The sequence below is a fragment of the Paenibacillus sp. FSL M7-0656 genome (assembly GCF_038003225.1).
In the GTDB taxonomy this organism is placed as follows: Bacteria; Bacillota; Bacilli; order Paenibacillales; family Paenibacillaceae; genus Paenibacillus; species Paenibacillus amylolyticus.
Map to the genome: position 1 here is coordinate 4671384 of NZ_JBBOOT010000001.1, position 57671 is coordinate 4729054.

Annotated in this window: 52 protein-coding genes (2 of these 52 cut by a window edge); 29 read left to right on the top strand and 23 right to left on the bottom strand. The window is 47.1% G+C overall.

What is annotated here, in order from left to right; genetic code table 11:
* From MHI01_RS20700 to MHI01_RS20710, 3 genes are all read left to right on the top strand, one after another.
* Positions 1-1831, top strand: the 3' portion of a protein-coding gene (locus MHI01_RS20700; protein WP_076319305.1) for an ATP-dependent DNA helicase. It extends 482 nt beyond the left edge of the window; 1831 of the gene's 2313 nt are visible here — the last part of the coding sequence; its start codon lies beyond the left edge, outside the window; its stop codon occupies positions 1829-1831.
* A gap of 402 nt (positions 1832-2233) precedes the next feature.
* Positions 2234-3715, top strand: a complete 1482-nt coding sequence (locus MHI01_RS20705; RefSeq protein ID WP_340984011.1) for an alpha-amylase — start codon at positions 2234-2236, stop codon at positions 3713-3715.
* A 545-nt stretch (positions 3716-4260) separates the two neighbouring features.
* Positions 4261-4890 carry a hypothetical protein gene (locus MHI01_RS20710; protein WP_282319995.1) on the top strand — a complete coding sequence of 210 codons (630 nt, stop codon included), beginning with the start codon at positions 4261-4263 and terminating at the stop codon, positions 4888-4890.
* Between the two features lie 85 nt (positions 4891-4975).
* Here MHI01_RS20710 and MHI01_RS20715 read toward each other — a convergent pair whose 3' ends face one another.
* Together MHI01_RS20715 and MHI01_RS20720 are read right to left on the bottom strand one after the other, a co-directional pair.
* Positions 4976-5254 carry a hypothetical protein gene (locus MHI01_RS20715; protein WP_036612914.1) on the bottom strand — a complete coding sequence of 93 codons (279 nt, stop codon included), beginning with the start codon at positions 5252-5254 and terminating at the stop codon, positions 4976-4978.
* 63 nt (positions 5255-5317) lie between these two features.
* Complete coding sequence (locus MHI01_RS20720) at positions 5318-6061, bottom strand: MBL fold metallo-hydrolase (RefSeq protein ID WP_036612911.1); 744 nt, start codon at positions 6059-6061, stop codon at positions 5318-5320.
* A gap of 203 nt (positions 6062-6264) precedes the next feature.
* Here MHI01_RS20720 and uxaC point away from each other — a divergent pair, with 203 nt between their 5' ends.
* From uxaC to MHI01_RS20740, 4 genes are all read left to right on the top strand, one after another.
* Entirely contained in the window at positions 6265-7707 is a 1443-nt protein-coding gene (gene uxaC, locus MHI01_RS20725; RefSeq protein ID WP_036612908.1) for a glucuronate isomerase, read from the top strand.
* Positions 7708-8107: 400 nt separating this feature from the next.
* The gene (locus MHI01_RS20730) at positions 8108-8650 is read left to right on the top strand and encodes a MarR family winged helix-turn-helix transcriptional regulator (protein WP_339298431.1); all 543 of its coding nucleotides are present in this window, start codon (positions 8108-8110) and stop codon (positions 8648-8650) included.
* A complete protein-coding gene (locus tag MHI01_RS20735; RefSeq protein WP_340984012.1) occupies positions 8647-10374 on the top strand; it encodes an ABC transporter ATP-binding protein in 1728 nt (575 codons plus the stop codon). The genes MHI01_RS20730 and MHI01_RS20735 overlap by 4 nt, the downstream gene beginning before the upstream one ends.
* Positions 10371-12248 (top strand): ABC transporter ATP-binding protein, encoded by a 1878-nt coding sequence (locus MHI01_RS20740; protein ID WP_076253716.1) that lies wholly within the window; start codon positions 10371-10373, stop codon positions 12246-12248. The genes MHI01_RS20735 and MHI01_RS20740 overlap by 4 nt, the downstream gene beginning before the upstream one ends.
* A gap of 644 nt (positions 12249-12892) precedes the next feature.
* Here MHI01_RS20740 and MHI01_RS20745 read toward each other — a convergent pair.
* Positions 12893-13486: a hypothetical protein gene (locus tag MHI01_RS20745; protein ID WP_036612896.1), complete on the bottom strand. Its 594-nt coding sequence runs from the start codon at positions 13484-13486 to the stop codon at positions 12893-12895.
* Positions 13487-14033: 547 nt separating this feature from the next.
* Here MHI01_RS20745 and MHI01_RS20750 point away from each other — a divergent pair.
* Complete coding sequence (locus MHI01_RS20750) at positions 14034-14930, top strand: diacylglycerol/lipid kinase family protein (RefSeq protein WP_340984013.1); 897 nt, start codon at positions 14034-14036, stop codon at positions 14928-14930.
* 40 nt (positions 14931-14970) lie between these two features.
* Here the strand turns inward: MHI01_RS20750 and MHI01_RS20755 are convergent, their stop codons facing one another.
* The gene (locus tag MHI01_RS20755; protein ID WP_036612892.1) at positions 14971-15561 is read right to left on the bottom strand and encodes a GNAT family N-acetyltransferase; all 591 of its coding nucleotides are present in this window, start codon (positions 15559-15561) and stop codon (positions 14971-14973) included.
* A gap of 157 nt (positions 15562-15718) precedes the next feature.
* On the opposite strand from MHI01_RS20755, the gene pdxR reads away from it, so the two are divergent.
* Positions 15719-17185, top strand: a complete 1467-nt coding sequence (gene pdxR / locus MHI01_RS20760) for a MocR-like pyridoxine biosynthesis transcription factor PdxR (protein ID WP_340984014.1) — start codon at positions 15719-15721, stop codon at positions 17183-17185.
* Positions 17186-17187: 2 nt separating this feature from the next.
* Here pdxR and MHI01_RS20765 read toward each other — a convergent pair whose 3' ends face one another.
* Complete coding sequence (locus MHI01_RS20765) at positions 17188-17814, bottom strand: TetR/AcrR family transcriptional regulator (RefSeq protein ID WP_340984015.1); 627 nt, start codon at positions 17812-17814, stop codon at positions 17188-17190.
* Positions 17815-17992: 178 nt separating this feature from the next.
* Here MHI01_RS20765 and MHI01_RS20770 point away from each other — a divergent pair, with 178 nt between their 5' ends.
* Positions 17993-20224 carry an MMPL family transporter gene (locus MHI01_RS20770; protein WP_340984016.1) on the top strand — a complete coding sequence of 744 codons (2232 nt, stop codon included), beginning with the start codon at positions 17993-17995 and terminating at the stop codon, positions 20222-20224.
* Between the two features lie 269 nt (positions 20225-20493).
* Positions 20494-21447: a nucleoside hydrolase gene (locus MHI01_RS20775; protein WP_017691781.1), complete on the top strand. Its 954-nt coding sequence runs from the start codon at positions 20494-20496 to the stop codon at positions 21445-21447.
* Between the two features lie 150 nt (positions 21448-21597).
* Here MHI01_RS20775 and MHI01_RS20780 read toward each other — a convergent pair whose 3' ends face one another.
* The 3 genes from MHI01_RS20780 to MHI01_RS20790 all read right to left on the bottom strand — a co-directional run bounded on the left by MHI01_RS20780 (position 21598) and on the right by MHI01_RS20790 (position 25706).
* Positions 21598-23316: a methyl-accepting chemotaxis protein gene (locus MHI01_RS20780; RefSeq protein WP_340984017.1), complete on the bottom strand. Its 1719-nt coding sequence runs from the start codon at positions 23314-23316 to the stop codon at positions 21598-21600.
* Between the two features lie 273 nt (positions 23317-23589).
* A complete protein-coding gene (locus MHI01_RS20785; RefSeq protein ID WP_340984018.1) occupies positions 23590-24321 on the bottom strand; it encodes a DUF3105 domain-containing protein in 732 nt (243 codons plus the stop codon).
* A gap of 470 nt (positions 24322-24791) precedes the next feature.
* On the bottom strand, positions 24792-25706 hold the full coding sequence (locus MHI01_RS20790; protein ID WP_339190853.1) for a hypothetical protein: 915 nt from the start codon (positions 25704-25706) through the stop codon (positions 24792-24794).
* A gap of 375 nt (positions 25707-26081) precedes the next feature.
* Between MHI01_RS20790 and MHI01_RS20795 the strand changes: the two genes are divergently transcribed.
* From MHI01_RS20795 to MHI01_RS20825, 7 genes are all read left to right on the top strand, one after another.
* A complete protein-coding gene (locus tag MHI01_RS20795; protein ID WP_017691786.1) occupies positions 26082-26426 on the top strand; it encodes a Na-translocating system protein MpsC family protein in 345 nt (114 codons plus the stop codon).
* Positions 26427-26875: 449 nt separating this feature from the next.
* The gene (locus tag MHI01_RS20800) at positions 26876-27946 is read left to right on the top strand and encodes an ABC transporter substrate-binding protein (protein WP_340984885.1); all 1071 of its coding nucleotides are present in this window, start codon (positions 26876-26878) and stop codon (positions 27944-27946) included.
* Between the two features lie 99 nt (positions 27947-28045).
* Positions 28046-28984, top strand: a complete 939-nt coding sequence (locus MHI01_RS20805; protein ID WP_340984019.1) for a nucleoside hydrolase — start codon at positions 28046-28048, stop codon at positions 28982-28984.
* Between the two features lie 202 nt (positions 28985-29186).
* Positions 29187-30008 (top strand): ABC transporter permease, encoded by an 822-nt coding sequence (locus MHI01_RS20810; protein WP_036612869.1) that lies wholly within the window; start codon positions 29187-29189, stop codon positions 30006-30008.
* A 4-nt stretch (positions 30009-30012) separates the two neighbouring features.
* Positions 30013-30804: an ABC transporter permease gene (locus MHI01_RS20815; RefSeq protein WP_017691790.1), complete on the top strand. Its 792-nt coding sequence runs from the start codon at positions 30013-30015 to the stop codon at positions 30802-30804.
* Between the two features lie 18 nt (positions 30805-30822).
* Positions 30823-31881 carry an ABC transporter ATP-binding protein gene (locus MHI01_RS20820; RefSeq protein WP_339284612.1) on the top strand — a complete coding sequence of 353 codons (1059 nt, stop codon included), beginning with the start codon at positions 30823-30825 and terminating at the stop codon, positions 31879-31881.
* Positions 31882-32057: 176 nt separating this feature from the next.
* On the top strand, positions 32058-33797 hold the full coding sequence (locus MHI01_RS20825) for an adenine deaminase (RefSeq protein ID WP_340984020.1): 1740 nt from the start codon (positions 32058-32060) through the stop codon (positions 33795-33797).
* Between the two features lie 82 nt (positions 33798-33879).
* Here MHI01_RS20825 and MHI01_RS20830 read toward each other — a convergent pair whose 3' ends face one another.
* The 3 genes from MHI01_RS20830 to MHI01_RS20840 form a co-directional block, all read right to left on the bottom strand.
* The gene (locus MHI01_RS20830; protein WP_036612861.1) at positions 33880-34068 is read right to left on the bottom strand and encodes a hypothetical protein; all 189 of its coding nucleotides are present in this window, start codon (positions 34066-34068) and stop codon (positions 33880-33882) included.
* A gap of 117 nt (positions 34069-34185) precedes the next feature.
* On the bottom strand, positions 34186-34617 hold the full coding sequence (locus tag MHI01_RS20835; protein ID WP_036612858.1) for an SMI1/KNR4 family protein: 432 nt from the start codon (positions 34615-34617) through the stop codon (positions 34186-34188).
* A gap of 151 nt (positions 34618-34768) precedes the next feature.
* Entirely contained in the window at positions 34769-35032 is a 264-nt protein-coding gene (locus MHI01_RS20840; protein ID WP_051447285.1) for a hypothetical protein, read from the bottom strand.
* Between the two features lie 288 nt (positions 35033-35320).
* On the opposite strand from MHI01_RS20840, the gene MHI01_RS20845 reads away from it, so the two are divergent.
* A complete protein-coding gene (locus MHI01_RS20845) occupies positions 35321-36058 on the top strand; it encodes an HAD family hydrolase (protein ID WP_340984021.1) in 738 nt (245 codons plus the stop codon).
* Positions 36059-36129: 71 nt separating this feature from the next.
* Here the strand turns inward: MHI01_RS20845 and MHI01_RS20850 are convergent, their stop codons facing one another.
* Positions 36130-36480 carry a cupin gene (locus MHI01_RS20850; RefSeq protein ID WP_127548865.1) on the bottom strand — a complete coding sequence of 117 codons (351 nt, stop codon included), beginning with the start codon at positions 36478-36480 and terminating at the stop codon, positions 36130-36132.
* Between the two features lie 360 nt (positions 36481-36840).
* Here MHI01_RS20850 and MHI01_RS20855 point away from each other — a divergent pair, with 360 nt between their 5' ends.
* The 3 genes from MHI01_RS20855 (at position 36841) to MHI01_RS20865 (ending at position 39282) form a co-directional block, all read left to right on the top strand.
* The gene (locus MHI01_RS20855; protein WP_179088680.1) at positions 36841-37320 is read left to right on the top strand and encodes a Dps family protein; all 480 of its coding nucleotides are present in this window, start codon (positions 36841-36843) and stop codon (positions 37318-37320) included.
* Positions 37321-37447: 127 nt separating this feature from the next.
* Positions 37448-38659 (top strand): nitric oxide synthase oxygenase, encoded by a 1212-nt coding sequence (locus MHI01_RS20860; protein ID WP_340984022.1) that lies wholly within the window; start codon positions 37448-37450, stop codon positions 38657-38659.
* A gap of 155 nt (positions 38660-38814) precedes the next feature.
* Positions 38815-39282 (top strand): NUDIX hydrolase, encoded by a 468-nt coding sequence (locus MHI01_RS20865; protein WP_340984023.1) that lies wholly within the window; start codon positions 38815-38817, stop codon positions 39280-39282.
* 308 nt (positions 39283-39590) lie between these two features.
* Here the strand turns inward: MHI01_RS20865 and MHI01_RS20870 are convergent, their stop codons facing one another.
* Positions 39591-40946, bottom strand: coding sequence for an MFS transporter (locus tag MHI01_RS20870; protein WP_340984024.1), 1356 nt, complete (start codon positions 40944-40946; stop codon positions 39591-39593).
* A gap of 255 nt (positions 40947-41201) precedes the next feature.
* Between MHI01_RS20870 and MHI01_RS20875 the strand changes: the two genes are divergently transcribed.
* The 4 genes from MHI01_RS20875 to MHI01_RS20890 are packed head-to-tail and all read left to right on the top strand — an operon-like array spanning position 41202 to position 44988.
* Positions 41202-42311 (top strand): ABC transporter ATP-binding protein, encoded by a 1110-nt coding sequence (locus MHI01_RS20875; RefSeq protein ID WP_036612848.1) that lies wholly within the window; start codon positions 41202-41204, stop codon positions 42309-42311.
* Positions 42301-43134 carry an ABC transporter permease gene (locus MHI01_RS20880; protein WP_017691799.1) on the top strand — a complete coding sequence of 278 codons (834 nt, stop codon included), beginning with the start codon at positions 42301-42303 and terminating at the stop codon, positions 43132-43134. Before MHI01_RS20875 ends, MHI01_RS20880 begins: the two co-directional genes overlap by 11 nt.
* The gene (locus tag MHI01_RS20885) at positions 43109-43918 is read left to right on the top strand and encodes an ABC transporter permease (RefSeq protein WP_036612847.1); all 810 of its coding nucleotides are present in this window, start codon (positions 43109-43111) and stop codon (positions 43916-43918) included. The genes MHI01_RS20880 and MHI01_RS20885 overlap by 26 nt, the downstream gene beginning before the upstream one ends.
* Complete coding sequence (locus tag MHI01_RS20890) at positions 43915-44988, top strand: ABC transporter substrate-binding protein (RefSeq protein WP_127548873.1); 1074 nt, start codon at positions 43915-43917, stop codon at positions 44986-44988. The genes MHI01_RS20885 and MHI01_RS20890 overlap by 4 nt, the downstream gene beginning before the upstream one ends.
* 312 nt (positions 44989-45300) lie before the next feature.
* On the opposite strand, the gene MHI01_RS20895 is transcribed toward MHI01_RS20890, so the two are convergent.
* From MHI01_RS20895 to MHI01_RS20915, 5 genes are all read right to left on the bottom strand, one after another.
* Entirely contained in the window at positions 45301-45801 is a 501-nt protein-coding gene (locus MHI01_RS20895) for a hypothetical protein (RefSeq protein WP_036667859.1), read from the bottom strand.
* A 254-nt stretch (positions 45802-46055) separates the two neighbouring features.
* Positions 46056-47057 (bottom strand): cation diffusion facilitator family transporter, encoded by a 1002-nt coding sequence (locus tag MHI01_RS20900; RefSeq protein WP_127548877.1) that lies wholly within the window; start codon positions 47055-47057, stop codon positions 46056-46058.
* 144 nt (positions 47058-47201) lie between these two features.
* On the bottom strand, positions 47202-47798 hold the full coding sequence (locus MHI01_RS20905) for an SMI1/KNR4 family protein (protein ID WP_340984025.1): 597 nt from the start codon (positions 47796-47798) through the stop codon (positions 47202-47204).
* 323 nt (positions 47799-48121) lie between these two features.
* Positions 48122-48892: a DODA-type extradiol aromatic ring-opening family dioxygenase gene (locus MHI01_RS20910; RefSeq protein WP_340984026.1), complete on the bottom strand. Its 771-nt coding sequence runs from the start codon at positions 48890-48892 to the stop codon at positions 48122-48124.
* On the bottom strand, positions 48892-49566 hold the full coding sequence (locus MHI01_RS20915; protein ID WP_340984027.1) for an alpha/beta hydrolase: 675 nt from the start codon (positions 49564-49566) through the stop codon (positions 48892-48894). Before MHI01_RS20915 ends, MHI01_RS20910 begins: the two co-directional genes overlap by 1 nt.
* 228 nt (positions 49567-49794) lie before the next feature.
* Here MHI01_RS20915 and MHI01_RS20920 point away from each other — a divergent pair, with 228 nt between their 5' ends.
* Both MHI01_RS20920 and MHI01_RS20925 read left to right on the top strand, forming a co-directional pair.
* Complete coding sequence (locus MHI01_RS20920; RefSeq protein WP_340984028.1) at positions 49795-50160, top strand: glyoxalase superfamily protein; 366 nt, start codon at positions 49795-49797, stop codon at positions 50158-50160.
* A gap of 67 nt (positions 50161-50227) precedes the next feature.
* Entirely contained in the window at positions 50228-50767 is a 540-nt protein-coding gene (locus tag MHI01_RS20925; protein WP_036667855.1) for a helix-turn-helix domain-containing protein, read from the top strand.
* Between the two features lie 292 nt (positions 50768-51059).
* On the opposite strand, the gene MHI01_RS20930 is transcribed toward MHI01_RS20925, so the two are convergent.
* The 5 genes from MHI01_RS20930 to MHI01_RS20950 all read right to left on the bottom strand — a co-directional run bounded on the left by MHI01_RS20930 (position 51060) and on the right by MHI01_RS20950 (position 55509).
* Positions 51060-51779: a 3-ketoacyl-ACP reductase gene (locus MHI01_RS20930; RefSeq protein WP_036612827.1), complete on the bottom strand. Its 720-nt coding sequence runs from the start codon at positions 51777-51779 to the stop codon at positions 51060-51062.
* A gap of 78 nt (positions 51780-51857) precedes the next feature.
* Positions 51858-52757 (bottom strand): DUF4097 family beta strand repeat-containing protein, encoded by a 900-nt coding sequence (locus tag MHI01_RS20935; protein ID WP_076319294.1) that lies wholly within the window; start codon positions 52755-52757, stop codon positions 51858-51860.
* Entirely contained in the window at positions 52754-53347 is a 594-nt protein-coding gene (locus tag MHI01_RS20940) for a DUF1700 domain-containing protein (RefSeq protein WP_253503882.1), read from the bottom strand. The genes MHI01_RS20935 and MHI01_RS20940 overlap by 4 nt, the downstream gene beginning before the upstream one ends.
* Entirely contained in the window at positions 53340-53669 is a 330-nt protein-coding gene (locus MHI01_RS20945; protein ID WP_036612821.1) for a PadR family transcriptional regulator, read from the bottom strand. Before MHI01_RS20945 ends, MHI01_RS20940 begins: the two co-directional genes overlap by 8 nt.
* A gap of 295 nt (positions 53670-53964) precedes the next feature.
* Positions 53965-55509 (bottom strand): FAD-dependent oxidoreductase, encoded by a 1545-nt coding sequence (locus MHI01_RS20950; protein WP_340984030.1) that lies wholly within the window; start codon positions 55507-55509, stop codon positions 53965-53967.
* 369 nt (positions 55510-55878) lie between these two features.
* Here MHI01_RS20950 and MHI01_RS20955 point away from each other — a divergent pair, with 369 nt between their 5' ends.
* On the top strand, positions 55879-57671 hold the 5' portion of the coding sequence (locus tag MHI01_RS20955; protein ID WP_340984032.1) for a glycoside hydrolase family 3 C-terminal domain-containing protein. 1030 nt of this gene lie beyond the right edge of the window; the window shows 1793 of its 2823 coding nt (coding positions 1-1793); it begins with the start codon at positions 55879-55881; the stop codon falls past the right edge of the window.

The following is a 57671-nucleotide window of genomic DNA, read 5'->3' on the forward strand; positions in this document are numbered from 1 at the left end:
TTATGCGCCATATGCAGAGATGATCGCTGCATATGAAGAAAAGCGTGATATCAGTGTGAAAGAGCTGCCGTTTCCTTTTCGCAAATACAGGGAGGGACAGCGAAAGCTGGCAGGAGCCGTTTACAAAACAATCCGTGAGGGTCAGGGATTGATGGCCAAAGCACCAACAGGCATTGGTAAAACGATGTCCGTACTGTTCCCCACGGTCAAAGCGATTGGCGAAGGCGAAGCGAGCCGATTGTTCTATCTGACCGCGAGGACGACGACACGGGTGGCGGCAGAAGAAGCTTTTGCCCGGATGCAATCGGAAGGATTGAAGATGCATGTGATCAGTCTGACCGCGAAGGACAAGATTTGTTTTAAGGAAGAAGAAGCTTGTGATACGGGGCAATGCGGCATGTGTGAAGGGTATTATGACCGTATTAACGGTGCTGTGCTGGACATGCTGGAACATGAGACGTTGATGACACGTCCGGTCATCGAGCAGTATGCGCGCAAACATCGGGTGTGTCCGTTTGAGTTTTCACTGGATGCGGCATATGCAGCCGATGCGGTGATCTGCGATTATAACTATATTTTCGATCCGAGGATCTCTCTGAAAAGAATGTTGGAGGAGCAGAAACGCAAGACGGTGTTATTGGTGGACGAGGCTCATAATCTGGTCGATCGTGGCCGAATGATGTTTTCCGCTGAGCTGGAGAAGGCAGTATTTCTGGATGTGAAAAGAGAGTTCCAGTCGCTGGACAGCAGTGTGCCTGCTGCCAAAGCCATTGTTGACTACACCGGGGCCATTGATAAGTATCTGATTACCCTTCGGAAAAACGGTGGAGAAGAAGGAAAGATCATCCAGCAGGAAGCACCGGAGGAACTGATTGAACGACTGGAACCTTTTGTCATGGTTGCGGAGCAATGTCTTGTTGAAGGTGGTTCAGGGAATGCCGAGACGGATCAGCTGCTGTTGGATGCCTACTTCACGGCACAGAATTTCCTGCGTATTGCCAAGCTGTATGATGAACGTTTTATTACGTATGCAGAGTGTGTTCGAAGTGAAGTGAGAGTGAAGTTATTTTGTCTCGATCCTTCGGTACTGCTTCGTCAGACGGCCAAAGGATTCCGCTCCCTCATTCATTTCTCAGCTACATTGTCACCCCTTCGCTATTTTCGGGATATGCTGGGTGCAGAGGAAGAGGATTATACATTGCAGATTCCATCGCCATTTCAGCGTGAACAACTGGATGTAAGGCTTCTGCCCTTATCTGTGCGATATAAGGACCGGGAGCAATCCCGGCGCCCCATTGCAGAGATGCTGCAACAGCTGGTAAGTGAATGGCCGCGCAGCAATCTGATGGTCTTCTTCCCTTCCTACCCTTATATGCGCGAGATATATGAGACCTATGCACAGCTTCCAAGTGAAGCGGATACGGTTATACAAAAGCAAGGCATGAACGAACTGGAACGGGAGCAGTTTTTGGATGGTTTCCAACCCAATCCTGAACGAACACGATTGGTATTTGCCGTCATGGGTGGCGTATTCTCTGAGGGTGTCGATCTGCCGGGAGACCGCTTGAATGGCGTCGTTGTGGTAGGTGCGGGGCTGCCGCAGATTGGTCTGGAGAACAACGTATTACGTGATTACTATGATCGGACAGGACGCAACGGATTCAATTATGCCTATATTTTCCCTGGTATGAATAAGGTGCTACAGGCGGGTGGACGGCTGATTCGGACAGAAGAAGACAGGGGTGTGCTGGTGCTGGTCGACGATCGGTTCACGCAGGAACCCTATCGTTCCCTGCTGCCCGAGGAGTGGCGGGACTATAAACGAATTTGATGAACGAACTACGAATGAAATGATGCATGTATATAAGTTGAACTAATCATTTACACGATAACGGAGAGGACAGAAAAAACCTGAAAAAGCGAAGCGTTCGCCTAAAAGCTTTCTGAAAGAAAGCTACATCGGAAGCATACGCTATCCTCGGATTTTCCCCTTCGAAAAAGGGAATCAAAAAATTTGGGGATAACAGCGATTGGAAGGTTATTCTGTCATTGTAGTGTCAGTGTAAATAATCTTTGTTCAGCTTATACAGCATATATTTTTCGATTTTCTTTCCTTTATATGATTGAAGGGTAGGGTGAAAGGGTTATAACTTGGTTAGCAACGAACGAACAACGGCGATTACCCTATCCGTTCCGCGGTCCGCTTCGAAAGCAATCAAGGAGGTCGGTTATAATGAAGAGAAATCATACCATGATGCAGTTTTTTGAATGGCACCTGGCTGCAGACGGAGATCATTGGAAGCGACTGGCTGAAATGGCCCCGGAACTTAAAGCCAAAGGCATTGACTCGGTATGGGTACCACCCGTAACCAAGGCAGTGTCCGCAGAAGATACAGGTTATGGTGTATATGATCTGTACGATCTGGGCGAATTTGATCAAAAGGGTACCGTACGGACCAAATATGGCACCAAGCAGGAACTGGTGGAGGCCATTGCCGAGTGTCAGAAGAACGGAATCGCCGTCTATGTGGATCTGGTCATGAATCACAAGGCCGGAGCAGATGAGACGGAAGTGTTCAAAGTGATCGAGGTTGATCCCAATGATCGAACGAAGGAAATTTCTGAGCCGTTTGAGATTGAGGGCTGGACCAAATTCACATTCCCGGGTCGCGGGGATCAATACTCCTCTTTTAAATGGAACTCTGACCACTTCAATGGCACGGACTTTGATGCCAAGGGAGAACGAACAGGTGTATTCCGCATCGCAGGAGAGAATAAAAAATGGAATGAGAATGTCGATGATGAGTTTGGTAACTATGACTATCTGATGTTCGCCAATATAGATTATAACCACCCGGATGTTCGGCGCGAGATGATCGATTGGGGGAAATGGCTGATCGATACCCTCCAGTGCGGTGGGTTCCGGCTGGATGCGATTAAGCATATCAACCATGAATTCATTAAGGAATTCGCAGCAGAGATGATCCGCAAACGCGGTCAGGATTTCTACATCGTAGGCGAGTTCTGGAATTCAAACCTGGATGCATGTCGTGAATTCCTCGATACGGTAGACTATCAGATCGACTTGTTTGACGTGTCTCTTCACTACAAGTTGCATGAGGCTTCGCTTGCAGGTAGAGACTTTGATCTCTCCAAAATTTTTGATGATACCTTGGTTCAGACACATCCTACCCATGCGGTAACTTTTGTAGATAACCATGACTCCCAACCTCATGAAGCGTTGGAATCATGGATTGGAGACTGGTTTAAGCCAAGCGCCTATGCGTTGACGCTATTACGTCGCGATGGTTATCCGGTTGTATTTTACGGGGATTATTATGGCATTGGTGGTCCTGAACCTGTGGATGGCAAAAAAGAGATTTTGGACATTCTGCTGTCTGCCCGTTGCAACAAAGCGTATGGAGAGCAGGAAGATTACTTCGATCACGCCAATACGATTGGCTGGGTACGTCGTGGCGTAGAGGAAATCGAAGGTTCCGGTTGTGCAGTGGTCATCTCCAACGGGGATGACGGTGAGAAGAGGATGTTCATCGGAGAGCATCGTGCTGGTGAAGTCTGGGTGGATCTGACGAAGAGCTGTGATGATCAGATTACCATTGAGGAAGACGGCTGGGCCACCTTCCATGTGTGCGGTGGAGGCGTCTCGGTATGGGCTATTCCTGAACAGAATGAGGACTGCGCTGACGCTGAGTAACGGCATGTGCCAGGCAGGATAAGAAAAGGTACACCGACCGCATAAAAACAGTATATAGATAGACCGTTATTGTTAAACCATCTGAACAGGAGAGCGAGTATACCTGTGTCCAGGTGGTTTTTTGCATTTATCTAGGTACAACTAAAACTCCATCCTAACGAACCGAGGGCACCTTATTTGCACTGAATTAGCGTTATTGGAATTCTAACGAATCTCAGTAACCTTATTACTCTCAAAAACGATTGAAGTAGCGCCAATTGGAGCAACATCACCTGATTAACGCGTTTGAGATTCGTTAGAATACTGGTAACTCGGATTTCAGCCGAATAAGGTCTCTCAGATTCGTTAGCTTAACGTGGGTTAAGTGTCGCCGCCATACGCAAACGAATCACTGCTACAATTAAAAACATGAAATGAGAAAGAAACAGTTCGGTTCCACATCTTAATACATGGTACAATAATCCAAATATGGAGTGTTAGAAAATAAAATGAGAGAACGTAATAAGCGATATTTTTTGCAGAAGATGGAGAAGAGGAGGGGCGGCATGAGTCCCAAAAGAGAGATGAACCGTTTCTTCCCGTTGGTCATGTACCTATGTGTAATAGCCGTGTGTCTGGGGGCTTGCAGTTTGGGACCAAACCAGGGGCCAGCGGGTGAACCGAAGCGAACCGATGAGTATACGTTGAATTCGGAGCGAAGAGATTTGAATGAGCGGGTTACGAAGAACCTTGAGTCTTTTCAGACGAACTCGCCAGATGATTATAATTTGACAGCAACGGTGGATGTGAGTCATGAATCCGGAGTTGATCGGATTACTTATGAGATTTTGGTGAATGAGGCTCGGGTGCCCATGGTTAATGTCATTCAGTCCTTCACCCTCGATCCCAACATGATAAATCGAATAGATGCTGGAGAATTATTTCATTCCAATGTGAGCAATACACACGAGATTAGTTTAGAGTCTGACAAGGAACCGCTTGGATTGAGTTTGAGCAGAAGTTACGTCTTGAAGCCCAAGGAGGAGATCGACAGCAATATCCTCCAGCGTTATGCAGATATGTATATCAAAATTTCCTATGGCCCAAATGATCAGCGAACGGAAGATTATTTTCATGTTCAGGCCGAGCCGTCTCCAAGGACGATTGAGTATATGAAGTCATTGGAGAGAGATTAGATTAATAGAAAGGCAGCATCCGCCAGTTCCGTATGAGGAATCTGAGTAGACGCTGCCGGTTCATCTATTTGAGATAGTAAGGTTATTACTTTTCAAAATACTGATTCATCGTATCCCACATTCGATTGAACTCACTTCGTTCCATTGAAAATGCTCCAGGCTTCTCAGGTTTATGATGAGAAGTTGGCTCAAAGTTTAAGTATTCATGGTGTGTAGTACACTCATAGTTTTTGCTGTTAATGAGGAATTCAATTCTGTCCTTAAAGGGTCTTTCCAGTAATTTAACCACCATGATGTCTCCACTACTGGTGCTTCTTGCAGGAGAATATATCAGAAAGTAACCTTGTTCAATTCGATATTCCATAGCAATGACCTCCATTAGAATATAGGTCCAAATACGATAATATCCGATGCCCTCTCTCCGTACCTACTCCAGTTCAAATGATTCCAACGTGCCAACCATCCGCAGATTATGCTCGCGGTTGAACTGATCCCGTCTGTCCGCATCCGCGTACTCATCATGATAATGCATCAGTACGGTTTTCTGTCTCACTTCCGCGGGTAACTGCTCCAGATCTTTCAATGAAGTATGGGATTTGATGACCAGATCGTGCATATGGCATTCATGGAAAATCAGCTGCACATCAGCGGCAACTTGCTCCACACGTTCCTGGTCGAGTGTACTGTCAGCACTGTAATAGAAGTAAGGCTTGGCGAGTAGCCCATTGCTGACCATACCGGGAACATGCTGTGTCCGAAACGTCTCAAACGTCACGCCGCCCAGTTCGAATGTGCCTCCATCTGGCAGGGGAACGACATCGTAGTAATCGCTCATGGTACGTTCACCATCCGTTGTGTAGCGCATGCCGGGGGATAGAATGTTCCAGAGCGGATCTACCAATTGTTCGTGTATGAACAGACGGGGTTTGCGGTCGCCTACGATCTGTGCGTAATAACCCAGCATCTGTACACCATTAATATGATCTTCATGTAGATGCGTAATGAACACGTTGTGGATATCGGTCATGGCGAATCCATATTCCTTGAGTGCTTTAGCATTTGATTCTGGAAAATCAATGACCAGATGCGTGTCTCCGAATTCAGCCAACATACTATTGTGGTGCTGCTCCACGCTGAACATATCTCCAGTGCCGAGAAAAGTGATTTTCAATTCATTTCATCTCCTTGTGTGATCTTCAGATCAGCATCCTTGCGTTAAATCCAGTATACCTTGTTCCCGAATATATGCCTAAATCAACCTTTTTTGATAACGCTATCATTTTATATTGAACTTTGATGATAAACAGTGTAGCGTAAAGATGGGAAGTGAACCCATATGAACGTAAACTCACCTAAAGGGAGCGTGCGAGGCGAATGAAATCTTTTCTGGATGAACAATTTTTGCTGCACAATGAAACGGCGATCAAGTTATATGAGGATTATGCCAAAGACATGCCGATTATTGATTATCATTGCCACCTCAGTCCTCAGGAGATCTACGAGAACAAAACCTTTGGCAATCTTACAGAGGCTTGGTTATACGGTGATCACTATAAGTGGCGGCTCATGCGCGCAAACGGAATTGAAGAGCAATATGTGACCGGCGGCGAGGGAGTAACCGATTACGATCGTTTCATGGCTTATGCCAAAACGGTACCGATGATGATTGGTAATCCGCTGTACGCCTGGTCTCATCTGGAATTACAGCGATATTTCGGCGTCTACGAAGTATTGAATGAGACAAGCGCACCGGCCATCTGGGAAAAAGTAAATGCCAAACTGAACAGTGACGGATTCGGTGCACGCGATCTGATTACCAAATCCAATGTCACTGTTGTGTGCACAACCGATGATCCAACGGATTCTCTGGAGTATCATCTGAAAATTCAGGAAATCGAAGGCTTTGATACGGCGGTATTACCTTCTTTCCGCCCGGATAAAGGCTTGGAATTGAACCGGGATACCTTCGTGGAATGGGTGGGCAAGCTGTCGCAGGCATCTGGCACTGCCATTTCAGATTATGAATCCTTCCTTGCTGCGCTGGAGTCACGTGTGGAATTTTTCCATTCCGTCGGCGGCAGAGTCTCTGACCATGCACTTGATTATGTTCCTTACGGCGTGGCTACACGCGAAGAAGCAGCTGCCATCTTTGCAAAGGTACTTGCGGGTCAGAAGGTAACTCGTGAGGAAGAGGACAAGTACAAGACGGTAACGCTGACGTTCCTTGGCAAACTGTATGCAGATCGGGGCTGGGTGATGCAGTTCCACATTAATGCAGCCCGTAACAACAACACACGGATGTTTGCCAAACTTGGGCCGGATACTGGTTACGATGCCGTGAATGATACGCCGCTTTCCGCAGCGATGATTGGATTGCTCGACGCTTTGGAGCAACAACAAGCACTGCCCAAAACGATTCTGTATTCTCTGAATCCAAGGGACAACGAAGTGCTCGCGGCGATCATCGGCAGCTTCCAGGGCGGGGGTATTCCGGGCAAAATCCAGCTTGGTGCAGCCTGGTGGTTTAACGATACGAAGGATGGCATGTTAGCCCAGATGAAAGCCCTGGCGAATGTAGGTCTGCTCAGCCGATTTGTCGGCATGCTAACCGATTCACGCAGCTTCCTGTCCTACACCCGGCATGAGTATTTCCGTCGTCTCGTCTGCAACCTCATCGGTGAATGGGCCGAACAAGGGGAGGCACCGCAGGATATGGAGTTGCTCGGTCAGATCGTACAGGGTATTGCCTACAACAATGCAAAAGAGTATTTCCCGTTTGCCTCAGTGCCTAAAACAGTCTCTGCTTCACAGTCCTGATGAGTAACAAACGCACCTAATCATGCAATTTATGCAATAAGAAGATTCTTTTGTGTCTACTTTTCAATCGTAATAAAATGCTCCCCTTCCTTACCTCCGGGCCATCATCCACCGGAGTAATGAAAGGGAGTTTCTTTATAAGTTGAATTCATGGAATTGTACATAATAACTATAGTGGGCTCCAATGGAGGCCATATGACAAAACCCATAATCAAGCGCGTGTATGCTCTTGGTTATGGGTTTATGTTGGTTATTTTTAGATGTTTGACAATGGCTTCTTGCGATAATATACTTAGTACACCTAATTAATTGTGCATCTATTTAATTGTATTGCTATTTAATAGATGTCCTATGATGTTGGATGTCTATGGAATGATAAAGAAAGAAGGAGGGACCCATTATGACTGGTATAGATCCGGTCGCTCAGAAGCTTTTGTACTCCATTATGCAGTTTAATAAAGGCAAATGGAGGCAACATAAACCTCATGGGCGCAATCACAATGAAATTATGGTGCTGGGTTGTTTACTCCACGGGATGCATCCGGGAGAACAATTGAACTGGCAGGACAATCCGCCTGATTTCAATGACACGATCGAATCCAACCATCCCGGGATGAAAGTCTCGGAAATCAGCGCATTGCTACGAGTGAAGTCACCGACCATTACACCTGTTATTCGTGGCCTTGAAGATGAGGGGCTGGTCAAACGGACGATGGACCCGGAGGATCGCCGTGCTGTCCGCATCACGATTACTGAAGCAGGTCGTGGAATTATTCGGGCTGCTCACCAAGAACGCATGGAAATATTCAATAAGTTAGTTGAGCATTTGGGTGAGCAAGACAGTACTCAGCTGGCTGAGTTGTTGACAAAGGTATACACCTTTTTTGATACATTAACTTCCTTGCAAAAGGATGATTCGACAAGAGGAGATGATAAGCCATGATGAAACTGTTTCGCATGCTGAAGCCATACCGAATTCCGATTATTTTTATTCTGGTTTTGGTACTGTTTCAGTCGCTTGCTGAATTGTACTTGCCTACGTTAATGGCAGATATTGTGAATTACGGCATCATTAAAGGGGATATCCCGTATATCTGGCAGATTGGTGGATGGATGTTGGTCATCGCGATTGGCGGAACAGCGTGTTCGGTGATCGCCAGTTACCTCTCATCTCGAACAGCGGGTGGATTTGCCAAACAACTGCGTAGCAGAGTATTCCGCCATGTGGAGAACTTCTCGCTCCAGGAGTTCGATAAGATGGGTACTGCTTCATTGATTACGCGTACGACGAATGACATCACGCAGGTACAGAATGTACTTACAATGATGCTGCGCATGATGATTATGGCTCCGCTCATGTGTATCGGGGGTATCTTCATGGCGGTATCTCAGGACGCCAAATTATCTACGATTTTCCTGGTCGTGCTTCCGGTACTCGGTGGAGCTATTGCGCTGATTGGTGCCAAGGGTTTACCTTTGTTCAAAACCATTCAGAAAAAGCTGGACCGACTCAACCTGGTGCTGCGTGAGCAGTTAACAGGGATTCGGGTTGTTCGTTCCTTTAACCGTGGGGAGCATGAGAAGGTGCGCTTTAACGGGGCCAATACAGAACTGAGAGATTCATCGATCAAAGTTAATGTGCTCATGGCGACCATCATGCCTGTGATGATGCTGGTTATGAACTTTTCGATGATTGCCATCCTTTATTTTGGTGGAATGCGGATCGACACTGGTAATATGAACATCGGTGCATTGATTGCCTTCATCCAATATGCAATGCAGATCATGTTCTCACTTATTATGGTTTCGATGATCTTTGTCATGATTCCAAGAGCTTCAGCATCGGCAGAACGGATCAACGAAGTACTTGATATGCAGCCGGATCTTAGCAATCCCGAGCAGCCTCGTGGTATGAAATCCATGCAGGGTATGATTGAGTTTGAGAATGTAACTTTCCGTTATCCGGGCGCAGAGAATCCAGCTTTGTCCGATATCTCCTTCACTGCTCGCTCAGGTGAGACAACAGCCATCATAGGCGGTACGGGTTCTGGGAAATCGACATTGCTCAGTCTTATTCCACGATTTTATGATGTGACCGAAGGCAGTGTTCGGGTAAATGGTACGGATGTGCGTGAAATTCGGCAGGAAGATCTGCGTGCCAAAATTGGCTTTGTACCACAAAAAGCAGTCCTCTTTACGGGTACGATTACGGAGAATATTCGTCACGGGAAAGATGATGCCACAATGGATGAAGTTGTTCATGCGGCCCGCACGGCTCAGGCGGAGAACTTCATTACCGAGATGAAAGAGGGATATGACAGCCTTATCGCTCAAGGTGGTAACAACGTATCTGGTGGACAAAAGCAACGTCTGTCCATCGCTCGCGCACTTGTTCGCCGTCCGGAAGTTTATATCTTTGATGACAGTTTCTCTGCTCTCGATTTCAAAACGGATGCTAAACTTCGTGCTGCGCTGAAGTCCGAAACGACAGAAGCGGCTGTGCTGATTGTTGCGCAACGCGTAAGTACAGTAATGGATGCCGATCGCATTTTAGTTATGGATGAGGGCCGAATTGTCGGTTCAGGAACACATAAAGAGCTGCTGGAGCACAATGAAGTGTATCGCGAGATTGTATCCTCCCAGCTGACAGAGGAGGAGATCGCATGAGTGAACGTACAGAACGCAAGTCGCCTCGTCCCCATGGTGGGCCGGGTCCAGGTCCCGGAATGGGCATGCGACCTCCCGCTGAGAAAGCAAAAGATTTTAAAGGCACACTGCGTCGCTTGATTCGTTATCTCCAGCCCCATAGTTCTCGTCTGTTAGGTGTGCTGGTTGCAGCCATTTTGAGTACCGTATTCAGCATCATCAGTCCAAAAGTTATGGCCGAAGGAACGGATATTCTCAGTAAAGGCGCCATTGCCATCCTTCAGGGTGTACAGGGAGCCGGGATTGATTTTCCTGCATTGATAAAAGTGTTGTACCTGCTTGGCGGACTCTACCTGTTCAGTGCTGCATTTATGTATGTTCAGCAATACCTGATGGCCGGTGTGGCCCAACGTGTTGTGTATGACATGCGTGAGCAGATCAGTGCGAAGGTTGGACGTCTTCCTTTGAAATATTTTGACTCCCGCACAACTGGGGAGACACTTAGCCGTGCCACGAATGACGTGGACAATATCAGTAATACACTTCAGCAAAGTTTGGCACAGTTCATTACGTCCATCGTCACAATTGTCGGCGTAATTATCATGATGCTGACGATTAGTCCATGGATGACGCTGATCACGATTTTGACGTTGCCACTCAGTGTAGTTGTTGTCATGCTGGTTGCATCTCGTTCGCAAAAACACTTTGCGGGTCAACAGAAATCCCTTGGGGAACTGAATGGTCATGTCGAAGAGATGTACACGGGACACAAGGTCGTCAAAGCATTTGGACGCGAAGAACAATCCGTACAGCAATTTGAGAAGGTCAATGAAGAACTGTATGAATCTGGCTGGAAAGCTCAGTTTATCTCCGGTATTATTATGCCGCTCATGAGTTTTGTGGGTAACTTGGGTTATGTACTGATCTGTGTGGTCGGTGGGATCTTCGTTACACGTGGTTCTATCTCTATTGGGGATATTCTGGCCTTCACACAATATTCCCGTCAATTTACACAACCGATTAATCAGATTGCAAATATCTCGAATATTATTCAATCAACGATTGCTTCGGCAGAACGGGTATTCGAGTTGCTGGATGAAGAGGAAGAAGTTCCGGAGTCCAAACAACCCGTGCAATTACAGCAGCCTAAAGGTGCGGTTGCATTCCAAGGTGTTAACTTTGGATATAAAGAAAATGAACTGCTCATTCATAACATGAATATTGATGTAAAACCGGGACAGACGGTAGCCATTGTTGGACCAACGGGAGCCGGTAAAACCACCCTGATCAACCTGTTAATGCGTTTCTACGAAATTCAGGATGGTCGGATTACGATTGACGGTGCAGACATTAAGGACATGGAGCGTGGTAAGCTGCGCAGTCTGTTCGGCATGGTGCTTCAGGATACCTGGTTGTTCAACGGAACGATTCGGGACAACATCGCCTATGGTCGAGAAGGTTCTACGGAAGACGATGTAATCAAGGCAGCCGTTGCGGCACATGCGGATCACTTTATCCGTACACTGCCTGATGGTTATGATACGGTGCTGAATGAAGAGGCGTCGAACATCTCTCAAGGGCAGAAACAATTGCTGACCATTGCAAGAGCGATTCTGGCGAACCCTGCCATCCTCATTCTGGATGAAGCGACGAGTAGCGTGGATACACGGACCGAAGTATTTATCCAGAAAGCAATGAATGATCTGATGAAAGATCGCACGAGCTTTGTCATTGCACACCGTTTGTCTACCATTCGCGGCGCTGATCTGATCCTGGTTATGGATCATGGTAACGTGATTGAACAGGGTAATCATGATGAATTGATGGCAAGTCAGGGCTTCTACGCCGATCTGTACAATAGTCAGTTTGCGGAGCAACAACCGCAGGCGATCTGATTACACTGTAACTAACTAGAATAGCCGGGAGCACTCTTAGGGGTGCTCCCGGCTATTTGTCGTGTATCCAGAGGAGTCGATTCTCATGTGTTCGTTTGGATACGATGGATCTATAAGATATGAAGGAACGTTGGCATAGTAATTGGGTTGTGGTGCTCGTCAGCCTTTCAGTTGTTTGCGTGAGGTGCAGACAGGATGAGGGTTCATCCTTCGTCCATGCTAACGAATCGTAGACACCTTATATGGAGGATTATCAAGCACTCCCAATTCTAACGAACTTGAGACATGTTATTTCTCTGATAAGCAACACAAAGCGTTAAAATAAACTGCAGAATGCGGAAATAAAGTGTCTATGATTCGTTAGAACGCCGGTATTGTGGAATTGTGCCTATTAGAGTGTGCTGAGTTCGTTAAAATATTCTAATAAACCTTAGTCATAATTGTCTTACATATGCCATGCGTGCAAAAATAAAAACGGGACGAAGCGGTGTAACTACACTGCTTTGTCCCGTTTATTTATATTTTGAATTCATTGTACATCAATCTAGATACAAGCATACGAGCATAAGCTCACCAAGTGGGACATCCAGATTAGTCATGAGATACTTTGTAAGCCTCAGTTTGGGCATAGCATGACCCGCATTTTACTGATCCTTAGAATCGTTAGCAGGTTCATCAGTGTCATTGCTAGAGACCGACCTTACTTCTGCCTTCACGTCGTCGCTGTTAGCTTCCTCCAGCGCAGACGGAGCGGGTTCACCCGGGATTAATTCGCGCTGCTCAATCATGCGTTTCACAACCTCATAACAGTCATCCACATGTTTGTTACCCACATAGCGCATGGCTGTGAAGCTGAGTGCGGCAGCCAATCCCTGTCCTGCAAAGGGGACAAATTTGGCGACGGATTTGGTGGCTACGCGTACGCCGACTCTTTTCAGAACCTGTACCACCAATTCCTTGGTGATCATACGACCAATGACTTTGCTTCCGATGGACATCACGAATCCATAGATCATGGATTTGGTCTCGGGGTCCATGCCGTCCAACTGTTTTTGTGATAATCCGAATTTATTGTTAATGGCAGGCAACAGCTGCATCAGCATCCCCACATCAGCCAGTACGTCTGTACCGGGTAGCGGAACGAGTGTTGTACCGGCAGAAGCGGTAGCTCTTTTGCGAACCATGGTACGGCATTCCTTGCGAACTTGCTCCAATTGTTCCAACGTTGCCGGAATCATAGGGAATCCCTCCATTCGTATATGGTATAGATATAACCGTTTTGACTCAATTTGAATGGGTTCTCACCAGCAAAATTTGCAACCATATGACATTAAGGTGCGGAGAAACCCTTTTTTCCATGCATACATCTGGTTAAAAAAGGAATTGGCTAGTTAGATAAAAGGGTTATCTATTTAAGTTTAACTATACATTTACACGAGAACGTAGAGGACAGAAATAACCTGAAGAAGCGAAGTGTTGGCCTAAAAGCTTTCTGAAAGAAAGCTACATCGGAAGCATACGCTTATCACCAGATTTTCACCTTTGTAAAAGTAAATCAGAAAAATCTGGGGATAACAGCGATCGGAAGGTTATTCTGGCATCGGAGTGGCATGTGTGAATATTCTTAAGTTGAACTTATATAGCTATTACGAATGAATGAGGATTAGGATGCATACCTGATTGGGAAACCTATTTGGAATCATGATGTGTACTTAGCGAAGGGCTTGTTTACGGCTTCAACCTTTGTGGGTAAAGGGTAACAAGCATTGGAATGGAGGAAGAGGGATGGAGTTTAACAAAGCGTTGTTAATTCATCATCATCATTCGGGCAAGGCCAGTCGTGAGAATACAGTGGGCCTTGTGGCTGGTGTGCTGGCTCCCGCTGTCCATGAACTCGTCATTGTGCGTACGGATGAAGCTGGTGAAGGAGAGAAGTTGTGTCGTGAACGCGGGGAGCAATTCAATGTGGTGTTTATCTTGGGTGGGGATGGCACGGTGCATGAATGCGTGAATGGACTGGCCGATCTGCAACATCCTCCGTTGATTGGTATATTGCCTGGAGGCACCTGTAATGACTTTGCGCGTTCACTCGGGATTTCACCGGATGCAGAGATTGCGGCACAAGAAATGCTGGCAGGTCGGGTGGTATCTATTGATGTTGGACGAGCTAATGATCGGGTGTTCACGAACTTTTTTGGCATTGGCTTGATCAGTGATGCATCGCAGAATATTAACGAGAATCTGAAAGGCGCGCTGGGGAAGCTCAGTTATTTTATCAGCACTTTACAGACAATTAGTCATACAGAGCCGTTTCGTTACCAACTGGAGGCGGATGGGAAAGAGATGGAAGGCGAAGCGGTGATGATCTATGCAGCCAATGGCCGTTTTCTGGGAACAAATGCATTGCCCTTTGCACCGGATGCGTTGCAGGATGGCGAACTGGACGTGCTCATTATTCATGAGACAGGCATTCCGCTGCTGCGAGAGATTCTGTCGCACAAGCCAGAGGGAGAATGGCAACCTCAGAGTGAGAGTATTTCATACTTCAAGGCATCTACGTTAAAAGTGAAGACGGATGCGCCGATGTCAGCTGACACGGACGGCGAATTGTATATGAAGACACCCGCCGAGCTGTCGGTGCTGACGGGTCATCTGAAGTTTCTAACCGGGGAGGTTTATTAGATCCCCCGGTTTTTTAGTTTGATTTTAGTTGATCGAAAACTTAAACATTCCCTGGCTGATCTCTCATATCACGTTGCCTGAACTCATCCTCAAGCATGCTCATCTGAATGGCATCATGGTATTGATGATTGTAGAACAAGACATCCCGCTTCACACCCTCGCGCTGGAATCCAAGCTTCTCATACGTGCGAATGGCTCGCTCGTTGAAGGCGTACACCTCAAGCTCGATTCGATGCAGGTTACAGATTCCGAAGCCGTAGTCCAGCATAAGTAGCAACGCCTCGCTACCGTAACCTTTTCCTTGATGTTCCGACTGATCGATGGCAACCCGGATATGTGCACTGCGATTCTTGGCATGCATGTCCATCAGGACGACATCTCCGATGATCTGGTCATTTTCCTGTAAAGCAATAAGTAGCATGAGTCTGGTGTCATCTTGTGCAGCGCTCTCAACATAACGTTCGACCTGAGCGCGTGTGAAACTGTTCTGTGTTCCCGTCAGCCTACGCATCTCGGCGTCAAACAGACCGGGGAAGTATGCATCCACATCTGTAATCTCGAAGGGACGCAGATATATGCGCGACGTTTCTAGCAGACGTGGGATACGTGGGGAAGGTTTTGAATGTGACATTAGTTGTTCCTCCTATAGGTTCAAGGCGGGACTGATCGAGATGGCCCTGCCTCTTAAAGTTGGCGTTACACATTGATGATGACATGAGTATATCCCAATACTGTATACTTCCAAATATACAGTTTTAATTAATTTTGCAGGACAGATGAGGTGCATCATGATGATTACATTACCGAAGCTAGACGAGAACGATAGTGCGCCAATCTATGTACAGCTCTCGGATCATATCAAAAGGGAAATCATTCACGGGGATTGGGCTGAACATAGCCGATTGCCTTCGGTGCGAAAACTTGCCGAGATGCTTGGAATAAGCACTACTCCGGTGGAATGGGCCTATCAGCAATTGATCGCCGAAGGATATATATACAGTCAGCCACGTCGTGGCTATCATGTTCGTGCCATGGTGGACAGCGATCATGCCATGCAGATTGGGCAAACAGATAAACAGACAGCCGGACAAGCTCCCGTGGCCCAAAAGACGTGGTCAGACCATCAGGCAATACGCCCTGCCCGAGCAGTTCAATATGATTTTCATATGTCACGCAATGATTTCAGCCTGTTTCCAATTGCCAAGTGGCACCAATATGTTAATCGAATCTGGCGGGAAGAAGCGAAGGAGTTGTTGTTCTATGGAGACCCTCAGGGAGAATGGGGACTACGATGTGAGATTGCTGTCTATCTTGCGCAGTTCAGGGGAGTCAGCTGTTCTCCAGAGCAGATTGTTGTGGGTGCTGAACAGCATCTGCTAATGTCTCTATTAGCACAGACCCTTCTTCACAAAGGAGAATCAACGCATTCCATCGGTGTAGAGAATCCTGGATACCGACTGTTACCTGGTACATTCCGCAATTATGGTTATCGGGTTGTCCCGATCTCTCTGGGTCCTGATGGCATAAACTTAACGGAGCTGGAACAGGCCGGGGTAAAATTGGCGGGTGTGTCACCCTCTCACCAATTTCCACTAGGTATGACCATGCCGATCACTCGCAGATTGGCGTTGCTCGAATGGGCGGAACGAACAAAGGCATACATTATCGAGGATGATTACGATGGAGAGTTCCGGTATCATGGAAGACCAATCCCATCAATGCAGGGGCTACGCGAGAGAAGTCGCGTAATCTATATGGGTGGTTTCTCGCAGGTGCTCGCACCTGCTCTTTGTATCCATTACATGGTGCTTCCGAGAGAATTAATGGATGATTTTCGCGAAATGTATAAGAATGTTCTATTCGAGCAATCAGCCTCCCGACTCCATCAGCGAACATTGGAGATGTTCATGCGTGAAGGAGAACTGGGCAAGCATATCCGTAAAATGCGTAATGTCTACAAACGAAAGCATGACCTGATCGTTCAGGCCATTCAGATGCATTTTGGAGATCGGGTTGAAATAAGGGGTCAACATTCCGGATTCCATCTGGTATTGCGAATGGTAACCAAACAGTCAGCCACAGAATTGGTAACCGCAGCGATAGAGGCAGGGATACAGATCAGTTCAACGGAATATTTGTGGGCGAACGGGAGCAGACCAGCAGACGGCAAAAGAGAGTTCATTATCGGTTTTGCCGGAATAGAGCTGGAACGCATTGACCCGGGTATTGCCGCATTGGCTAGAATCTGGAGCTAGATTCAGTTCCGTTTAACCGCTCCATCCAGAAACAGCGCCACCAGTTCCTGCGCAAGTTCCTCGATGCTGCCGCCATTCATGTTGCGTACATCTTCGCGGTTCGCGAGCATCAGCAGTGACGTAAATGCATGGGCAAGCAGCATAGGGTTCCCGACCCGCAAATAACCATTGTCCATCTCCTTCTGAAAATGGGTAGCTAGTACTTCGAATATGTGAACCTCTGCTTCCCGAATCTGAGCTAGTTGCTCCGTGTCCAGATGTTTCTCGGCTTCTCGCATCATGGTCTCCGTTTCAATATGGGAATGCTGCATCTTGGCTTCAGCAACCTTAACCAGTCGTTCTTGCAACGTACCAGGTTCATCCAGACGGAGCGAAGTCTGCTGCATGCCCATCGCCATCATGCGGGTAATGGCAACAGTGAACAGATCGGCTTTGCTGGTGAAGTGATAATAGATCGATGCTTTGGTTACATTGCATAAAGAAGCAATCTGCTGGAGAGAGACGGGCTCATACCCGTATTCCATAAACAATCGTGAAGCTGTCATCAATATGTTGGATTGCACAGATGCTTGATCCACAGTTGTTTTGGGTCTACCCGGTGAACGGGGAATGTTTGTTTTTTTGCTCATAAGTACATACCTCTTTACGTATTTAATTGCTTGTTAGAAGTGTTCACAAAATTAGGCATTGCAAAATTAACCTTCCGGTATATATAATTAACTCGATTATACTATGACCCGTGGTTCATTACTACACCATCATATATATTAGGGCTTCATAGAAACAGAATAGGGAGATGAAGAGACAATGCAGGAAGGTTCGGGTTACGGCCGCTGGGTTGCCGGCAAACGAAGTAAATGGATTACGCTGTTGGTATGGATCATTATCGCCGTTGTGCTTGGCATGGTATGGCCTGCTGTAGGTGATCGTGAAACCAATAACGCACAGGATCTGAGTGAATCCAAACCATCGGTTCAGGCAGCTGCACTTGCCGAGAAGGAATTCCCTGGTGGTGAAGGATTGCCCGCGCTGATCGTTTGGCGTCAAGCCGGCGGTCTGACGGATGAGCAGATTGAGAACATTCAGGCATTAACGGAGCGACTGGATCAAGATCCGGTAGAACAACAACAGTCCGTTGTGCCACTCTATCAATTGCCACCACAGGCATTGAAAGGCCAGCTTTCGGAAGACGGAAGTACTTTGGTTATGCCACTTTTCTTCAATGAAGGTGCCGATTCAGAACAATTGAAGGAAGCTATTGAAGCACTTGAGCAAAAAACACAAGACATCTTCGGGGCAAATCCGTTCGATGTAGCCATAGATGATACCAATACTCTGATTGCCCGTGTGACAGGGCCAGTAGGGATATCCATTGATGCGAGCGGGCTATTCTCCTCCGCCGATGTATCCTTGCTGATCGCTACGGTTGTACTGGTATTAGTACTGTTGCTGTTGATCTACCGCTCGCCGGTATTGGCGATTATCCCGATCATTGCCGTTGGATTCGCGTATATGGTGACAAGCCCCATTCTCGGATTCATGGCGGATCAGGGCTGGATTACGGTGGATGCACAGTCCATTTCGATCATGACCGTGTTGTTATTTGGAGCAGGAACGGATTACTGCCTGTTCATGATCTCCAGATACCGCCAGATTCTCTATCATGAGCCGGACAAAAAGAAAGCCATTTTCCAGGCAATTACCGGATCATCTGGCGCCATTGCCATGAGTGGATTCACGGTCGTTGCAGCACTACTGGTACTGTTGCTGGCTGAATACGGTGCATATCATCGCTTTGCCGTACCATTCAGTCTGTCCATCTTTATCATGTTTATTGCAAGTCTGACACTGGTTCCGGCGCTTCTGGCGATCTTCGGTCGGGGTTCATTCTATCCGTTCGTACCACGTACACATGAGATGGAAGTGGATCGTGCGAAGAAAAAAGGCAAACCGGCTCCTGCCCCGCGCAAAGTGAAGGAAAGCTGGATTGGCCGTGTTGTAGTAACAAAGCCATGGACCGTTCTTGCAATTACGTTGGTATTGCTGGGAGGACTGGCGGCATTCTCTACTCAGGTTAAATTCACGTATGATCTGTTGTCTTCCTTCCCGGAGGATGTGCCTTCCCGCGAAGGTTTCACCGTCATCGGTGAACAATTCTCCCAAGGTGAGCTGGCTCCAGTCAAAGTGATCGTTGATGCCGAAGGCAAAGAAACTGATCTGAAGCAGCGGCTCGAATCGCTGGATTACATTAGCAAAGTAGGCGATGCTCAGCAGGGTGCCGAGAATGCCAACATTACCGCCTTTGATGTGGAATTTAATCTGAATCCATATTCCATGGAGGCAATGCAGCATATTCCAGATCTGCGAGCTACTGCGGAACAGGCGCTTCAAGACGCTGGTGTAGCTAATGTGGACAGTCAGGTCTGGATCGATGGTCAGACGGCTGAACAGTATGACATTGAAGTGACCGGAGAACGGGATGCCAAGATCATTATTCCCGTGGTCATCGGCATGATTACTTTGTTATTACTATTATACCTGCGTTCAGTTGTAGCTACAGCGTATCTGATTGCAACGGTTGTTCTGTCGTATTTCTCTGCACTGGGTCTGGGTTGGATCATCATTCACTACGGACTTGGCGCAGATGCCATTCAGGGAGCGATTCCGCTGTATTCCTTCGTATTCCTCGTGGCACTGGGTGAAGACTACAACATCTTCATGATCTCTAGCATCTGGCAGAAACGCAAAACGATGCCACTTCGTCAAGCGATCAGAGAAGGTGTTGGCGAGACAAGCTCTGTTATTACATCTGCAGGTCTAATCTTGGCAGGAACGTTTGCGGTTCTTGCTACATTACCAATTCAGGTGTTGGTGCAGTTTGGTATAATCACAGCCGTTGGTGTGATGTTGGATACCTTCCTGGTTCGTCCGTTCATGGTACCGGCGATCACCGCATTGCTGGGTAAATGGGCCTTCTGGCCAGGAAAGTATGTGCCGATTGCAGAGAAGAATGAAGAGAAACAGAACCAGTCCATGTAATGCATGGAATGGGTGAGATGGACGGCGGGGCTTCAAGCCTGCTGTCCATTTCTTTGTTTTCCGAACGCTGATGACCTATACCAGTTGTCCTCCTGAGATGGAATGGTGGAACTGTAAAATATCCGCAGGATGAGGCGTGATCCTTGTTTTCTTTGCATGGGGAAGGTTTACGTAACCAAGGTTTATGGGACATAATAGAGAGAGCGTCGGCCTTGGGCAGACGGATGATCAACATCAATGGGACAACCAGGGGAAGGATGAAAGCAAGCATGACGAACCAACTTAATGTGTATTTTAACCATGACGGCGGCGTGGATGACCTCGTATCGCTGTTCATGCTTCTGCAAATGGACAATGTACATGTAACCGGCGTATCGGTTATTCCGGCAGACGGATATCTGGAGCCAGCAACAGATGCCAGCCGTAAAATTATCGATCGTTTCGGTACATATTCCGTAGAGGTATCCAAATCCAACTCCAGAGGGAAAAATCCATTTCCTGCGGCGTGGAGACTGCATTCCTTCTATGTAGATGCACTTCCTGTACTGAACGAGTCCGGCAAAATGGAAGCTCCACTCTCTGCTGTTCCGGCACACCAGCATCTGATCGAGAAAGTGCGCAATACCGAAGGCAAAACGTTGCTCCTGTTCACAGGCCCACTGACAGACCTTGCGCGTGCACTGGACGAAGCACCAGACATTGAAGAGAAAATCGACAAGCTGGTATGGATGGGCGGTACATTTGAGCGTGGTAACGTAGAAGAACCTGAGCATGATGGCACAGCAGAGTGGAACGTATTCTGGGACCCGGAAGCCGCTTACCGCGTGTGGCAGAGCGGTATCCAGATCGATCTGGTTGCACTGGAAAGCACGAACAAAGTACCTCTGACTCCAGCCGTTCGTAACCGCTGGGCAGCAGAGCGTCGCTTCGAAGGCGTTGACTTCTTGGGTAACTGTTACGCAGGTTGTCCGCCACTGGTGTACAGTGAGACGAATTCCACATACTATCTGTGGGATGTGCTGACAACGGCTTCCGTTGGACGCGAGGACATCGTGAAGAAAAAAACCGTAAACTGTATTGTCATCCCGGATGGTCCTAGCCAAGGCCGCACGGTGGAGCAAGCAGACGGACGTCCAGTACAACTAGTGTATGATACCGATCCGGAAGCGTTCTTTACGTACATGACGGATTTGGGTAAAAAAGCTGCTCCGCAGCGCTACTAATTCAGGCAACTGTAAGGCTTGCCAACATTAAAGGTACAACAAAAATAAAGCCGCAGGCAGTGGTCTGGATATGGGGTTGAACCCCATGATCCCTTCCCTGCCGTGCGGCTTTTTGTTTTGTGCTGATTTATATAGTAATCTAGCTGCCCGCTATATTTTAAATCGACCAATCAATCCGTTCAGCTCACTGGACAATACCCGCAGCGATTCGGCGGATGCACTCATCTCATCCATGGATTGCAGTTGGCTACCGGTAGCGTGCGATACCTTCTGGATACTTGAAGAGGATTCACGCGAGATATGCTCCATGTCCTCCACGGAAGCGGACACTTCTTCTGCACTGGCAGACAGCTGCTCAGATGCTGCGGATACTTCGTGCAGACGTTCATTCATCGTCTCAATCCCGGTATGAATGGATGTGAATGAACGGCCTGCCTCCTGAACAACAACGAGACCGGATTGGACTGCTGATGTGCTGGCAGACATATGTTCTGACAACAGGGCAGTCTGGCGTGTCATCTCGGCGATCAGTTCGGTTACATGCTGGGACGATTGCTCTGATTCCCCCGCAAGCTTGCGAACCTCTGAGGCAACCACTGCAAACCCGCTGCCATACTCTCCTGCACGAGCGGCTTCAATACTTGCATTAAGTGCGAGCAGATTGGTCTGTGAAGCGATACCTTTCATCAGATGTGCCACCGACTCAATTTTACCTGAGTACTGCTCCAGCTGGGAGGTGGAGGCTACCATCTGCACATTCGCCTGATGAATTTTGTCCATACTGTCCATCGCCGTGTTGATGTTGGCTTGACCTTGCACCGCGTTATTGGTCGTTTCCTGTGATACATCCGCGACTATAGAAGAAGAATTCGCAATGTGCTGCATGCTGCGTGTGATCTCTTCCATGGCTACCGTAACTTCACCCGCACGAGCCACCTGTTCGGCAGCTCCACTGGCCGTATGATTCGTATGCTCGGCAATACGCTGACTAGCTTCGGCAGTTGCCTGTGAATGTTTGGATACACCTTCTGCAGCCTGTAGCAGAGAATCGGAGCTTTGACGGATGCCAGTCATGACATCACGAGTACCTGTAACCAGATGTTTGAACTCGGAAGCGAGTTGTCCTACCTCGTCCTTGCGACTAAGTTCAACGTTGACGGTCAGGTCGCCTTTTCCTACCTGGGTGATTAACTTCTTCAACTTCACCAATGGTCGGGTCAAGTAATGGGCGAATCCATATACCAGCAAGACACTCAACAAAACAATAGCCAAGGCTGTCCAGATCATGGTCATACGGTTGCGGGACATCAGTTCATAGACCGCAGTGGAATCCAGATCCGCACCGACCAATCCTAGTACTTTCCCGTCAGCCCCATGGATCGGCACATATGCTGTAATGGTAGCGCCATATTCATCCTGTGTGAGTTCGCCCCGAATAGGCTCATTCTGTTCAAAAGCTTGCAGCATTCCTTCATAATGGGTCTCTTCTGCGGAACCGTAAGGGGAGAAGTCATCCTCTGCCACATCGGCAGCAGCCCCATCCACAACGTAGAAATATGTATTTGTTCCATTTTCTTCGCGTGTACCAAGGGTGTACAGATACTTGAGTCCATTGGCCTCGCGCAGCTGACTGAGCTGCTCACGCAATATGCCGTAATACGCTGTCTCGTCCTGTCCGGTACTGAGTGGTGCATACAGAGAGGTGTCAATTAATGCAACTGCCCGTTCACCCACAGCCTGTGCCTGCATCCCCATGGATTGTTCGACCAGTTGAGCCGATGAACGGTACATGGTAATGCCAAGAACCGCACCCGCGGCCAGCATCAGACAGGAAAAAAATAAAAAGATCCTCATAAACAAACTGTTCATTGGTAAAAGTGTTCCCCCTTGATCTGTTAAATCAATCGTCTCTTTGTCTCTTTACTTGGTGTTTGTCGTTCTTCTTTGGTTCGTATGTATTGTATATCAAATATACAGTTTTCTACTTGAAATATCGGCATCCGGTCCATAAAGAATTAGCTCCCGAGTCAATTTGATCCGGGAGCTGGTTTTGTTTCAATCCTATATTGACCATGCTCATCATTGGAACACACCTCATTGTCACTACATAGAGGGGCTTCACATGACTGGGTGATTACGTCATTACATCGTTCCGCCGCCCTGGCGAACAGAGGCAGGAATCTTTTCAGGTCCCTGATTAATATATTTAATGATAAAAGTACCTACTTTGGCATCGTCGAATTGGTCGAGCTTCATCGTTTTGGTCCATGCGGTCACCACGACTTCACTGCCTTCGGGAATATCCTTGTTGGGTACAGCCAGAATACCTGCTCCGGCTTCGCGGAATTTGGCTAGGTATTTCAGATGTTCCTTCAAATCCTCGCTGGCGTTCTCACGATAATAGATGATGATGTCCCCGTGCTCCAGATTGTGTACCAGATAATTATAGCCTGGGAAGTCGGTGTAAAATCCAAACTTGATATCATGCGGATTATGCGGTCCCGATGTTGGAATTGTCATCTCATACTGAATGGGGTCCTCCGTATGGTCTGCCCCGTAATATTTATCGTCCGTCACGTCGATTGTCGCGTTGGACTCCAGATCAGCTACATTATATGTTTTACCTGCCCCTTGCATGAAGAACAGGCCAAACGTAATAATCGACACAGCCATCATTACATGTGCAGCCAGCCGAAGGGAGCGACTTTTTTTCTGGATGTCCGCCCGCTCTTTCTTTTTCATGTGGGCCAGGATTTTTCCCTGTGTGCGTGATGCCCAGATATAGGTGGCGATGGAGAACAGCAATACAATTACACCTACGATGAGCCACAGGTAGGAGGTACCTGCCTCGTGCTCCATTTGCATATGATTCATATGAGTCATGTCCATAGAGAGTTCCTCTGCTTTCTTTGTAAAATGAGTGATTAATACACTACACAATGTAGTGTTGGTGGCAGTGGTGAATCCACTCATTACGTAACGGGAGTTGCTAGTTCTGTGTTTGTTACGTAAATAAGAACATACCTGTTGCACTACACATTATAGTGTATGATACATGCTCGGCGCAACGCTGCCATAGAAAACCTAAAAAAGGCCTTCCCGGCATGAGCAAGGAAGGCCTTAATATAAATCCAAAGAGTCAGTAAGATTTATATTTATTGAAATAACCATTTACACGAAACGTAGAGGACAGAAAGAACCTGAAGAAGCGGAAGCGTTCGCCTTTATCTCCAGATTTTCACCTTTGTAAAAGTGAATAAAAAAATCTGGAGATAACAGCGATCGGAAGGTTGTTCTGTCATCGAAGTAACGAGTGTAAACAGCTTTATTCCAACTGATATAGTTTACAGACGTCCAAACGGCGAAAGCATCAAGCGGATCAGCCCAATGATAATCTCACCCAACAATCGATACAGAATAAAGAACACGACCACATTGGCGATCAGCACGCTGTACATGCTATCGATGGCTGCTTGGGTACGATTCAGTGGATATTGGAACAGCACCGAGTTCAGCGCAACAAAGATAATGATATACGAGACAGCAAGCAATGAAATCGCGATGGAATACGAGATGATAATAAACAGATTCGCCAGAACAAGGGATACGACAGCAGGAACAAGCAATGTACCGAACTGGGCAACCAGTGTTTTGGGACGGAAGGTTATTTTTTCAATCTTCAGAATAGCGTACATCAGTGCAATAGAGGCAATCAGGATAATGACGGTGAACAACAGCGGTCTTAAAAATCCACCAATGAACAAGCCGTCCATGCCTATGCGACTAAAGGTAATTAAGAAGTATGTAGAAGATAGAACTGCAATTAGCGCCATCGTTAGCCATCCGTTTAGGGAATGCTGGTCACCAACGGTTTTCATCGTCTGATAAGGACGGGCCAATACACTGAGGAAATAGGATAGATACTGTTTGCTTACTTCTTTGGCTTGCTGAACTTTCTCATTCTGCACAATATTATTCCACTGATTGGAGCTATTGTCTCCTGCAGAAGCATGGTCATTGGTACCTGTTGATTCTCTCGGCTGTTCCTTGTGAATGGAGACGGATGGTGTGTTGGATGGAACGGATGCCTGGGAAGAGGTAGCCTGCGTGCTGGACCAACGGGTATATTCGGGTTCGGAAGCAGCAGATTCCGAGTTCGGTACAGGAGTTGGTGATGAGGTTGTTTGGGTTAGATTAGAGCCGCACCTCTCGCAAAAATGGGCATCTCCATTTTCGTGATTACATACTGGACATTTCATGGTATAAGCCTCCAATTTCTAGAAAATAAAAACATGTCAACATTGTGTCTCATTTTAACGGTTAATGACGAAGTTTGTCTATGTTTCGCAGGAATTAGTACCCATTTAGGAAGAGTTGAAACAAAGGCCTCGAATCCTGTGTATGAAAACGGAGTATAGAAGCAACAATAGTATAGGAATGACATGCAGGCATATTAATGTAAATACACTGTGGTTTAAGACGAATTGTTTTTGGTTGTTAATGTCTCATCGTTCGCTTTTATGTGTTATTCTCATGTTAACTATATCTTTTGGGTTGCCTATGATCGTATATTTATGTATAATCAATCGTGTTAACACGTCGAATGTACGGTAGTAAGAGATGTGGGTGAGTTCATGGAACTACTGGACAGCAATGAGAGCAAGAAGAAGATGTGCCAGTATTATAACGAAATCTCGAAGGAACTGTTCGGATTTGGCACCACTCTCCTGAGAGTGACCATTGACCAGAATATTGTGACCTTCTACGCGAAGCACCGACGTTCACCGCGCTCTGACGCCCTGGAAGGGGAGGCCCCCGGCTTAAAGCTGGAAGTGGACTTCCGCATGTCTGTCTTATATAAGAAGAAATTCCGGGAGAAGCTCGAGCAACACATGGGTTTGCCAATTGAAGCTATATTGCGGGATTATGATGCGTCCACTCAGTGGGCAATCACAAATGTGATTCTGGAACAGGCCTAAGGATGGATCGGCAGGATTAATTCTTGTTGATGTATACAAAGGTTATGGCCCGGATTCATGATCAGGTTCCGTACAATTTCATATGATGGCGTCTGTCTTCGGATTGATTCTGAAGCAGAAACCGATGATGTACCGGCAGCGGGTGTCGCTTTCCTTTGTTTACGAAGAAAAGTGTTCTTGTTTATACAAGAGCACTTTTCTTTTTGTTTTTTAAGTCGAACTAACCCTGTATAACACATCATATTCTTCGAAAATCAGGAAGACCCTTCGATCGCTGTTATCCCCAGATTTCTTTTATTTCCTTTAAATAAGGGAGAAATCTTGTGATAAAGGCGAACACTTCGTTTCTCCAGGTTCTTTCTGTTTTCTACGTAAGATGTGTTATCAATTTAGTTCAACTTAATGGTTGGGTTGTTAAAACACATATATCAGGGGGAATCAGGATCATGATGAAAAAGTGGATTAGCGGTTTGGCAGCAGTGGCAATGACATCATTATTACTTGCAGGTTGTGGCAGCAGCACGGATGATGCAACAGGCGGATCAGGCAGTGGGGGAACCGCAGCGAACAAATTGGTTATCTCCACTTGGGGCTTCTCTGAAGATTTCTTCAATGAAGAAGTATTTGGTCCATTCGAAAAAGAACATAATGTAGACATCGTGCTCGAAGTCGGCAATAATGCTGAACGTCTGAACAAAATCCGTCAAGGTACATCAAATGTCGATGTCATCTACCTGTCTGATTATTATGCACAACAAGGTATCGATGAAGGTCTGTTTGAGAAAATTGACCGCTCCAAAATTCCAAATGTAAATGACATTTATGATATTGCCAAAGCACCACTTGGTGAGGATTATGGCCCGGCCTACACGGTTGGACAGCTCGGTATCGCTTATAACCCGGATCTCGTATCCAAAGAAGTGACTTCATGGAGTGACCTGTGGGACCCGGCGTTCGAAGGTAACCTGACCATTCCGAATATTACGGCAACAGCAGGCCCGATGGTTGTGGATGCAGCTTCCCGTGTAGCTGGAAACGATACGTTTAATGAAGATGCGGCATTTGCTGAACTGAAAAAAATGAGCGGCAATGTGGTGAAATTCTACAGTCAAACATCCGAATTCGTGAACATGTTCTCCCAAGAAGAGATTGCTGGCGGACCGATCATGGAAATGTATTTCAAAGATCTGAAAGCAGCCGTGCCTAATGCGAAGTTTGTTACACCTAGCGAAGGTGCATATGCCGTGATGAACACAATCAATGTCGTGAAGGGCAGCAAAAACAAAGAGCTGGCTGAAGAGTTCATCAACTGGCAGCTTAGCCAGGATGTACAAGCAAAATCTGCCAAAGCTAAAGTCGATTCCCCGGTTAATACAAAGGTTGAACTGACTGCTGAAGAAGCAGAAGGCGTAACATACGGCGCTGAAGTTGTTGAGAAGCTGAACAAGCTGGATATGGAATTCGTGAATCAACAGGTTAAAGGCTGGACAGATCGCTGGAACCGCGAGATTGCACAATAAACAAGTAACCGACTGACTTAAAAGTTATCTTTGGTCAACATGTTTAACTTATATCATTTGCAGCAAGCAACCATATCACCGCATAGGAGTTGAGAACGGATGAGTGAAGCGCAAAATCGCATCATTCTGGACGTGGACACGGGGATTGACGATGCACTGGCGATTTTGCTGGCAGTTAAAAGCCGGAAGCTGAACATCCTCGGCATCACCACGGTCTGTGGGAACGTATCACTCCAGCAGGCAACAGAGAATACATGCAAAATTCTTGAACTCGCGGGTGCACCTGAAATTCCGGTCATTGCCGGAGCAGCTGGGCCACTCACTCGCAAGTCGCATTATGAACACCGGGTACATGGACAGGACGGATTGGGGGGTGCGCTGCCTGATCCGGCCGTGTCTAAGAAAGCCGAGGAAGGTTTTGCGCCAGACTTTATCGTGGAACAAGCCAAGCAATATCCGGGCGAACTGACATTAATCATGACCGCACCCTTAACGAACTTGGCACTCGCGCTGATGAAGTGTCCTGAATTGCCTTCTTTATTGAAGGAAGTCATCTTCATGGGTGGCGTAGTTCGTGGACATGGCAACATTACACCAACCGCCGAGTACAACACATACGCTGATCCAGAGGCCGCACGCATCGTACTGCACGCAGGCATCGAGAAGCTTACCCAAGTCGGATTGGATGTGACGCGTCAAACATTGCTGAATGAAGCAACGATTGAGCGTCTCACTGATCCTGCACTTCGCGCGTACGTTGCTCAAAGCACGGAGATTTACATCAACCGTTACGAACAAATGAACGGCGTCCGCGCTTGCGCTTTACATGATCCACTAGCCGTAGGCGTAGTCCTTGCCCCGGAACTGGTAGGACGCAAATCGTATTACGTCGATGTCGAAACCGCCAGCCGCCTGTGCGATGGCCAGATGGTATGTGACTTCCAAAACCGTTTAGGCGAGCAGCCCAACACCCTCGTCTGCGAAACTGTAGATGCGGAAGCATTCCTTGAACTGTTTATCAACGCATTAAATGCGTAGTTGCTCTGCCCAATAAGATATTTATACGATTGCGGAGAGTGCAGAACCGATCTGGAGAAGCGAAGCGTTCCCCTTTATTCCCCGAATTTCACCTATGAGAATGAATCAAAAAATCGGGGGATAACAGGGATCGAAGGACGGTACTGCAGTCGGAGTACTCAAGTATCAATCTCGAATTAAATTACAAGTCAGGAGTATCGCGATGAAGAAATCAGTAATCTACTGGCTATTGCTGCCGGGATTCGTGTTTTTGGCGGCATTTATGATCATTCCGATTGTCCTGACGATCGGGTCGACGTTTTTCCAAGAAAACTCCTTCACGTTTGAAGGATACATGCATTTTTTCAGAGACCCATACTTTTTGAAAATATTGCTTACGACGCTGCAAGTCAGCGTGGTCACCACCATCGTCTGTGTGGTGCTCGGATTCCCGACAGCTTATTATATTTCGCAGAAAGCGCCGCGTCGCAAAGGCATTTTGCTGGCACTGGCGATCTTCCCACTGCTGACGAGCCCGGTCGTGCGCTCGTTTAGCTGGATGATTATCCTTGGACGCAAAGGGCTGATCAATAACACCCTTGTTGGTCTGGGTATCGTGGACAAGCCGCTGGACATTCTGTACACGCCGGCAGCGATGATGATCGGTCTGACACACCTGTTCCTGCCACTGATGATTATCTCTCTGGTGGGCGTGCTGGAGAACATTGACGGTGACCTGCTCAAAGCAGCACAAAGTCTGGGTGCATCGCGCATTACGGCATTCCGCCGGGTCGTGTTCCCACTGGCTGTGCCAGGACTTGTGATCGGAGCTGTGCTTGTCTTTGTCGGAAGCCTGACGGCGTATACCACACCTGCCCTCCTTGGAGGAAAACAGCGTGTAATTGCTACGTTCCTGTATCAAAACGCCATGACCCTCAACGACTGGTATCTGGCCTCGGTTGTTGCCGCGATTATGATTGTGATTACATTTGTCGTGGTTGGTGTCATGAACAAAATGGCCAAAACTTTAAATCCGAAGGGGTAGACATATGCGGGAGAAACATATCGGGCTGGGCCTGTTCAGTCTGCTGGTCTTTATCTTTCTGCTGGGCCCGCTTCTGATCATATCGGTCACTTCGTTTGAACCGGGAACGGTACTCAAATTTCCGCCGGAAGGGTTCTCCTTCCGCTGGTATGAGAATATTTTCAACACAGGCGGTTTCCTCCGCACATTCCAGACGTCCATCATCATTTCCTTACTGGGAAACTTGTTGGCACTGGTGCTCGGAGTTCCGGCTGCGTATGCACTTAGTCGTTACGATTTCAAAGGCAAGTCCGTGCTGAACGCACTGTTCCTGTCCCCGGTACTGATCCCGGGAATCGTGCTTGGTTTTACATTGATGAAATACCTGATCGTAATCTACCATCTGCCGATGTATCTCGGACTGTTGATCGGTCATACGATTATCATGCTTCCATTCATCATTCGGGTTATCGCGTCGAGTCTGTCGAGCTTTGACTTTGCAGTGGAAGAAGCTGCGCTGAGTCTTGGTGCGGGACGGGTAAGAACGTTCTTCACGATCGTGCTTCCCAACATCCGCTCAGGAATTATCGCTGCCGTGCTGATTGCTTTCCTGGAGTCCTTCAACAACGTGGACATCTCGGTGTTCATGACCGGACCAGGGGTAAGCACATTACCGATTCAGATGCTGACGTATGTGGAGAATTATTTTGACCCAACGATTGCAGCGATTTCCGTGCTGTTGATGGTACTGACCGGACTATTAATGTTCGTGATCGAACGGATCATGGGCGGATTTTCATACTTTACTAAACGTTAATTGGAGGCGCAGAACGCTATGGCATTGCTGACATTAGACCACGTATCCGTGGCATACGATAAGCAGACAATCCTGAAGGATTTTCAGTTGGAGCTGGAAAAAGGTAAACTGCTCTCCCTGCTCGGACCGAGCGGTTGCGGCAAAACAACTACGCTGCGCCTCATCGCCGGATTTCTGGAAGCATCACAGGGCAAGTTTATGTTCGGCGGCAAGGATTATACGAAGGTTCCGGCGAACAAGCGGAACTTCGGATTTGTATTTCAGAGTTATGCGTTATTCCCGCATCTATCTGTCTATGACAACGTGGCCTTTGGCCTGCGGATGCGCAAGGTGAAAGACAAGGATATCTCTTCCCGTGTGATGCGAATCCTGGAAGTCGTTAACCTGAATGGATTTGAGAAACGTTTTCCACAAGAACTGTCCGGTGGACAGCGTCAGCGTGTAGCCATTGCTCGTGCATTGGTCATTGAACCTGACCTGCTCTTGTTCGACGAACCGCTCAGTAACCTGGATGCCAACCTGCGCCTCAACATGCGGGTGGAGATTCGCCGCATTCAGCAAGAGCTGGGCATCACAACGCTGTATGTCTCTCATGACCAGGAAGAGTGCTTCTCGATCTCGGATCAGGTAGCGATTATGAACAAAGGCGTGGTTGAGCAGCTCGACCGCCCGGAAACCATTTTCAAATATCCGGCAACGGAGTTTGTAGCACGATTCATCGGGTTCCATAATTTCATTGAATTCGCGGAGCGCAGTGATGCAGGTGAATTAATCACACTGAGCGCAGGTGGACGCACATTTACAGCAACTGCGCATCCCGGAACAGCACGTCCCGGTGCTCGTAAAGGCGCAATTCGTCCGGATGATCTGATCGTTAGTGGAGATACCTCTGCGAATGTGATGAACGCCTTGCCGGGGATTATCAAGGTCAGCACGTATCTGGGACGCAGTTATCAGTATGTAATCGAGACGGAACTGGGTGACTTTACAGCAAATCAAGAGATGGAAACACCATACCTTAGCGGGCAACGTGTTAGCCTGATCTTCCCACAGGACAAGCTTGTACTGGTGGAGTAGTCGTGAATGTAAGGAACAGTATTAAGAAATAAGAGCAACAAAGAAGGCATTTCATGCGATGATTCCCGGACGATGGCAGCGGTGCGCAGTCATGTGCAGTACAGCAGATTAAAGTGCAGGTTCATTGTCCGGTTCGCATCATGGTGAAATGCTTGTGAAGAAGGAGATTATGCCCCATGCGTGCAGATCAACTGATTGTAAATGTACATGTGTATAACAGTTATTATAAACGGTTTGAAATGAACAACGTCGCTGTGTTGGGCGGCAGATTCCTTTATGTTGGACCCGGTGGACCTGAGTTGATTCAGGCAGATGAAGTCATTGATGCGCGGGGAAGATACATGATTCCTGGCTTGATCGATATCCATCTGCATATCGAAAGTACGATGGTGACACCGGAAACCTTTTCTCATGGTCTGATTGGCTGCGGGGTAACATCGATTGTCGCAGAACCGCATGAGATGGCAAATGTGTTCGGGCTGGAAGGTGTGCAGGAGATGATGGCTGTGAGTCGGGACACCACCGTGGATATGTTCTATGCGATCCCAAGTTCCGTTCCGGCAACCCCGATGGAGACAACAGGTGGTTCGATTGAAATTGAAGATATGGACGTGTTGCTCGCGACTGGCGAGATCATCTGTCTGGGCGAGATCATGAACTATGTTGATGTCATCCGTGATCCTGAATGCAAGACAAACCAGATTTTACAGCATATTCGCAAAAACTATCCGGATCTTGTGATCGAAGGACATACACCGAAACTGCTTGGACTTGATCTGCATCGACTGATCTACGCAGGTATTGATTCCGATCATACTCATCAGAGCATTGAGGGATTACAGGCTCGGATTGCGGCAGGTATGTTTATTGAAATTCAAGAGAAATCAATGACCCCGGAAGTCATGGAGTACCTGATTCAGCATGATGTGGCGCAGCATTTCTGCTTCGTAACAGATGATGTAATGCCGGATTCACTGGTGGAGCGTGGTCATCTGGATCATATCGTACGCAAGGCAATTCAGATGGGGATGCGTCCGGAAGACGCGATTTATGCAGCAACATCAACCCCTGCTTCCCGGATGAAAATGACCGATCGTGGCAGCGTTGCCCCAGGCAAAGTAGCCGATTATGTGTTGTTATCTAACCTGGAGGAGCTCGCTATTGATCAGGTGTACAAAAACGGCCGCAAAGTTTATGACGGTTACGAACCGTATAAGCAGGAACGCATAACCGGGCAGTTCCCACCTCATTTCTATAAGAGTGTACAGTTGGAGAAGCTGGGCGTAGCAGATTTTGCAATTCAGTTGTCAGACCCGAAAGTCAATGGATCAGGTATTGATCTCGCTGGTGAAGGTGAGCACCAGTGCCGTGTCATGATGGTGAAGGATGGTTCTACCTTTGTGGAAGAGCATATTGCACCGGTTCAGTCCTCGGATGGTGAATTACGCTGGGAAGAAAGCGGATATGCGCAGATCGCGACCTTTGAACGTTATGGTGTGAACGGCAATCGTGCACATGGTCTGATCGGTGGAGACACTATCAAACGTGGTGCTATTGCAACGACATATTCACACGACAATCACAACCTGCTGGTTGTAGGACGTAATCGTGAAGATATGATATTGGCAGCTAACACGGTAATTTCGAGCCAGGGTGGGTTCTGTGTGGTGGAAGATGGCAAGGTGCTGTCCCATCTGGAACTTCCTGTAGGTGGCATTTTGACGGAGGAACCACTTGCAGTGGTATCCCATCAAGTGAAGGAACTGAGAGCAGCGATGTTGTCTCTTGGTTACGTGCATTACAATCCGATCATGTCGATTAGCACCCACTCCCTTGCGGTAAGTCCCGCGCTGAAGATTACGGACTATGGCCTGATTGATGTGAATGCAGGTAAGGTTGTATCGTTGATTGTATAGACTGAAGACACATATGTCGTGAAAAAACACCCTATTTCACAATTGTGAGCTAGGGTGTTTTTGTCTGTGCTTGTTGGAATTATTATTTTAGCAACTTCTCTGGGTTCTTCACTTTAATGGAAACAACTTCGCCGCAATCCAGACAAACCGTGTACATTTTTTCCACACCGAGAGTCATTTTCTTATCCAATGGACGAAGGTTGATGTAATCCGATGCTTCTACGAAAGATGTTCCTCCGCAATCATGACATTTCTTTTCTGATATACTCATAAGTTCATTCCACCTTTTATTCATTTGTAATGTGTTCATTAATATAATATTCATTAAATGGAAATACAAAATTATCTAATTATTCATCGTAGATTAGGGTCCGTTAGTCCGTGTAACCTAAATTTTTATTTTGCCTTCTAAAGTCCACTCCAAATATTTGGACACTGAAGGTGCGACCCATTTTCGGCTGTCATTTTCATGATTCCACACAAACACGTCATCTCTACACGTTCCATCCCCTGTCACAGGAAAAGCAAATAAATCCCCAATCCCACTTTCCCCGAAGAAGAGCAGGTGATCAAAGGGCATGTAGTAATCTTGGGAGTGGTCATCCCGATAATGTCTGTTTTCATTCTTAATTCGATCTTCTGACCAGATAAGTCCCAAATCGTAAATAGCTCTGACTCCATTGGTTTCGAGCAATATTTCTTTTAATTCACGAGGGAGCGTAACCTGTAAGGAGTCTTCCACCTTTGCAATGTCATCACCAGATGCAGGGGGACTGAACGTATACTCCTTCGAAATGCTATGAAGATGCTCTTTCCACATGAATAAAGGCCTCCTCGATATATTCTAACTGTCAGTAACGAATGAAACGGTATGTAATTGATTGAAAAAAGAAGTCCTTCTTAACTTAAAAGGCTACTGATTTTGATGTAGCGCAGTAATGTTATGTAAGGACTACTCTTCTAACTCCAGTTTACCAAGTTAGCCAACCGCTCGTTCGTTTATAGTTGTGCAGAAGATCGTATTGCTCGTGGTGCATGAGACGCTTCATTTTGGTTCTATACAGACGATAATCATGTTTACGATCGGGTTTACTTTCTTTGTTGTAATGCGTGCTCTTGATTCCTTTACGGTGATCTTTCAGCTTTTCTTTTCTTGGATCAATGAACTTCTTGTTGTGTCTCTGTGCAAAAGCTGTTTCATTTTCCCATGATTGAATCTCTTCCTGTGTGAACATCTTCATCCCCGTTGTACCGGGCTAGATTTTGGCTTGAGTAGCCAGTGCCTTGAGCACAACTAATAGAAGAAGAATTTTGGGTTGAACATCGTCATCACCTCAGATTTAATCATCCTTATTTTAACATATAAAGCCGTCCGATCAATTCTGGTCTAAGCGTTATTATGGGCACTGTTCTGGAGTAGAGATGATCACGCAACAAATCCCTTTTGGACGAGGCATAGGAATACATTTATAGTAGTAAGAAAAGAGTGTTTGGACGCAAAAGCAGGAGGATAGACAACCATTATGAGTGAAATAAATAATGCTAAAACCATATTTTTCGACGTAGATGATACGTTATATGATCACTTGCAGCCACTTCGTGGCGCGTTGCAGGACGTTCTCGGCCTGCCCGATGAGTTCCCTTATGCTGAGGCCTATCATCGTTTTCGTTATTATAGTGACTGGCTGTCTGCACAAGAAGATCTGTCCGCTGTACCAGAAGCGGATGCAGTAGAGCGAATGCGCCGTCGGAGGTTTGAGTTGACGATGGAAGAGTTCGGACTCCCCCTACAATCGGGACAGGCTGAAGAACTACAAGCACAGTATCTGAGCAGACAGTTTGAGATTGTACCTTTTGAAGGAGCGTATGAGTTAATCAGAAGGCTTCAGGCAGAAGGCCATACCGTTGGTCTAATCACCAATGGAGAAGGAGAGCATCAGCGCCGCAAGCTTGAAGCACTGGATGTGCTCAGTCTCGTGGACGAGCATCTGATCTTCATCTCCGGTACAACTGGTTATGCGAAGCCGGATCGCAGGTTGTTCGAATATGTGAGTAAGCAGTCCGGGACAGATGCCCGTTCCAGCTATTATATTGGAGACTCGTGGCGTAATGATGTGGTAGGTGCAGTGGATGCAGGCTGGACAGTCATCTGGTTCAACCATCGGGAGGCGCTACCGGAATCTGATCATCAACCTCATTTTGTAGCTTCAAGCTATGAAGAGATCAGTCGTATTCTGACTTTTGAGGTTGTTCAAGCTTAAGTAGATTTATGTTTAGAGGAGCAGTCTTGTTACCGTCTTAGGTACAGGTCTGCTTTTTTATATTATACCTTCTATAAAGGCATCATTAATGAGGTGTCTAACTCTTCGCTTTCAATTACAATTGCCATGAGTCCAGCTTCTGTTTTGGTTTCGTGCCATTCATGTTTATCCCAGAGAACCGCTTCGCCACAACGAACTTTGATGTATTCATTTGCTTCCCCTCTAACCCAACCCTCTCCACTTACGATTAAAAGGAGTTGAGGAACTACAGCTTGGTGATAACCTATGACCCCACCCTCAGCTAAATGCATACATCCGATATGAGCTGCTTTGTTGGTCTGCGTTATACGTGACATTACGAAATTAGAATCGAATTTGGTAATCTTCTTCCCTGACTCTTGTTTAAATTGAAATATCCTCATCTTTACCTCCGCAATAGTGACTAAGTTAACTTCCTATAATGGTAACTATCTTTATGATGGGTATCATCCTATTTCACTAATTTATGGATAATCCGATCAGATGAGTCTACCATAACTCCAATAGGTTGGGGAGAGTTTGCTTAAAATCATCTTTTTTAATTAGCCTGTGCCCATGTTTCTATGAAGCTGTGCTTCATGAAATCTTCATTTGAAAGAGTAGTTCAGAGCCTTCCCAAACAGGATATGCGGTGTTATAATTAAAACAAGATTTAGATTAAGTCTAAATTAAAAAGAAGCGAATCAAAGCAATCCATTATAAAATTCAAATTCTATTTTTATATTCGAGAGGGGATAAATTCCATGAGCACAATCCAAACTAGAAACAACACTTTTGCTAACAATGCCACCGCACTTCAAGAGGTCCTGAACCGTCAGATCGCAGGTTGGTCCGTATTGTACACGAAACTGCATAACTTCCACTGGTATGTCCAAGGGCCTCATTTCTTCACACTACATGCCAAATTCGAAGAACTGTATAACTTAGCTACGGCAAATATGGACGAAGTTGCAGAACGTTTGCTTGCTATTGGTGGACGTCCGGTAGCTACGATGACTGAACAGTTGCGTCTCTCTCCGATTGAAGAGGCACAAGGCCGGTTGTCTGCTGAACGTATGGTAGAGTCGGTGGTTGCTGATTTGCACACGATGGTGGAAGTGATTCGTCAAGGCATTCACGAAGCAGGAGAAGCGGAAGATAACGCAACGGAAGATATGCTGATTGGATTCACCGCTGCGCTGGATAAAGAGGTCTGGATGTTAACTGCATTTCTGGGCAAATAAGCAAGGTCACCCTACATCCTGACAACGATATGTAGAGTCCGTGAACAAAGTGTCCGTTCGCTTACAAATCCGGTGCGCTTGCCGTATAATGATGGCATTCAAGATGTACAGAATGGTGGAATGAACGATGCGGTCAGACCTGGAACAATTGCAGGAAGAAGCTGAACGGTTTATATATACATGTTATGAAGAGCTGGGCCATTCGCGTGAAGACGCAGAGGCCCGGCTTGTTGCCGTTATGGGAGAGATCGAAGTAACTGGTACTTATGTGCATACCACAGAGGAATTGGAGCAGGGTTGTAAAATGGCATGGCGGAACAGCAACCGTTGCATCGGGCGTCTGTTTTGGGATAAATTGCGGATCGTGGACGCCCGTCACGCTGATACGGCAGGAATGGCAGCAGAAGCTGTGCTGAATCATATCCATGTGGCATCCAACGCTGGCAAAGTAATCCCGATGATTACCATCCTTCCAGCGGATGGGCCGAATGGAACTCCGGTACGCCTCTGGAATCATCAGCTTATTCGTTATGCGGGATATGAGACAGAGCAAGGTATTATCGGAGATCCTGCTTCGGTGGAGCTGACCAAGGTGGCGATGTCACTTGGCTGGCAAGGGGCAGGTAGCCCCTATGATGTGTTACCGCTCATTATTCAGGCACAAGGACAAGCCCCAGAGTGGTATGTTGTGCCAGAAGAAGAGATTGTGGAAGTTCTTATTGAACATCCGGAGCAAGTGGAAATTGCCGAGCTGGGCATGCGCTGGTACGGTGTGCCGATGATTGCTGATATGCGACTGGAGATTGGCGGTATATCTTATCCAGCAGCACCATTCAATGGTTGGTATATGGGTACCGAGATCGGCGCCCGTAATCTGGCGGATACGTTCCGGTATAACAAGCTGCCTGCGGTGGCGGAAGCGTTTGGATTGAATACGTCGAGTGAAACGACGCTGTGGAAGGATCGTGCGTTAGTTGAGCTGAATGTGGCTGTGCTGCATTCGTTCAAAAAAGCAGGTGTGAGCATTGTGGATCACCACACGGCGGCAACGCAGTTCGATTTATTTGAACAGCGGGAAGAGAAGGCTGGGCGTGAACTGACCGGAGATTGGGTGTGGCTGATTCCGCCAGTATCCCCGGCGACAACACATATTTTCCACAGCTCCTATCGTAATGAGATCGTGAAGCCGAACTTTTTCCGTCAGGATCAGGCGTATACCCTGAAAGATGGCGTGGCATCTGCCGCAGAACTGCGAAGCAGTGAGCAGCAGAATGCACAGGTAGAGAATCACCAGCCGCAGGCCGGAGATGCACCAATGAAATGCCCGTTTGCACATTAAATTGTGCAGACGGGTTATTTTTTGTGATCCTTTTTTATCAAACGAAGGGCTTTAAAATAGGAAAAAAATGAAAATATTCTTTCTCTATATGGAAATATATAACACCCCTATAATGAAGCCATGACTTTGACTTCACATAGGGGAGGGGACAATCCATGGGTTATATTGAAACGTTGCGAGGAATGGTTGGCAATGCTCCTGTTATTTTGGTGAGACCGAGTATATTGATCTTGAACAAGACAGGTGAGATTCTATTAGTTCGACATCTGGATGATACGTGGGGAGTACCAGGTGGAAACATGGAGCTCGGCGAATCGGTGGAAGAGTCAGCAATAAGAGAGGTCAGAGAAGAGATTGGGATAGAGATCAAGAAACTTCAGCTGTATGGCGTCTTCTCAGGAAAAGAGTTGTACACGAAATTAAGAAATGGGCATGAATACTACAATGTGGTCATTGGTTATATTTGCACGGAGTATGAGGGAGAACTGAAGCCAGATGGGGTTGAAGTTCTTGAAGCAAGGTTTTATAAACCAACAGAATTACCTGACACGACCGACCCTTACTTAAAAAGAAAAATTCAAGAAAATGCAGTACACATAGCAACATTATTGGGAAAAATATAATCGAGAGGTTGCCACCGAAACGGTTTATCTCACGAGTTGTAAAGCTTACGAACCGAGCGCGCCTTACAGGGCGGATTAATTGTGGAATTGTAATTTAACGAACTTCAGTGGCGATATATCGGCATTAACCTGCCTGAAACCGATGAGGGAGCACCATTTCGAGGAAATAGTACTTCTGTGATTCGTTAAAATACCGCCCTGTGGAAATTTAAGCGAATAACACTTGTGTAGTTCGTTAGAAAATAATTACGCCAATTAAGGGATGCCTCCGTCATATTCATGACTTGTGGGACATCTCCCTTTTGCATTTACACCCGCCTTGTCTTGTACCGACTGCGCATCACAGCCTGAACTACAATGGCAGCAGCAATCAGCACCAGATTGAACACAAACACGGAGTACAGCGAGCCAACTTCCATAAGTAGCGCTGCAACCAGTGGAGACACGATGGAGCCGATCTCGGCCGCAGAGACAATTTTGCCTATGACAGAACTTCGACTCTCGTCCGGGATATGATCACCAATATGAGCAAAGAACGAATCCATGTAACATGCACCGCCAACCCCGCCAATCAACATGCCAACGTAGACCCATAGATGGGAGGACGTGCTTAAAAATACAGCAACTTCGATTCCAATGAGAAACATGCCGAGCATACAGAGTAACAGACGATCGCCTAACCGGTCAGAGAGATAACCAACAAAGGGAGCAGCGGCAAGCGTAGAAATCCCGGATACTGTGAAGGCGAGACTGGTTGCAAAGGGGTCCCAATGCATGATGTGAGCTGCATACAGTGCGAAGTAGGTGAGAAACACCGCATAGGCACTCATCTCCAGAAAATGCACCGTACCGTAGCCAAGTAGTTGTTGCCGCTGTGTGAGCCTTGTAGACAAATCTTGAGTATACTTTGCATCAGAAGGTGATGAAGATAAAGGAGGCGCAGTTGATACAGTAGTATGAGGGTGGGAGTCATTTGTGGTGGGTTCTACAACTTCATCCGTGGAGATAAGTGAATGTGTTAAGTTGTCCAGAGGTTCTTGCTTTACGCCAGCTGAAGGCTCTTCCATCAGAGGATCACTTAGCGTATCCCCAGACTCATGATTAGCTCTAGCTTGTGCCGTTGTCTTCATCCCCATCGCAGCGACCACGGCCATCAGACAACATACGGTAACGAGCAAAAAAGGAACCGATAACGGCCAATGCAAAGCCAGCCAGCCACTAATGACGGGACCGAGTACCATACCGCCGCCCTCACTGCTACTGATATATCCATTGTACAGGCCGCGGTTGTCTACATTGCCCCCATCCCCGATGATGGAACGTACGACCACGGTAAGGCCCGTGGAAGCGAGCCCCTGTAGAAGTCGGAGCAGGCCGAATAACACCACAGCAGTAGACAGCGCGAAGCCGCCCATACAGACAGCCAGCAGGATCAGCATCAGGATGAGAGCCTTTTTACCACCTAGTTTCTTATAAATTGCCGCTGCTGGAACGCCACCAATTACTTTCCCCACATAAAAGAGTGCAAAAATAACCCCCATCATCCAGCCGGACAGGCCGAATTCCTCAATAAACAAAGGAAATAGGGGCAGGATCATGAATCCGCCCATCTGACTTAAGAAACAAATGGTCATCAGCAAAGGCAGGTTACGACGAATATCCAAGAGCCAAGACTCCTCTCACACATAAAATGGAATCCTAAAAATCCTTCATTTACTCCATATGGGTACGTATTATCGACATTACCCGTAATGTATGCAGGATTTTTGAAAATAAGAAGAAATGACACGCGGCGTTTACATCAAAACCATTGCGGATATACCTGAATCATATATAATAGATGGGTTATCTATAAGGATGCATGAACGAAAGTGTACAGACTTAAGAGGTACCTCAAGTATAAGGGGGCGATGTGAAGCATGTCAGAACAACAACCGATTATCCGCTTCGAAGCGGTGACTCAGCAATACGATCAGGATGAAGCCGTATTGAAGGCGGTCAGCTTTGAGATTGAGCGGGGTAAATTTTATACGCTTCTTGGCCCATCGGGCTGCGGGAAAACAACGATATTGCGCCTGATTGCTGGTTTTGCGGAGCCGACACAGGGCAGTATTTATTTTAACGGTGCGCTCATCAACCGAGTGCCTGCCCACCAGCGGCAGGTGAATACCGTATTTCAGGATTATGCGTTATTTCCACATTTGAATGTATTTGAGAACGTAGCCTTTGGTTTGCGGATCAAAAAGATGAAAACGGCTGAAATTCGCAGCAAAGTGTTGGAAGCCCTCAAATTCGTCAATCTATCCGGGTATGAAAACCGGGAGATTGGCGAAATGTCCGGCGGACAACGACAACGTGTCGCGATTGCACGCGCCATTGTGAACGAACCTGAGATTCTTCTACTGGACGAGCCGCTCTCGGCACTTGATCTGAAATTACGGACTGAAATGCAGTACGAGCTGCGGGAGCTGCAACAGCGACTGGGTATTACGTTTATTTTTGTTACACATGATCAGGAAGAGGCCTTGGCGATGTCGGATGAGATCTTTGTCCTGAATGGCGGCGTGATTCAACAGAGCGGTACACCGAATGATATCTATGATGAGCCGATTAACCGCTTTGTAGCAGACTTTATCGGTGAATCGAACATTGTATCGGGCAAAATGAAGCAGGACTTTGTGGTGGAATTCGCTGGCGCACAGCACGAGTGTGTCGATCAGGGTCTCCAGCGGGACGAGCCGGTAGAGATTGTCATTCGCCCAGAGGATCTGGAGATTACAACCGAAGACCAAGGCAAACTCAAGGTTAATGTGGATTCCCAGTTATTCCGCGGGGTGCATTACGAGATATCCACGTACGATGATGCGGGCAATGAGTGGCTTGTTCATTCAACCAAGAAAGCCGTTGTAGGCGCACGGATTGGACTGTATTTTGATCCGGAAGCGGTACACGTCATGCGCTTTAACGAGACCGAAGAAGAGTTCGACAAACGACTCGAAGCCTACCAAGAGGCCGCTCATGCAGACTAAGGCCAGCACACGCAATGCGTATCTGATTCCATATGTATTATGGATGGTGTTGTTTGTTGTGGCGCCGGTTCTGCTGGTCATCTATTATTCGTTCTTCGATGTGGAGGGTAACTTCACGTTTGGCAACTACGCCCGATTCTTCACACCGGTGTACTTGCAGATGACGCTCAGTTCGTTCTGGTATGCATTTCTGATTACGGCGTTCTCGCTGCTAATCTCCTACCCGACGGCGTATATGCTGACCCGGACGAAGCACAAGCAGCTATGGTTGCTGCTGATCATTCTGCCAAGCTGGATCAATCTTTTGCTAAAAGCGTATGCCTTCATCGGCCTGTTCGGAACGTACGGTCTGACCAACTCCCTGCTTGAAGTGGTGGGTATTGGTACACAGCAGATTTTGTTCACCGATTTCAGCTTTATTTTTGTCTCGGTGTACATCTTCATTCCATTCATGATTCTGCCGATCTTCAATGCGCTGGAAGAGATGAATCCATCGTTGATCTATGCGGCGCGTGATCTGGGAGCCTCATCGTGGCTGACATTCCGCCGGGTTATCTTTCCACTGACGATTAGTGGAGTAAAATCAGGCTGTCAGGCTGTATTTATTCCTGCGCTGTCTCTGTTCATGATTACCCGCCTCATTGCGGGGAACCGTGTAATTACGCTGGGAACAGCGATCGAACAGCATTTTCTCGTCACCCAGGACTGGGGGATGGGTTCAACAATTGCCGTCTTTTTGATTATTGCGATGGCGATTATTATGTTCCTGACTGGATCAGGCAAGAAGGAGGTGCGTAATGGGAAGAAACGGAAAGCTGTCTAACGTCTATCTAGCCGTTGTATTCGCCATATTGTACGCACCGATTGCGTATCTGATCTTCTATTCCTTCAATAGTGGCGGCCATATGCGCAGCTTCGAAGGATTCACGCTCGAATGGTACAAAGAGGTGTTCGCTGATACTCGGCTGCTCATCATTGTGCTGAATACATTTATCATTGCGCTCCTGTCATCAGCGATCTCGACGATCCTTGGTGTAGCAGGAGCACTGGCGATCTACCATGTGCGTCGCAAACGGACCAAGAACACGCTACTGTCACTCAATAACGTGCTCATCGTTAGTCCGGATGTCATCATTGGTGCATCGTTCCTGATTCTGTTCACCATGATTGGTATCAAACTGGGCTTCACTTCGGTTCTGCTGTCTCATATTGCATTCAGCGTACCAATTGTCGTGATCATGGTACTGCCGAAGCTGCAGGAGATGAGTCCAACTCTGATGGACGCGGCACGCGATCTGGGTGCTGGTTCATGGCAGATTCTGACGCGTGTGGTGTTGCCATACGTGAAACCGGGTATTTTTGCCGGATTCTTCATGGCATTGACGTACTCGCTCGATGATTTTGCAGTAACATTCTTTGTCACGGGTAATGGATACTCCACACTCTCGGTAGAGATATACTCCAGAGCAAGGCAGGGCGTTTCGTTGTCCATCAATGCTCTGTCCACCCTATTGTTCCTGCTGACCGTGTTGCTAGTTGTTGGATATTACTTCATTAACCGCCGTGCAACACGGATACCTCCAGGAGGAAAGGGGCTGCGACCATGAAACAACTGGTACGGACATTTGCGCTTGTTTTTGTGGCCGCGTTTGCCCTAATGATCCTGGCTTCGTATCTGAACAAGAGTCAGGGGTATTCTGGCGGCAACACACTGACCATCTATAACTGGGGCGATTATATCGACCCAGATCTGCTCAAGGAATTTGAGGACGAGACAGGCATTAAGGTCATCTATCAGACGTTTGACTCCAATGAAGCGATGCTGACCAAGATTGAGCAGGGCGGTACTACGTTCGATGTGGCGATTCCTTCCGAATATGCGATTAGCAAAATGAAAGAGGAAGACCTGCTCGTTCCAATTGATCACAGCAAATTGACTAACCTGAGCAACATCGATCCGCGGTTCTTGGACTTGTCCTTTGACGAAGGCAACAAGTACTCGATCCCTTATTTCTGGGGAACAGTGGGGGTTGTGTTCAATCCTGAGCTGGTGGATGGGTTGACGTTTGATAGCTGGAATGACCTGTGGGACCCGCGTTTGAAAAATCAAATCCTGCTCCTTGACGGTGCACGCGAAGTCATTGGGATGGGATTGAACAGTCTCGGCTATTCTCTGAATGATACCAACGAAGACCATCTGCAAGAAGCGCTGAAGAAGCTGTCTACATTGACACCAAACGTCAGAGCAATTGTCGGAGACGAGATCAAAATGTTACTCGCGAATGAGGAAGCAGCAGTTGGACTTGTATGGTCCGGGGATGCGTCCGAGATTATGGATGAGAACGACAAGCTGGATTACATGGTGCCTGAAGAAGGCTCGAACCTCTGGTTCGATAACATGGTTATTCCAAAAACAGCGAGTAATATTGAAGGGGCACACCAGTTTATCAACTTCATGCTGGACCCGGATCATGCCGCTCGCAATGCGGAGTATGTCGGGTATTCCACACCAAACGCCGAGGCACTTAAGCTGCTGCCAGAGGACGTCTCCGAGGATGAACGTTTCTATCCAGACGAGACACTGACAGGTAAGCTGGAGGTCTACGATAATCTGGGTAAAAAAATGCTCTCGCATTATAACGACCTGTTCCTGGAGTTTAAAATGCACAGTAAATAACCGCCAATAGGGTGTGCACAGTTCGTTAGATTTGAAAAAAAAACAAAAAGGGGTGCTGCTCGTCATTTCATTTGAATGACGAGCAGCACCTTTTTTTGTTACTTACTTCAGAGCAATAGCGCTTGAAGTGCCATATAAGATGATCATTAAAGATCACACGTTAACGGAGGGGACAGAACAAACGAAGGAAGCGAAGCGGTCGCCTTTATCAACGGATTTTCCCATTCTAGATGGGATTCAAAAAAATCCGGGGATAACAGCGATCCGAAGTTGTTCTGTCACCGCAGTGATCAAGTGGAAACGAATAAAGGGTTACATGCGCTTTTTGCGACCCACCATGATCCATGCCCCACCCATAATCAGCACAATCGCCACGAACGGTTGGATAAAGCTCAAGCTGCTCAGCATCGTGCCAATCGACATCACAGCGAAGAACAGCAGCGATATAACTGTTAGAATGTTGATGGGGATCAGTAACCATTTGTTCCGACCACCGAACCAATACAATTCGAACAAACCAACAGCAACAGCCAGAATGAAGCCCGGCCACATTGTACTCCAATTGTTGAACAGCATGGCGATCTGACAGACGATACCGACGGTGAGCAGCAGTCCACCAGGAACCAGCAGTCCAACCCCTCTGCCAATCATGGAGAAGTACAGCCAGTGGAAGAACAGCCCGAGTGGAATCACGAACAACGTGGGCCAGAATGTAGCGAAGATTGTACCTGGACCGAGTGAACCTCCCTGGTTCAGAATCAGGTACACGCCCAGCAAAATGAGAACAGGCGCAAGGATCGTACGTTTAGCCATAATATCTCTCCTTCTTAATACAAGATCAATTTTCCGAACGGTTGTATGTAGAGCAATTACTTTCGTTACTCACAGCATACCATGAACTGGAAAAGTATATCCTCCGTCTTTGGAGTTAAAATGAACCTAGACCAAAGTCTAGGTAAGCATTTTGGGCAACTACCTCTCCCTAGATGAGGGTGTAGTTGAACATACTAAAAACCCACTCTGTTGAAGAGTGGGTTCTGTCATTTTTTTATACAAAACGAAGCTTGTTATTTCACCACATCCGAATGTTTCTTGCCCCAGCTGTTCACACCGTCATCCTCAATAATGGAGATGGCAGCGTCAGCGATGTCGGGGTTTGTCATCAGTTTCTCCTGAATACGGAACTTGATGTCATCCGCATCAGCCAGGCTGAGTCCTTTGGTAAGTTCAATCAGACCTTCGACATGATAATAACGGCCTTCCTGAATGATACGCATCATCTGAATGTCAGCAACGTGTGTGTCTGCGAGAATAGTCTGGGACACTTTGTCCTCAATATCCTGTGGAGCCGCAACACCGATCAATCCGATCATATTATCGTAACCGACACGGAAGGCTACAGCGATCATCAAGCAACCAATAATCGTTGTCACAATGCCATCGAGCAATGCAAAGTTGGTCAAGGCAATCACCACGACGGAAATCAGCGCAAGCAGGGCACCGAGTACTGCGACAACATCTTCGTAGAACACGAGACGGGTTGGCGGTGCAGCACGGCCTACATTTTTAATGGCAGCAGGGACCAAGGCAAATCCGGCGACTTTGGGTGCGCGTGCTTCTTTTAGAATTTCCTTCATGGCTTTGATCAGAATGGCCCCGTCAATGACAATGTTCAGAACAAGCACTCCGATGTTAATCCATAGACCGCCGGTATGACCAACAGGATGCTGCAACAGATGGATGCCCTCATGGATCGTCTCATAGGCCATAATTGTCACGACAATAACGGCGATCATGCAGAAAATGTTGATGACCCGTCCGAATCCGGTCGGGAAGCGGCGTGTAGGTTTTTTCTCGGACAACACACTTCCGACAAAGACAAACCCTTGGTTAATGGCATCGGCCAATGAATGCATCGCCGAAGCGAACATGGCACCACTGCCACTGAATAGGAAGGCTCCCCCTTTGCATACAGCAAGAACAGCATTACCTGCCATCGCTACGGCGGAGGATGTGTTTCCTTTTTTGATGAGAGACATAAAGCTCTCAGACTTCGGTTGTTCAGCCACTTCGTATGTTCCTCCCAGATCAATGTATTAGGTGTAGAAAAGGCAGTCTTATCTATACAGCATGTGCATTTCCACTAAATGTTATTATAACCGCTTTGACATATCCCAGCATTATGCAAAAAAGTTCATATCATCATGTGCATCTCAGTACTCAATGGCCTCCAAGGCACGTAAATTCCGATTGGACTGTTCCAACAGTTCCGTAAACGTCCCAGCGACATAATATACAAAATCCGGGTCATGTACGTACATAATAATCTGCCCAACGGTTCCTTGCTCTGTCGGATCAAAGTCGAACATCAGATACAGTGAGCCACCTCCAAGCATGCCAAACGTAACCCATTTTTTCTGAAAAAGGTAGGGTTTGATTCGGGGATCAAGCTCACGGATCTCTTCATCGGTAAAATAATCATCCATGCGGTTCTCCACCAGCGTGGATTGCTCCTTTTGAATTTTTTCCAGGGATAACAGGTAAAATGGCTCGGACTCTCGTCCTTCCTCAAGGCTTGGATACAAGACGTGAAAGCCATAACCACTCCCATTTTTACGTTTATAAAATGCACGAAAATCAGCAGGTAATCGAATACCGTGTTCCTGCTCGAATGCGTCAAGCTGCTCATTAGTCACGCCTTCAAACTCGCGATATGCCTCCAAGAGCTCCCGGTTCTCCTCATCTTGTACCTTCTCCTCCAGCAACATATCCAGTTCATTCATCAATTCGTATATACGCTGTTCTGGCATCGAATTCCCTCCGTATGAGCTATTCAGATAATATGGTGAGTGATATGCGAGCAAACTGTGCCTAATTTCACCTCATATTATAGTTATAATCCGGAAAAGCACACAAGAAACCGGAGACCTTGCTTATGTAATACAATGGTCTCATTATTTATAGGCGGTTGTTGCATATCAGCACACCTGTCTCCATTCCAATCGATTACGTACAACCATCATGAAAGTCACTCCTAACAACAAATAAGCGTGGGTTACAGGGGCAATCCCTGTAACCCACGCTTATTTTTTATCTACTATATAAGTGAAACTAACCTTTTATATAGTCCTCTTTAATCAAACTTCCAACAGGACAAGCTCAGATTGCCATACTGATAGGCTTTAAACAGGAGCGATGCACGTTTGTTCTGATCTCCCGCACCCATGGCGAGTAACAGCGGTACAAAATGCTCCGGCGTAGGCACGGCGGCTTGAGCTGAAGGTGCCAGTTTATCATAGGAGAAGAGAGACTCCGTATCCCAGCTCACCAGCTTGTCATGCAGCCAGTTGTCGAACTCTGATGCCCACGGGTCAACGCCGTTACTTTCCCAGTTCAATCGACGTAGATTGTGGACGGTTCCTCCGCTACCAATGACAAGAATGTCTTGCTCACGCAAGGAAGCGAGCGCTTGTCCGACCTGATATTGCTGCTCACCTGTCAGATAGCGATTCACGGACAAGGCAATTACAGGAATATCCGCATCCGGGTAGAGTAGGCGTAGAACGACCCAGGCGCCGTGATCCAGGCCACGAACATCATCGGTTTGTACCGGGATCCCAGCTTCTGCGAATAGGCGCTCCACTTCCGCAGTGGTTTCTGCCTGTCCTTGAGCCGGGTACTTGATCTGATACAGCTCGGGCTGGAAACCTCCGAAATCATAAATGGTCTCATAGTTGGCTACCGAGGATACAAGCTGAGTTGTGGATTCCCAGTGAGCAGAGAACAATACGATTGCTTTAGGTTTCGGCAGTTCCTGTCCAAGTTTTTGCAAAAATTCAGTGTACACATTCTCCTCCAGTGCCAGTGATGGGGCACCGTGAGCAATAAAAAGAGATGGCATCATTATGAATTCAGTCCTTTCGGGTCTTCGGTAGTCAGATTTGCATCCGTCCGAAGCCAGTGTTGGAATTGTTGATATAGTTCGGGGGTCACCTGGTGTCCACCGTTGTAAGGTACATATGTGACGTGATTGGTGTGTTGACGGAAGAAATTGGCGTTATCTTCGCCCAGTTGCAGCGGGAATAGATGATCCTGATCTCCATGCGAGATGAACACAGACAGCTCCGAATCGGGGTGCAGCATGTACTCGTCTTTCACAAATTGCGGGATGTACCCGCTCATCGCTACAATGCCTTTAATTGCATCTCCCATCACCAGCGATAGGGTCATTGCCATAATGGCGCCCTGGCTGAATCCGGCGATATAACGCCGCGTGGGATCAATAGCATATTTGGCGGACAGATCAACAATCAACTGTTGCAGTCCCAACACGGAGGCATCATACAATTCACGGATAGGGTTGCCAATGCTTTTGATCTGAAAATAAGCATAACCACTACCCTGAACGATAGGTCCACGGATGGCGACGATAATAAAATCAGACTGCATAGGCTCCATTAAACGAAGCATATCTTGCTCATCTGATCCCATGCCATGTAAGGCGAAAATGACAGGATAACGTTGATCTGAATTATAATGAGACGGTAATCGGACTTCATGTATATAAGGAGAATTCATTGAAACCACCACCTGAAGAGGAATGAGTTAAATATATCGTTCTGACAATAAAGTTCACCAATATGAAATAAATATTCTTATTTATGAACAAAATTTATCATGGTTTCATTGTAGGGTCAATACTTTTTTTGTATGATGAATATATGTTGTTTATAAAAAATCTTGAATGGTTCTACACTAAATGCCGCTACGAATGGTTCATATCTTATTCCCGAGGACGTGATCAGGATGTTAAAGCGTATCGTGCCTATTTTGAGAATATTTGATGAAAATAAAGCTAGAGAGTTTTACCTTGAATACCTGGGTTTCCAATTGGATTGGGAACATCGATTTGAGCAAGAAATGCCCTTATATATGCAGGTTTCGCTCGATTCCATCGTGATTCATCTCTCCGAACATCATGGAGATTGTACACCTGGAGCTGCCTTGCGCGTGGAGACAGATAACTTGGATACATTTCATGGTGCACTTCGTCAGAAAGAGTACAAAAATGCGAGACCCGGTATAGAGGAGACCCCTTGGCAATCAAGAGAAATGACCGTGACAGATCCGTTTGGTAATCGGATTATATTTGTTGAGGCAAGCGCCGAATAGATAACCTGAAGTAGCTAAGCTTACGTCTGGTGTCTTATATAGATGAATAGAAGGGGAGGGACGCGATATGGATATTGGCTTGGCTATTCGTACGATCCGCAAGCAGAAACAGATTACGATCATGCAGATGTGTGAGGGAACGGGGTTGTCCAAAGGTTTTATCAGCAACGTGGAAAACAACAAAACGTCACCTTCCATTGCTACGCTTGAAAGTATTGCGGATTATCTGGAAGTGCCACTTCCTTATTTGCTACTGACACCAGAGCAACGGATGAACGTGGTACGCAAGAACGAGCGTAAGGAGACGACAGCAGGAAGCGGACAGATCAAAGTGCAGCAGCTTACAGCCAAAGGTGCGATGCGTATGTCCATTGTGGAGTTACCGCCAGGTGCTTCGACCGGGATCAGCAAACATGCTGGGGAGGAGAGCCATCTGGTGTTGCAGGGCAAGATTCGTGCGGAGCAATGCGAAGATGTGGAAGTTCTTGAAGTGGGTGATTCGTTTACTTGGAATGCGATCGTGCCCCATGAAGTGACCAATATCGGTGAGGAACCTGCGGTGGTGCTCATTGCGGTGTCCAAAGAATTGGGTCTGGATCATCTGTAAAATACAAAAAGGACGGCTCCCAAGTCATGAACATGCGAACCTGCATACATGTACAAAGGGAAACGTCCTTTTATATTTCTAACGAACTGAGCGAACCCTATTAGATGATTCTAAGCAGATCTCGAGATGTAACGAATCTCAGGCGCTTTATTTCACTGCTGTGTGTGTAATTTGGCTACATTCCACAGAATTCTGGCGAGATAACCTCGCAGTGATTCGTTACGTTTCTCATTTCCTGCAAAAGAGTACAATAAGGTGCGAGAGATTCCTTAGAAAGGTCAGAAGCACCTGTCTATTGTGGATTAGTTGTCCAGATGCCTGCTGTTTTAACGAAGACACGGTCGGACAGCTTGAGCGTTGCGAGTGCAAGTTCAGCTACATCTTCCGCTTGCATCATGCGATCTTCGTCGCCAATTTTCAGTCCGGCATTGGTCGCAAGCTCCGTATTAACGGTGCTTGGAGTCAGTGCCGTTACACGAATGTTGGACTTGCGCACTTCCTGCATCAGAGATTCGGTCATGCCAAGCAATGCAAACTTGGACGCGCAGTATGCCGAACCTGTAGCGAATCCGCGCTCACCTGCAGTGGAAGCAATATTGATAATGCTGCCGCTACTTTCCTTGATCATGCTCGGAAGGACAGCGCGTGTAACGTAATATGTACCCATAACGTTAACATGCAGGATGCGCTCCCACTCTTCCGGCTCCATCTCCATGAACGTTCCGAACTTTCCGATCCCCGCATTATTGATAAGGATATCCACCGCACCGAGTTCCATCTCGATGGCTGCTACAGCGGCTTCGGCCTGCGTGCGATCCGAGATATCTGCTACTGCACTGGTTACTTTCACACCGTATTCTTGACTCAGAGACTGTTGCAGAGCCTGAAGATCGGAAGCGGTACGTGCAATAAGGCCGAGGTGCACTCCTTCTTTGGCAAGAGCTTCAGCGATCGCACGGCCGATACCTTTTCCGGCACCTGTGATGATCGCTGTTTTATTTTTAAGTTCCATGTGGGTAATTCCTCCTTAGAAATGGACTAGCATTCAATTATACTATTATTACCCACAGTTCGGAAATTGGCTTCATCACTATTTGGTAATCTCGATGCTACCAGAAGAAGTACGGGCCTTGATCACTTCGCGGCTCACCATTGGCGATTCAGGTACATCGACACTTCCGGAAGTAGCCTTAGCATCATAGATTCCGTCAAAATCAGGTGCAGCTTGAATGAAAATATCTCCAGATGTTCCGGATGCATTGATTGGCGCAGCATGGGACTGTTCAATATGAATGCTACCCGAGGTGAATTTAACATCGGCCGCACCATTCAATTCAGTGATCTCAATATCTCCTGATTTAATCTCACTGTTGACTTGACCGACTATCTGATCAGCAGTGAAGCTTCCGGATGTCTGTTTCACGGTCATGTCTCCATCAATCATGGAAGCGTTAATGTCACCAGAAGTTAGAACCAATTCAATATTGGGCGCCTTAATATTTTCCAGACGTATGGAACCTGAGGTATTGTTCAGCTCAAGCTGATTGGCATTCAGACCTGTCAGATCCCAGTCACTTGAAGAGGAGTCCAGCTTAACCTCATTTAATTGGTGTCCTTCAGGCAGAGCAACCGTTATTGTGGAGTCTTGATCATTCCAGTACAAGGTGAAAAATTGCAATCGTTCACGTGCTGTCTGAGACAGTTGGAATGTGCCTTTGGATAAAGTGGCTTGTTCGAAGCTTTTGACTACGGTAGGGTCCCATTTACCATCCACTTCGATATAACCATTCGAATCGGGGCTTATGACAAATTCAATATCTGCACTGAAATTAGCATTCATGATAATGTTCTGCAATTCATCTGCTTTGAAATCCCATCGTTTAGAATAATGCTCCCGTTCATCCCCGAACTGAACGCCATAGATGGATGTCCCGAGCAAACCTATTCCGATACATATCACGGCAAGCGCAAGCCATTTTTTGGTACTCATGCGGAAACATCTCCTTTCATCATATTTTTATTCCATTGAATGTATTGAAGAGTAGTGTTTTTGAAGGCTCTAAAAACATACTTCGATGCGATGGCAAACAAAATGCCGACACCGAAAGCGCCAATCGCAACGAAAATTTCCGGTTTATCGAGTTGGCCCAGGAATACAAAGTCCACAACTGCTGCCACAGGAGCCAATACCAGTAAGGACAGGCTGGCGAGCGTAAGCCATACTGACCATAGCGTGAGACCAAGAGGAATGCCAAGAATCAGATTCAGGAATAACAGGCCGATGGCTGTGAAAAATTTGCGAGTGGCTCTGGTGTTGTTTCTGGGTGACCGCATCTCGCGATACGTAGGTGCATAGAACGCATCTGAACCCGGCGTATGCATGTCATAACGATCACCGAGTGCTTCCTTGGCGATTTCTTCCGGCTGTCCGAGTTCCCGAGCGATCTCTTCTTCCAGCTTGCCTTCTCGTAGTCCAAGCTCGAAATGTTGATCATAGTCGGCGAGCAACTCAGCCCGTTCGAATGGGTCCATCGGCCGTAGATGAATTTCCATGGCTTTCATAAATTGTTGTCTATTCATTGGGGATTCCTTCCTCAATCAGATTTGCGACATTGCGCACAAATTCATTCCATTCTGTCGTCAGTGCCGTCATGTAGTCGCGACCTGTATCGGATAGTCGGTAATACTTGCGCGGCGGGCCTTCAGTTGATTCTTGAAGATAGGTGGTGCAGTAACCGTCATTCACAAGCCGGCGAAGCAAGGGATACAGTGCACCTTCAGCAACTTCGATATGTTTGGAGACCGCCTGAGCCAGTTCGTAGCCATACCGATCCTGGCGGTTAATTAATACCAGGACGCACAGCTCTAATACTCCTTTTTTGAACTGGATGTTCACATTCACACAGGTTCCTCCTTAGTAGCTTCATTTATCGCTATTGTATATTGTTCAGTAGTGGTGAATTCATCATAGCATCCAGTACTGTTTAATGCAAGGTAGTGACTTTAAAATAGTTCCGTATCACGATTGATCGATAATAAGTTCGTTTAATACTGATGATCAGCTGAAGCTGTCTGTTTAGCTATAATTCAGCATACGCAAAAACCGGATCGGTTACTTCCGTCTGGAGGCGGATTCCGATCCGGTCTGTGAGATGAACTTTTGTTTCTTTGGTTACAGGTTAATCGCTAAATGTCGGTTATTCTTGTGCATCTAGGACTTTAAGGTCTTCCACAGCAGGGCCCTCAATGACATGGCCTGCATAATCAAAGCGGGAACCATGGCATGGGCAATCCCACGAACGTTCGCCCTCGTTCCATTCGACTTCGCAACCCAGATGGGTGCAGGTGGTATCCACCAGAAACAGCTTGCCACTGGTGTCCTTGTAGGCGCCAGCACGTTTGCCATTATGACGAACGACGGCTCCTTCGTCTTCACCAATATCGCTAACCTTTTTGTGCACAATGCCTACTTTACCGGAGATTAATTCCTTGGCTACATTCACATTTTCCACAATAAAGTGTTTCATACCAGGATCGGCCTTGAATCTTGCCGGATCGAATATGGCAGCATGAGGGTTGTCACGTCCAGTGATGCGATCCGCAAGAAGGTGTCCTGCCATCGTGCCAGTTGTCATTCCCCATTTGGCAAACCCGGTCGCCACATAGACTCGTTCATGTCTTCCGGTAATCGGTCCGATGTAAGGCACCTTGTCAATGGAGATCAGATCCTGGGCTGACCAGCGAAAAGGAATGTTGCGAATGCCAAATGTCTCCGCTGCGAACTGCTCTAGGCGTTCATAATGACCAAAGGTACAGATGCCTTGTCCAGTTTTATGATTTTCACCGCCAAAGAGGATAAGTTCCTTACCATCATGTAAGACGGTACGCAAGGAGCGGTACGGTGTATCGTCCGAGATGTACATGCCACCCGCATAGGCTTTCTCCGGTTCGACTAATACAGCGTAGGATCGTTCGGCGTGTAATCGTGTGAAATAAAATCCGGGATCATAGACGGGAAAATGAGAAGCCACGACAATATGTTCCGCTGTTACGGATGGGCCATCTCCATAGGTTCTGACATGCAGGGAGGCATCCTCCTCCACATCGGTTACGGTGGTATGCTCGTAGATACGAACCCCTTGTTTCACAGCGGAATCGAGCAAGTAGTGCAGGTAGGCCAACGGATCAAACCGTGCCTGACCCGGCATGCGAATACCTGCCCTTGCGGGAACTGGAATAGGGAGTGGGTCTACCCACTCACCAGGGATATTGAGTTTGCCATAGGCGGTCAGCTCGATCTCCAGTTTTTTGATGTTTTCCTCCGATTGAATGTAGACGTAGGCATCTTCCTCTGCCCACTGGCAATCAATCTGTTTTTCCTTCACCAGATTGCGCATCCACTTCGCGGCATCGGCATTGCCTTCATAGTACATCCGAGCCTGTTCTTCTCCGAAGTGATGCATAATTTCATCAAATATGACACCGTGCTGTGCAGATACCTTGGCCGTGGTATGACCGGTCGTGCCATCCAATACTTTTCCAGCCTCCAGCACGACTACACGCATACCCGTCTGCGCGAGCAGATAGGCTGTAGTGATCCCGGCAATACCGGCACCAATAATCGCTACATCAGCGGTGATATCTTCTGTCAGTTTCGGATAGCTATCGAATTCATGCGTAGCACGCCACAGTGATTCGGGGACCGGGGGCAGACCCGTCTTGGGCTGCTGATTGTCGCTCATTTTTTTTCCTCCTTGATTATCTTCAATCTATCGCATGGGATGTTGTTCAGCGCACATCGTTGTACTCTTATTCATGATTGCCAGACTATGCCAGGAAAAAACGGTGTTGTTCAGATTTTGCAGAGGGGATGTTCACAATTTCCTGCACAGAACCTCTGTTTTTTTTGTTAAACATGCTATATGATAAGATTACCGAAATCGTTTTAGATTTTGAAAAAGAGATCAAGATTTACACCTATAAACGTTGATTATAAAAGGATTAATTGGTCCATCGAAAGAAAGATTTTATCCGAATTAACCCCCGATTTTTTATGAGATATGTATTCGCTATCATTTTTATTAACTACCGATAACCAAAGGAGATTCTATATGACGACCAACCAAACGAAATATCCGTTTCAAGATACAGCACTAGAGTTAGACATGCGTGTGAAGGACCTTGTATCCCGCTTGACGGAAGATGAAAAAATTGAATCCATGTTGCAATATCAACCGGCAGTAGACCGTTTGGGTGTACCTGCATACAAACACGGAACAGAAGCGGCCCACGGCTTGGCCTGGCTTGGAGAAGCAACATCTTTCCCACAACCGGTGGGGCTTGCATGCACATGGGATGCGGATCTGATGAAGGAGATTGGCTCCGTACTAGGAGACGAGGCGCGTGTATTTTATAAACGAAATCCGGCAGTGAACGGTCTTACGCTGTGGGCACCTACAGTGGATATGGAACGTGACCCGCGCTGGGGACGGAATGAAGAGGCGTATGGTGAAGACCCGGAACTGACAGCCGAGCTGACGACAGCATTGGTCAAAGGAATCCAGGGCGACCATCCAAAGTATTACAAAGCGGTCGCTACCTTGAAGCATTTCCTCGCCAATAATAACGAAGTGGATCGCGGAAGTGGTTCGTCCAGCATTGATCCACGTAACATGCGTGAATATTATCTGAAGGCGTTTGAGAAGCCATTTAAGGAAGGCGGCGCACAGTCCATGATGACGGCGTACAACTCCATTAATGGTACGCCAGCGTTGTTGCATCCTTTTGTGAACGAGATTGTCAAAGGCGAATGGGGCATGGATGGTTTCATTGTCAGTGATGCAGGCGACGTAATGGGCATCAAGAATGATCATAAATACTATGATTCCCACACACCAGGTACGGTAGAGTCTGTTAAAGCTGGAATTGATAGCATCACCGATGATGCTGAGCTGTCCAAACAGGCACTGCGTGAAGGATTGGAACAAGGTACACTCACGATGGATGACATCGATAAGGCGTTGTTCAATACGTTCCGTGTGCGTTTCCGTCTGGGCGAGTTCGATCCGGAAGAAGGCAACCCGTACGCTTCTATTGGTGAAGAGTCCATGATGACAGAGAAAGCAAAAGAACTGTCGCTCAGAGCTGCAAGAGAACAAGTGGTATTGCTCAAAAACGACAAAGGCACCCTCCCGCTGGACAAAACAAGAGCTGGTAAAGTGGCTGTGATTGGTCAGTTGGGTGGAACGGTCTATCGTGACTGGTATGCAGGCACCATGCCGTATAACGTATCCCCGCTTGAGGCGATCCGTGGCAAAGTAGGCAACGATAAAGTATCGTTTAAGGATGGTAATGACCGTATTACGTTAACTTCTGTAGCCAGTGGGAAGAAAATTGGACTGGCAGAAGGTGAAAAATCACCTGTGATTGCTTCGGGAGAAGCGGAGACGTTTATGGTGTCCGACTGGGGCTTCGGAAGTTATACCTTGCAGGCGGAAAGCAACGGCAAATATCTGACCACAGATGAAGAGACCGTAACGGCTTCCGCTAATGAAGTATACGGCTGGTTCGTGAAGGAAGTATTCCACCTGTTGCCACAAGAGGATGGCAGTGTAGGTCTGACTACTTGGAATGGCAAAACGGTGACTGCACCTAATGGTGGAAACGATGCATTAGTAGTGTCCGAAGAACTGAAAACCTTTGGTGCCACAGAGACGTTCAAGCAGGATGTGATTGTGAACGGACTTGAAGAAGCGGTAGCAGCGGCTAAGGCTGCGGAAACGGCGATTGTTTTTGTTGGTAATAATCCCCTTGTAAACGGGAAAGAAGAGATTGACCGTCCAAGTCTGGATCTCGCCGAATCCCAGCAACGTCTGGTTGAGGCGGTCTATGCCGTGAACCCGAA

Coding starts and splice junctions, on each gene's coding strand:
- MHI01_RS20705 (WP_340984011.1), top strand. CDS start 2,234: ATGAAGAGAAATCATACCATGATGCAGTTTTTTGAATGGCACCTGGCT.
- MHI01_RS20710 (WP_282319995.1), top strand. CDS start 4,261: ATGAGTCCCAAAAGAGAGATGAACCGTTTCTTCCCGTTGGTCATGTAC.
- MHI01_RS20715 (WP_036612914.1), bottom strand. CDS start 5,254: ATGGAATATCGAATTGAACAAGGTTACTTTCTGATATATTCTCCTGCA.
- uxaC (WP_036612908.1), top strand. CDS start 6,265: ATGAAATCTTTTCTGGATGAACAATTTTTGCTGCACAATGAAACGGCG.
- MHI01_RS20730 (WP_339298431.1), top strand. CDS start 8,108: ATGACTGGTATAGATCCGGTCGCTCAGAAGCTTTTGTACTCCATTATG.
- MHI01_RS20735 (WP_340984012.1), top strand. CDS start 8,647: ATGATGAAACTGTTTCGCATGCTGAAGCCATACCGAATTCCGATTATT.
- MHI01_RS20740 (WP_076253716.1), top strand. CDS start 10,371: ATGAGTGAACGTACAGAACGCAAGTCGCCTCGTCCCCATGGTGGGCCG.
- MHI01_RS20745 (WP_036612896.1), bottom strand. CDS start 13,486: ATGATTCCGGCAACGTTGGAACAATTGGAGCAAGTTCGCAAGGAATGC.
- MHI01_RS20750 (WP_340984013.1), top strand. CDS start 14,034: ATGGAGTTTAACAAAGCGTTGTTAATTCATCATCATCATTCGGGCAAG.
- MHI01_RS20755 (WP_036612892.1), bottom strand. CDS start 15,561: ATGTCACATTCAAAACCTTCCCCACGTATCCCACGTCTGCTAGAAACG.
- pdxR (WP_340984014.1), top strand. CDS start 15,719: ATGATGATTACATTACCGAAGCTAGACGAGAACGATAGTGCGCCAATC.
- MHI01_RS20765 (WP_340984015.1), bottom strand. CDS start 17,814: ATGAGCAAAAAAACAAACATTCCCCGTTCACCGGGTAGACCCAAAACA.
- MHI01_RS20770 (WP_340984016.1), top strand. CDS start 17,993: ATGCAGGAAGGTTCGGGTTACGGCCGCTGGGTTGCCGGCAAACGAAGT.
- MHI01_RS20775 (WP_017691781.1), top strand. CDS start 20,494: ATGACGAACCAACTTAATGTGTATTTTAACCATGACGGCGGCGTGGAT.
- MHI01_RS20780 (WP_340984017.1), bottom strand. CDS start 23,316: ATGAACAGTTTGTTTATGAGGATCTTTTTATTTTTTTCCTGTCTGATG.
- MHI01_RS20785 (WP_340984018.1), bottom strand. CDS start 24,321: ATGAATCATATGCAAATGGAGCACGAGGCAGGTACCTCCTACCTGTGG.
- MHI01_RS20790 (WP_339190853.1), bottom strand. CDS start 25,706: ATGAAATGTCCAGTATGTAATCACGAAAATGGAGATGCCCATTTTTGC.
- MHI01_RS20795 (WP_017691786.1), top strand. CDS start 26,082: ATGGAACTACTGGACAGCAATGAGAGCAAGAAGAAGATGTGCCAGTAT.
- MHI01_RS20800 (WP_340984885.1), top strand. CDS start 26,876: ATGAAAAAGTGGATTAGCGGTTTGGCAGCAGTGGCAATGACATCATTA.
- MHI01_RS20805 (WP_340984019.1), top strand. CDS start 28,046: ATGAGTGAAGCGCAAAATCGCATCATTCTGGACGTGGACACGGGGATT.
- MHI01_RS20810 (WP_036612869.1), top strand. CDS start 29,187: ATGAAGAAATCAGTAATCTACTGGCTATTGCTGCCGGGATTCGTGTTT.
- MHI01_RS20815 (WP_017691790.1), top strand. CDS start 30,013: ATGCGGGAGAAACATATCGGGCTGGGCCTGTTCAGTCTGCTGGTCTTT.
- MHI01_RS20820 (WP_339284612.1), top strand. CDS start 30,823: ATGGCATTGCTGACATTAGACCACGTATCCGTGGCATACGATAAGCAG.
- MHI01_RS20825 (WP_340984020.1), top strand. CDS start 32,058: ATGCGTGCAGATCAACTGATTGTAAATGTACATGTGTATAACAGTTAT.
- MHI01_RS20830 (WP_036612861.1), bottom strand. CDS start 34,068: ATGAGTATATCAGAAAAGAAATGTCATGATTGCGGAGGAACATCTTTC.
- MHI01_RS20835 (WP_036612858.1), bottom strand. CDS start 34,617: ATGTGGAAAGAGCATCTTCATAGCATTTCGAAGGAGTATACGTTCAGT.
- MHI01_RS20840 (WP_051447285.1), bottom strand. CDS start 35,032: ATGTTCACACAGGAAGAGATTCAATCATGGGAAAATGAAACAGCTTTT.
- MHI01_RS20845 (WP_340984021.1), top strand. CDS start 35,321: ATGAGTGAAATAAATAATGCTAAAACCATATTTTTCGACGTAGATGAT.
- MHI01_RS20850 (WP_127548865.1), bottom strand. CDS start 36,480: ATGAGGATATTTCAATTTAAACAAGAGTCAGGGAAGAAGATTACCAAA.
- MHI01_RS20855 (WP_179088680.1), top strand. CDS start 36,841: ATGAGCACAATCCAAACTAGAAACAACACTTTTGCTAACAATGCCACC.
- MHI01_RS20860 (WP_340984022.1), top strand. CDS start 37,448: ATGCGGTCAGACCTGGAACAATTGCAGGAAGAAGCTGAACGGTTTATA.
- MHI01_RS20865 (WP_340984023.1), top strand. CDS start 38,815: ATGGGTTATATTGAAACGTTGCGAGGAATGGTTGGCAATGCTCCTGTT.
- MHI01_RS20875 (WP_036612848.1), top strand. CDS start 41,202: ATGTCAGAACAACAACCGATTATCCGCTTCGAAGCGGTGACTCAGCAA.
- MHI01_RS20880 (WP_017691799.1), top strand. CDS start 42,301: ATGCAGACTAAGGCCAGCACACGCAATGCGTATCTGATTCCATATGTA.
- MHI01_RS20885 (WP_036612847.1), top strand. CDS start 43,109: ATGGGAAGAAACGGAAAGCTGTCTAACGTCTATCTAGCCGTTGTATTC.
- MHI01_RS20890 (WP_127548873.1), top strand. CDS start 43,915: ATGAAACAACTGGTACGGACATTTGCGCTTGTTTTTGTGGCCGCGTTT.
- MHI01_RS20895 (WP_036667859.1), bottom strand. CDS start 45,801: ATGGCTAAACGTACGATCCTTGCGCCTGTTCTCATTTTGCTGGGCGTG.
- MHI01_RS20905 (WP_340984025.1), bottom strand. CDS start 47,798: ATGCCAGAACAGCGTATATACGAATTGATGAATGAACTGGATATGTTG.
- MHI01_RS20910 (WP_340984026.1), bottom strand. CDS start 48,892: ATGATGCCATCTCTTTTTATTGCTCACGGTGCCCCATCACTGGCACTG.
- MHI01_RS20915 (WP_340984027.1), bottom strand. CDS start 49,566: ATGAATTCTCCTTATATACATGAAGTCCGATTACCGTCTCATTATAAT.
- MHI01_RS20920 (WP_340984028.1), top strand. CDS start 49,795: ATGTTAAAGCGTATCGTGCCTATTTTGAGAATATTTGATGAAAATAAA.
- MHI01_RS20925 (WP_036667855.1), top strand. CDS start 50,228: ATGGATATTGGCTTGGCTATTCGTACGATCCGCAAGCAGAAACAGATT.
- MHI01_RS20930 (WP_036612827.1), bottom strand. CDS start 51,779: ATGGAACTTAAAAATAAAACAGCGATCATCACAGGTGCCGGAAAAGGT.
- MHI01_RS20935 (WP_076319294.1), bottom strand. CDS start 52,757: ATGAGTACCAAAAAATGGCTTGCGCTTGCCGTGATATGTATCGGAATA.
- MHI01_RS20940 (WP_253503882.1), bottom strand. CDS start 53,347: ATGAATAGACAACAATTTATGAAAGCCATGGAAATTCATCTACGGCCG.
- MHI01_RS20950 (WP_340984030.1), bottom strand. CDS start 55,509: ATGAGCGACAATCAGCAGCCCAAGACGGGTCTGCCCCCGGTCCCCGAA.